Consider the following 57,671-nt stretch of genomic DNA (forward strand, 5'->3'; position numbering starts at 1 on the left):
CCGCACCGTGTCGCGTGCTCTGGCGGAGGCGGGGTACGTCGAGGTCCAGCCGTTCCCGTTCGTCGGCGAGCCGGTGTGGGACGCGTTCGGCCTGCCCGCCGACGACGTGCGCCGCAAGACGGTGCGGGTGCAGAACCCGCTGGAGGCGGACAAGGACCGGCTGGCGACGACCCTGCTGCCCGGTCTGCTGGACACGTTGCAGCGCAACGCTTCCCGTGGTTTCAAGGACCTCGCGTTGTTCCACATCGGACAGGTCGTCCTGCCCGGCGCGAGCCCCGTCCCGATGCCGGAACTGGGTGTCGCGGGACGCCCGTCGGACGAGGACCTGGCGCAGCTGGAGGCCGCGGTGCCGGCCCAGCCGCAGCACGTCGCGGTGGTGCTCGCCGGTCAGCGCGAGCAGGCCGGCTGGTGGGGCAAGGGCGAGCAGGCCGGCTGGGCGGACGCCGTCCAGGCCGCGCGCCTGGTCGGTCAGGCCGCCGGTGTCGAACTGCGGGTGCGCAACGCCGAGCTGGCGCCGTGGCACCCCGGCCGGTGCGCCGAGCTGCTCGTCGGCGACTGGCCGGTGGGGCACGCCGGTGAGCTGCATCCCAAGGTGATCGAGGCGCTCGGCCTGCCCAAGCGGACCGTCGCGATGGAACTCGACCTGGACGCGATCCCGCTGAGGGAGCGCAGGCCGGCCCCGGTGATCTCGCCGTACCCGCCGGTGCTGCTCGACGTCGCGCTGGTCGTCGACGCGAAGGTGCCCGCCAGCGACCTGGCCGAGGCCCTGGTGGCCGGGGGCGGCGACCTGCTCGAGGACACGTCGCTGTTCGACGTCTACACCGGCGACCAGGTCGGTGACGGGAAGCGGTCGCTGGCCTACAAGCTGCGCTTCCGCGCTCCGGACCGCACGCTCACCGTGGACGAGGCGACGCAGGCGCGCGACGCCGCCGTCGCCGAAGCCGGCTCGCGCTACGGCGCGGAGCTCCGCGCCTAGCGAGTTCCACCGCCGAGGTGTTTGAGCGCTTCCCGCACTGACAACGGCGACAGTGCGGGATGCGCCTCGACGAAGGCACGCACCCAGTCCGGCTCCGTGCGCGCGTAGTCGCGCAACGCCCAGCCGATCCCCTTGCGCAGGAAGAAGTCCCGGTCGTCCTGGTTGGCCTCGATCGCCGCGGTCAGCAGGTCGCGGTCGGTGTCCGCCTTGGCGGTCACCTGGCAGATCACCGCGGCCCGGCGCCGCCACCTGTCCGCGTCGCGCGCCCACTGCCGCAGCACCGGCGTCACCCGGTCTCGGTCGGCCCGCAGGATCGGCCCGATGCGGCGGATGGCGATCTCGTCCACGTAGTCCCACCAGGCTCCGGTGACGATCATCTCTTCGTAGAGCGGCACCAGTTCGTGGTCCTGCCACCGCGCGTACGCCCGGTGCCCGGTCAGGTCGATCGCCAGATAGCGCTCCTCCCGGAAGGCGGCCTCCCGCCACAGGGTCCGGACCGCCGCGACGAACGCCTCCCGGTCCGGCAGGGGATGCTCGCCGAAGACGCGCCGCGCCAGTTTGGCCCGCTCCGGTTTCGGCACACCCCGGAAGTCCATCTCGGACTTCATGTACCGGCGCATCTCCGGTGCCTTCACGGGATCGGCCAGCTCCGCCAGTCCCGACCGCGCCGCCTGGACCAGTTCGTCCGCTTCGTCCATCCGAGCTCCTTTCCCCGTCGGGTGGCATCCCGGGTTCCGCCGCGCGTCGGCTGGCGGGAAGCGCCGTGATCCACGATCTTGTGGTGAGGTTCTGACCGCACAGTCGACGAGAAGGAGCACTGTGAGCAAGCTCGTGCCCGCGATCCTCGCGGCCGGTGCGCTGGCGAGTTGCCTGGTGGCCGTGCCCGCGGCCGCCGCGGCCCCGCCGCGGTTCACCCCGGCCCCGATCAGCTGGGGACCGTGTGGTTCGGCCGGCCTGGCGCGCGCCGGCGCCGAATGCGGTTTCCTCGAGGTGCCGCTGGACTACCAGGATCCCGGCGGCGCGAGGATCTCGCTCGCCGTCTCGCGGGTGCGCCACACGAGCACCGACTACCAGGGCGTGATGCTCGTCAACCCCGGTGGCCCCGGCGGCTCCGGTCTCGGGTTGTCCGCGCTCGGCCGGGCCGTGCCGAAGGACGCCGGCGACTCCTACGACTGGATCGGCTTCGACCCGCGGGGCGTGGGGGCGAGCCGTCCGGCGTTGTCGTGCGACCCCGGTCACTTCCGCTACAACCGGCCCGCCTACGTGCCGACCACGCCGGAGCTGGAACGGACGTGGCTGCAGACCTCCCGCGACTACGCGGCGGCCTGCGAGAAGAACGGCCCGCTGCTGCGGCACATGCGCACCACCGACGTCGCGCGGGACCTGGACAGCCTGCGCGAGGCGCTGGGCGCGGAGCAGATCAACTACTACGGCTTCTCCTACGGCACCTACCTCGGCCAGGTGTACGCGACGCTGTACCCGCAGCGGGTGCGGCGGATGGTGCTGGACAGCAACGTCGATCCGCGGAAGGTCTTCTACCAGGCCAACCTGGACCAGGACGTCGCCTTCGACCGCAACATCAAGATCTACTTCGACTGGATCGCCCGCCACGACGCCGTGTACCACCTGGGTGCGACGGGCAAGGCCGTCGAGGACCTGTGGTACGCCCGGCAACGCGAGCTGACCCGCGCGCCGGCGGGCGGCGTGATCGGGCCGGACGAGTGGACCGACATCTTCCTGCAGGCCGGGTACTACCAGTCGACGTGGGTGGACCTGGCCGAGGCCTTCGCCGGGTGGGTGCACCGCGGTGACTGGCAGACGCTCAAGACCCGCTACGACAGGACGAACTCGCCCGGCGACGACAACGGGTTCGCCGTCTACAACGCCGTGCAGTGCACCGACGCGCCGTGGCCGCGGAACTGGGCCACGTGGAAGGTGGACAACTGGATCACCTACGCGAAGGCGCCGTTCGAGACGTGGGGCAACGCCTGGTACAACGCGCCGTGCCGCACCTGGCCGGTGCCCGCGGGCAAGCCGGTCGACGTCGACGGTCGTGGTGTGGGCGCCTTGCTGATCGGGGAGGAGCTGGACGCGGCCACCCCGTTCGCCGGGAACCTGGAGGTGCGCCGGCGGTTTCCGCAGGCGAGCCTGATCGGCCAGCCGGGCGGCACCACCCACGCCGGCTCGCTGTCCGGCAACGCGTGTGTGGACGACCGGATCGCGGACTACCTCGCGACCGGCGCGCTGCCGCCGCGGCAGCGGGGCACCGGCCCGGACGCGGTGTGCGACCCACTGCCCGAACCGGTGCCGGACGGTGCGCCGGGCACGCGTGCGGACCGTGCGGGCACGGGGCAGCCGGAGGAGCTGACCGAGGCTTTGCGGGCCGCGGCGCGTTAGCCGTTCGCGGCTGCTCATCGGCGCCAGGCGGGCAGCGGCGCGAAGCGCGGAGGCGATGCGGCGCAGGACCAGGCGGCGGGTGGTGCGCCGGGTGGGGGTTTCCGCCCCGTCAGTGCCCGGTCGGTGGCTGCCTCGGCTGGCGGTCGGCGCGCTGCGGTGCGCCTGCGGTTCGTGGCTGTTCATTGGTGCCGGGCAGGCGATGCTACGGAGCGTAGAGGCGATTCGGCGGCGGGTGGCAGTCCCCGGCATGCGCGTGCCCGGTCGGCGGTAGCTGCGGCCGGCGGTTGGGGCGCCGCGGTTCGGCGGTTCGTCGCTGTTCGTCGGTGCCGGGCTGGCGCTGCGGTGCAGCGTGGTGGTGATTCGGCGTCCGAGCCGGAGGTGAGTGGCGGTGCGCGTCGTGTGGGTGCCCGGTCGGCGGTCGCCTCGGCTGGCGGTCGGGGCGCCGCGGTTCGGCGGTTCGTCGCTGTTCGTCGGTGCCGGGCTGGCGATGCTGCGGAGCGAGGTGGCGATTCGGCGTCCGAGCCGGAGGCAAGCGGCGGTCCCCGTCGGGTGGGTGCCCGGTCGGTAGCTCCGGCTGGTGCTCGTCGCGTCGCCGTGCGTCGGCGGCTGGTGGCTGTTCATCGGCTCGTCCTCACCGCGGTGAGGACGGTGATCGGCTCGGCGACGAGCCCGTACCGCGCCGTCAGCCGCGGGTAGCAGCGTGCCAGCGTGTCGGCGTCGAGCGAGGGACGCTCACCTGGCGGCAATCCGTGTGGACCGGCTTCGCCCAGGACGGCTGCGAGCGCCTCGCCGCACGCCGTGGCCACTTCGCCCCGACCGGGCGGCGTCAGCAACCGCAGTGCCAGGCCGGCAAGATCACCGGATCGAGTGATCTCCAGCGGGTCGATCCGGAATTCCGCGAGCACGTCCGGGTTCACCAGCGCCCGGTGGTAGGTGCGGCGGCCCCGCAGGATCAGCCAGCACACGCCGTCGCGCAGCTGACCGGCTCCGGCGCCCCCGAGGACCAGGCCGAACGCCGTCCACACGTCCCACCGGCAGGCGCGCAGGTGGAGGCGCCTGAAGTGGTGGTGGAACCGGATGATGTCCAGCGCCGATCGTCCTCGCAGAAGCTCGCCGATCTCCGCGACCGGCCGTCCGGTGACGAGCCGCCAGAACTGGTGTTCCCTCATGTCTCCCCCAGTGGTGCGTGATGAGGTGAACAACGTTAGGCGGGGGGTACGACAATTTCGGTCCGCGACCGCCGCGCGACGGACGGTGATCCGGAATTGTCGGTGGGGGTCGCTAGCGTGCCGGGCATGAACATCATCGAAGAGCACCGGAGCACCCTCCGGGCCGGCAACACCACGTTTTCCATCGAGGTCACCGTGCTGCCGGGCGGTGACCGTGACCTGCTCGCCGACCGCCTCGTGATCCGGGTCGGCGCCGCCGGAGCCGAGGGCGAGCCCGTCGCCGACGGGCAGATCGAAGTCGCCGCCGGTGCGGCGGAGACACTCGGCTCGGTGCTGTCGGAGACACTGCGACATCACGCCGCCCTGGCCGATCCGGGCGGGCGAAGAGGGCGCGACCGGCCGGCCAGCCAGGGCCGACCGTGGACGCCGGAACTCGACGCCGAACTCGAGCGGCGGTGGATCGCGGGCGAGAGCGTGGCGGACATCGCCCGCGACCTCGGCCGCAGCCCTGGCGGCATCCGGGCACGGCTGCCGCGGGTGGGTTGCGATCCCGAGCGCCGCGGGGAGTACTTGCCCGACCCGCCGAGCATGCGAACCGCACCGGAGGGGAGTGGCGATGCCGCCTGACGCACACCTCGCGCCGCCGGGGCCGCTCGCGCAGTGCCGGTCAACGGCAGGCACGCGCTTCGGGCGGGCCGCTCGCGCAGTGCCGACCAGGGACAGGCACGCACGTCGGGCGGGGGCCGCTCGCGCAGTGCCGGTCAAGGACAGGCTCGCGTCTGAGCTGCTCGCGCAGTGCCGGTCAACGGCAGGCCCGCGCCTGAGGCCGGGGCCCCTCCCGGAATGTCGGCCAAGGACAGGCCCGCACTTCGGGCGGGGCTGCTCGCGCTATGCCGGCCAAGGACAGGCCCGTGGCTCAGGCCGGGCGGCTCGCGCAGCGTCGGCCAACGGCAGGCCCGCGCCTCGGGGCGGAACCGCTCGCGGAATGTCGGACCCACTCGACCGGCACCACCCCGCCCGCCGGAGGTGACTGTGGCAGCTGAGCGCTGACGCCCGCCCCAGCCCCGGCCGACTGTGACCCCGCCGGAACTCGTTTGATTGATCTTCCGTCGCAATGCATAATCATTCGTATGACGGTGAAGGTCGCGGTGGCCGGGGCGAGCGGGTACGCGGGCGGGGAAGCCCTCCGCCTGCTGCTGGCGCACCCCGAGGTCGAAATCGGTGCGGTGACGGCGGCGAGCAGTGCCGGCACCCCGCTGGGTCAGCATCACCCCCACCTGGTCCCGCTGGCCGGGCGCATCCTGCAGGAAACCACCGTGGACACGCTGGGCGGCCACGACGTGGTCTTCCTCGCGCTGCCGCATGGTCATTCAGCGGAGATCGCGGCCCAGCTCGGGCCGGACGTGCTGGTCGTCGACCTGGGCGCCGACCACCGGCTGACCAGCGCGGCCGACTGGCAGCGCTGGTACGGCGGTGACCACGCCGGGACCTGGCCCTACGGCCTGCCCGAGCTGCCGGGCGCCCGGGAGAAGCTCGCCGGCACCAAGCGCATCGCCGTGCCGGGCTGTTTCCCGACCGGCGGCACGCTCGCGCTGGCCCCGGCACTGGCGGCCGGCCTGGTGCGGCCGGAGGTGACCATCACGGCGGTCACGGGCACCTCCGGCGCGGGCAAGAGCCTCAAGCCGCACCTGCTGGGCTCGGAGGTGATGGGCTCGGCGAGCGCGTACGGGGTCGGTGGCGCGCACCGGCACACGCCGGAGTTCGCGCAGAACCTCAGCTCGGTCGCCGGGGTGCCGGTGACCGTGTCGTTCACGCCGGTCCTCGCGCCGATGCCGCGCGGCATCCTCACCACGGCGAGCGCGCCGCTGGCGGGCGAGACCGACACGGCGGCGGCGCGCGCGGTGTACGAGAAGGCCTACCAGGCCGAGCCGTTCGTGCAGGTCCTGCCCGAGGGCAGCTGGCCGGTCACGTCGGCGACGCTGGGCTCGAACAACGTGCAGCTGCAGGTCGCGGTGGACGCCGACGCGGGCAGGCTGGTCGTCGTGGCCGCGATCGACAACCTGACCAAGGGCACCGCGGGCGGCGCCATCCAGTCCATGAACATCGCACTCGGTCTCCCCGAGACCACCGGCCTTCCGACAGTAGGAGTCGCACCGTGACCGTGACCGGACCGAAGGGGTTCCGCGCCGCAGGCGTGGCCGCCGGGATCAAGGTATCCGGCGCCCTGGACCTCGCGCTCGTCGTCAACGACGGGCCCGAGCAGGCGGCGGCGGGCGTGTTCACCCGCAACGTCGTCAAGGCGGCGCCGGTGCTGTGGTCCCAGGAAGTGCTGCGGCACAAGCGGTTGCGTGCGGTCGTCCTCAACTCCGGCGGCGCGAACGCGGCCACCGGCCCCGGCGGGTTCCAGGACACGCACGCCACCGCCGAGAAGGTCGCCGAGCTGCTCGAGGTCGGCGCGATCGACGTGGCGGTGTGCTCGACCGGCCTGATCGGGGAGCGGCTGCCGATGCCGGCCGTGCTGTCCGGTGTGGACGCCGCGGTCAAGGCCCTGGACACCACCGCCGAGTCGGCCCTGGCCGCCGCGACCGCCGTGATGACCACCGACAGCAAGCCGAAGCAGACACTGCGCGGCCACGACGGCGGCTGGAGCGTCGGCGGTTTCGCCAAGGGCGCGGGCATGCTCGCGCCGAACCTGGCGACGATGCTGGCGGTCCTCACCACGGACGCGGTCGTCGACCCGGACGCGCTCGACGCCGCGCTCCGCGCTGCCACCCGCGTCACCTTCGACCGCCTCGACGTGGACGGCGGCACGTCCACCAACGACACCGTTCTCGTGCTCGCCTCGGGCGCCAGCGGCATCACCCCGGGCCTGGACGAGTTCACCGACGTCCTCACCGCCGCCTGCATGGACCTGGTCCAGCAGCTGCGCGCCGACTCCGAGGGCGTCACCAAGGAGGTCGACGTCGTCGTACGCGGTGCCGCCAGCGAGCAGGACGCGATCAACGTCGGCCGCACCGTCGCCGAGGACAACCTGGTCAAGACCGCGCTGTTCGGCTCGGACCCGAACTGGGGCCGCGTCGCGATGGCGGTCGGCCGCGCCCAGGCCGAGATCGACCCGGGCACGCTGTCGATCAGCATCAACGGCGTCACCCTGTTCGCCAACGGCACCACGGCGGCCGACCGGTCCGCGGCCGACCTGTCCGGCCGCGCCATCGAGATCGTGATCGACCTGGGCATCGGCGCCAGCGAGGCCACGATCTTCACCACCGACCTGTCGCACGCCTACGTCGAAGAGAACAGCGCCTACTCCTCATGACTCCTCCCGAACTGGTCGCGGCCGACGACCGGACGGCCACCGCGGCCGAGAAGGCCGGCGTGCTGATCGAAGCCCTGCCGTGGCTGCAGCGGTTCCACGGCGCCACCGTCGTCGTCAAGTACGGCGGCAACGCGATGATCGACGACGAGCTCAAACGCGCCTTCGCCCAGGACATGGTGTTCCTGCGGCTGGCCGGCCTGCGCCCGGTCGTCGTGCACGGCGGCGGCCCGCAGATCACCGCGATGCTGGCGAGGCTCGGCATCGAAGGCGAGTTCCGCGGCGGCTTGCGCGTCACCACCCCGGAGACCATGGACATCGTCCGCATGGTCCTGGTCGGCCAGGTCAGCCGCGAGCTGGTCGGGCTCATCAACGCCCACGGCCCGTACGCGGTCGGCATCTCCGGCGAGGACGCCCAGCTGTTCACCGCCGAACGCAAGCAGGCGACCGTGAACGGCGAGCCCGTCGACGTCGGCCTGGTCGGCGAGGTCGCCTCGGTCAACCCGGACGCGGTGCTGGACATCGTCAACGCCGGCCGCATCCCCGTGGTGTCCACGGTGGCCCCGGACGCCGACGGCGTGGTGCACAACGTCAACGCCGACACCGCGGCCGGCGCGCTCGCCGCCGCGCTGGACGCCGAGAAGCTGGTCGTGCTCACCGACGTCGAGGGCCTCTACGCGAACTGGCCGGACCGCTCGTCGCTCATCGACCGGATCCGCGTGGACCGGCTCGAGGAACTGCTGCCGACCCTGGCCAGCGGCATGATCCCGAAGATGGAGGCCTGCGTGCGCGCGGTGCGCGGCGGCACCCGCCGCGCCCACGTCATCGACGGCCGCATCGCCCACTCGGTCCTGCTGGAGGTCTTCACCTCCCGCGGGATCGGCACCATGGTCCTCCCCGAACAGGAGTCCTGATGGACGCGCTCTCCTCCAACGCCGACGGACGGCAGCACTGGCAGTCCGCCCTCATGGACAACTACGGCACCCCCGGCCTGACGCTGGTGCGCGGCGAGGGCGCCCGCGTCTGGGACGCCGACGGCGCCGAGTACGTCGACCTGGTCGGCGGTATCGCGGTCAACGCACTGGGGCACGCCCACCCGGACATCGTGGCCGCCGTGACCGAGCAGATCACCAAGCTCGGCCACACCTCCAACCTCTACGTCAACCCGGTCACCGTCGAGCTGGCCGAGGCGCTGCTCGACGTCGCCGGCCTGGCCGCGCAGGGCAAGGTCCTGTTCGTCAACTCGGGCGCGGAGGCCAACGAGGCGGCGCTGAAGATCAGCAGGCTCACCGGCCGCACCAAGGTGGTCGCCTGCGAGGGCGCCTTCCACGGCCGCACCATGGGCTCGCTGTCGCTGACCGGTCAGCCCGGCAAGAAGCAGCCGTTCGAGCCGCTGGTCCCCGGCGTCGTGCACGTCCCGTTCGGCGACGCCGACGCCCTGCGCGCGGCGGTCGACACCGACACGGCCGCGGTGTTCCTCGAGCCGATCCTCGGCGAGGGCGGCGTCATCCCCGCGCCCGACGGCTACCTGCAGGCCGCCCGCGAGATCACCAAGGCGACCGGCACCCTGCTGGTGCTCGACGAGGTGCAGACCGGCATCGGCCGCACCGGCGACTGGTTCGCCTTCCAGCGGGCCGGCATCGTCCCGGACCTCATCACCCTCGCCAAGGGGCTGGGTGGCGGGCTGCCGCTGGGCGCGGTGATCGGCGTCGGCGAGGCGGGCGAGTTGCTCAAGCCCGGCCAGCACGGCACCACCTTCGGCGGCAACCCGGTGTGCTGCGCGGCCGGGCTCGCGGTGCTGCGCGCCATCTCCCGCGACGGCCTGATCGACCACGTGTCCCGGGTCGGCAAGGACATCGCCGCCGGCGTCGAGGACATGGCCCACCCGCTGGTCAAGGGCGTGCGCGGCGCCGGGCTGCTGATCGGCATCATGCTCAACGAGCCCGTCTCGCCCGCCGTCGCGCAGGCCGCCCAGGCCGCGGGTTATCTGGTGAACCCGGTCGCTCCGGACACGATCCGGCTGGCCCCGCCCCTGATCCTGAGCCAGGAGCAGGCCGAGGGCTTCCTCGCCGCGCTGCCCGGCGCGCTCGACACCACCACCACGAAGGACTGACTGCCCGATGCTCCGCCACTTCCTGCGCGACGACGACCTGACCCCGGACGAACAGCTGGCCGTCCTCGACCTGGCCGCCGAGCTGAAGCAGGACCCGCTGTCCAACCGGGCCCTGGCCGGCCCCAAGTCGGTCGCCGTGCTGTTCGAGAAGAACTCGACCCGCACGCGGCTGTCGTTCGAGGTCGGCATCGCCCAGCTGGGTGGCCACCCGATCATCGTGGACGGCCGCTCGATGCAGCTCGGCCGCGAGGAGACGATCGAGGACACCGCGCGCGTGCTCTCGCGCTACGTCGACGCCGTCGTCTGGCGCACCTTCGCCCAGCAGCGCATCGTCGCGATGGCCTCGGCCGCCACGGTCCCGGTGGTCAACGCGCTGACCGACGAGTTCCACCCGTGCCAGGTGCTGGCGGACCTGCAGACCATCCGCGAGCGCAAGGGCAAGCTGGCCGGGCTGACGCTGACCTACCTCGGCGACGGCGCCAACAACATGGCCCACTCGCTGCTGCTGGGCGGGGTGACCGCGGGCCTGCACGTCCGGGTCGTCGCGCCGGAGGGCTTCCAGCCGGACGCGGACGTGGTGACCGACGCGAAGAAGCGCGCGGCGGAGACCGGCGGCAGCGTCGGCGTGTTCACCGAGCCGCACGCCGCGGTCGAGGGCGCCGACGTCCTGGTCACCGACACCTGGACCTCGATGGGCCAGGAGAACGACGGCATGGACCGCGTCACGCCCTTCAAGAAGCTGCAGGTCAACGCCGAGCTGCTGGCCGAGGCCGGGGACGACGCGATCGTGCTGCACTGCCTGCCCGCCCACCGCGGCTGGGAGATCACCGACGAGGTGATCGACGGCCCGGCCAGCGCGGTGTGGGACGAGGCCGAAAACCGTCTGCACGCGCAGAAGGCGCTGTTGGTATGGCTCATGAACGAACGACGATGAACCGCGCCGCCCGGCAGGCCCGCATCGTCGAGCTGGTCTCGTCGATGGCCATCCGCAGCCAGACGGAGCTGGCGAAGCTGCTGGCCGCCGAGGGCGTCGACGTCACGCAGGCTACGTTGTCCAGGGACCTCGACGAGCTGGGCGCGGTCAAGCTGCGGGGCGCGGACTCCGGTGCGCCGGTGTACGTGATCCCGGAGGACGGCAGCCCGGTGCGGGGGGTCCAGGGCGGCACGTCGCGGTTGTCCCGGCTGCTGGCCGAGCTGATGGTGTCGGTGGATTCCTCGGGCAACCTGACGGTGCTGCGCACGCCCCCGGGCGCGGCGCAGTTCCTGGCCAGCGCGATCGACCGGGCCGCGCTGGAGGAGGTGGTCGGGTCGATCGCCGGGGACGACACGGTGGCGGTGATCGCGCGCGAGCCGCTCACCGGCCGGGACCTGGCCGACCGGTTCTCGGCGCTGGCGCGGCGTTCCTCTACTTTGGACTTGGACGACCACGAATGAGCGAAGGCTGAGACGAACACATGGCAGACAACGGCCAACCGGGGATCGCGCTCTGGGGCGGGCGCTTCAGCAGCGGCCCGGCCGAGGCGATGGCGGCGCTGAGCGCGTCGACGCACTTCGACTGGCGGCTGGCGCCCTACGACATCGCCGGCTCCCGCGCCCACGCCCGGGTGCTGCACCAGGCCGGTCTCCTGACCTCGGACGAGCTGACCCGCATGCTCGCGGCCCTGGACACGCTCGCCGCGGACGTCTCCTCCGGCGCGTTCACGCCGACGGTCGCCGACGAGGACGTGCACACCGCGCTGGAGCGGGGCCTCATCGAGCGCGCGGGCGCCGAGCTGGGCGGCAAGCTGCGCGCCGGACGCTCCCGCAACGACCAGGTCGCCACGCTGTTCCGGATGTGGCTGCGCGACGCGGGCAAGCGGGTCGCCGCGGGCACGCTGGACGTCGTCGACGCCCTGGTCGCGCAGGCGCGGCGGCACCCGGACGCGATCCTGCCGGGCCGCACCCACCTCCAGCACGCGCAGCCGGTCCTGCTGGCGCACCACCTGCTGGCGCACGCGCAGTCGCTGCTGCGGGACGTGAGCCGGCTGCGGGACTGGGACGCCCGCACCGCGGAATCGCCCTACGGCTCGGGCGCGCTGGCCGGGTCGTCCCTCGGACTCGACCCGGAGGCCGTGGCCGCCGAGCTGGGGTTCGCCACCAGCGTGGAGAACTCCATCGACGGCACTGCCTCCCGCGACTTCGCCGCCGAGTTCGCGTTCGTGCTGGCCATGCTCGGCGTGAACCTCTCCCGCATCGCCGAAGAGGTCATCATCTGGAACACGGCCGAGTTCGGCTACGTCACGCTCGACGACGCGTGGGCCACCGGCAGCTCGATCATGCCGCAGAAGAAGAACCCGGACGTCGCCGAGCTGACCCGCGGCAAGTCCGGACGGCTGATCGGCAACCTGACCGGGCTCCTCGCCACGCTCAAGGGCATGCCGCTGGCCTACAACCGGGACCTGCAGGAGGACAAGGAACCGGTCTTCGACTCGGTCGAGCAGCTGGAGCTGCTGTTCCCGGCCATCGCCGGGATGGTCGGCACCCTGACCTTCCACACCGAGCGGCTCGCCGAACTCGCCCCGGCCGGCTTCACCCTGGCCACCGACATCGCCGAATGGCTGGTGCGGCAGGGCGTGCCGTTCCGCGTCGCGCACGAGGCCGCGGGGGAGTGCGTGCGGGTCGCGGAGGCGCGCGGGGCCGGCCTCGACGAGCTCACCGACGAGGAACTGGAGAAGATCAGCCCGGCGCTCACGCCACGGGTGCGGGAGGTGCTGACCGTCGAGGGCTCGGTGGCCTCCCGGGACGCCCGCGGCGGCACCGCCCCGGCTCGCGTGGCCGAGCAGCTCGACCGGCTCGTCGCGCGGGCCGCCGACCACCGGCAGTGGATCGGGTGAACCTCGACCACCTCGTCTACGCGACACCGGACCTCGCCGGGACGGTGGCGGAGCTGCGCGGGCGCGGGATCGGCCTCGTGCCCGGCGGCGCGCACCCCGGTCGCGGCACCCGCAACCACCTGGCCGGCCTCGGCGACGGGGCGTACCTGGAGGTCATCGGCCCGGACCCGGAGCAGGACGCGCCGGACGGGCCGCGCTGGTTCGGCATCGACGACCTGACCGCCCCGCGGCTGGTCACCTGGGCGATCCGGGTGCCGGACCTGGGCGCGGCACGGGAGCGGTCGGGCGCGGCCGGCTACCCGTTCGGCGACGAGCTGCCGATGTCGCGCCGGCGACCCGACGGGGCGCTGCTGAGCTGGTCGCTGGCCTTCCCGCGCCAGGACGGGGGAGTGGTGCCGTTCCTCATCGACTGGCAGGAGTCGCCGCACCCGGCCGAGAGCCTGCCCGGCGGCGTCACGCTCGTGTCGCTGACCGGCGTTCACCCGGATCCGGGCCTGGTCGCCGGCCCGCTCGCCGCGCTCGGGGCCGCGCTGACGGTCGTCACCGGTCCCGGCCCGCGGCTGGAGGCGGTGCTCGCCACCCCCGGTGGCGAGGTGGTGCTGCGATGACCGGGCGTCTGTTCAAGCGCGAGGAGCTGGCGATCGACCCGGTCGACCTGGCGTACGTGCTGCTCGGCTCGGTGCTGGAGGCGACGGGCCCCGAGGGCACCGTGCGCGCCCGGCTGGTCGAGGTGGAGGCCTACCGCGGGGAGGACGACCCGGCGTCGCACTGCTACCGCGGACGCACCCCGCGCAACACCGTCATGTGGGGCCCGGCGGGTCACCTGTACGTGTACTTCGTCTACGGCATGCACTTCTGCGCCAACGTGGTCGGCCGGGAGGACGGCGAGGCGGGAGCGGTGCTGTTGCGCGCCGCGGAGATCACCGAGGGTGCCGACCTGGCGCGGTCCCGCCGCAAGGCCGCGCGCAAGGACGTCGAACTGGCCCGCGGGCCGGCCCGGCTGACCTCCGCGCTCGGCATCGGCCCCCAGCACAACGGCGCCGACCTGGTCGACCCGGAGTCGCCGGTGCGCCTGCTGACGGGTGAGGAGATCCCCGCCGAGCGCGTCCGGTCGGGCCCACGGGTCGGGGTGGCGGCGGCGATGGACACGCCGTGGCGGTTCTGGATCGACGACTCCCCGGCCGTGTCGCTCTACCGGCGCGGCGGGCGGGTGCGCCCCGCGAAATAGTCGGTTGACCTCGTAGGAGAGTATCGAGCCGTGAGCGAACACATCCTCGACGAACTGTCCTGGCGCGGGCTGATCGCGCAGTCCACCGACCTCGATGCGCTGCGGAAGGATCTGGACGCCGGTCCGCTCACCCTCTATGGCGGCTTCGACCCGACCGCGGACAGCCTGCACGCCGGCCACCTCGTCCAGTTGCTGACGCTCGCGCGGTTCCAGCAGGCCGGGCACCGGCCGATCGTGCTCGGCGGGGGAGCCACCGGCCAGATCGGCGACCCGCGCGACGTCGGTGAGCGTTCGCTGGTCACGCCCGAGGTGACCGCCGCCCGGCTGGAGAAGATCCGGGTGCAGCTGGAGAAGTTCGTGACCTTCGACGACTCGCCGACCGGGGCGATCGTGGAGAACAACCTGAACTGGTTCAAGGACGTCTCGGCGCTGGACTTCCTGCGCGACGTGGGCAAGCACTTCTCGGTGAACGTGATGCTGGCGCGGGAGACGGTGAAGCGGCGCCTGGCCTCCGACGGCATCTCCTACACCGAGTTCAGCTACCTGCTCCTGCAGTCCTACGACTACCTGACGCTGTTCCGGAAGTACGGGACGAAGCTGCAGATCGGCGGCTCGGACCAGTGGGGCAACATCGTCGGCGGGGTGGACTACATCCGCAAGGTGGACGGCGCGAGCGTGCACGCGCTGACGACACCGCTGGTGACCGACTCGGAGGGACGCAAGTTCGGCAAGTCCACCGGGGGCGGCAACCTCTGGCTCGACCCGGAGATGACCTCGCCGTACGCGTGGTTCCAGTACTTCGTCAACGTCACGGACTCCGACGTCCTGCCCTACCTGCGCATGCTGACGTTCGTCCCGCGCGAGGAGATCGACGAGATCGCCCGCCTGACCGAGGAGAAGCCGCATCTGCGGGCCGGGCAGCGCCGGCTCGCCGAAGAGCTGACCACGCTGGTGCACGGCGAAGAGCAGACGCGTCAGGTGATTGCCGCGAGCCAGGCCCTGTTCGGCCGTGGTGAGCTGGCGGAGCTGGACACGCGCACGCTCGAGGCGGTCATGGCCGAGGTGCCGGTCGGCGAGGTGCGGCTCGCGGACGAGCCGACGATCGTCGACCTCCTCGTGGCCACCGGTCTCGTCGACAGCAAGGGCGCGGCGCGGCGCACCGTGAAGGAGGGCGGCGCGTATGTGAACAACGCGAAGATCGCCGACGAGGAGTGGCGGCCGGAGCGCACGGACGCCCTGCACGGCACGTGGCTCGTGGTGCGCCGCGGCAAGCGGAACACCGCCGGGGTCAAATTGCTGGCCTGACCAGGGGAAACGCGGTTAAGGGACCCCCCTGTGCAAGGGGGGTTTCCGACCATGTAATCTTCTCTTCGTCGCCAGGGAGACCGGGCCGGAGCCGAGAGGCCCAGGAGCACGGGGTACCGGGCGGGGGGTCACGAACCAAGCTCCCACCGATGGTGGTAGAGTGGGTGACCGCCGCCGGACGAAACCACAGTGTAATCGGAGTTGTGAGACTTCGTGTCGCTGGTTGGTCGTCGGGTGACACAACAAAACGTGTTGTTTGAGAACTCAACAGTGTATTGATGAGCTAAAGCCAGTTGATTAGCTAGAACCCTTTGTGGGTTCCTTTGAGGCTATGAATATAGCCGGATCGATTTTCTAGCATTGTTGGAGAGTTTGATCCTGGCTCAGGACGAACGCTGGCGGCGTGCTTAACACATGCAAGTCGAACGCTGAAGCATCTTCGGGTGTGGATGAGTGGCGAACGGGTGAGTAACACGTGGGTAACCTGCCCTGTACTTTGGGATAAGCCCTGGAAACGGGGTCTAATACCGAATATGACTCCACACCGCATGGTGTGGGGTGGAAAGTTTCGGCGGTACGGGATGGGCCCGCGGCCTATCAGCTTGTTGGTGGGGTGATGGCCTACCAAGGCGACGACGGGTAGCCGGCCTGAGAGGGTGACCGGCCACACTGGGACTGAGACACGGCCCAGACTCCTACGGGAGGCAGCAGTGGGGAATATTGCACAATGGGCGGAAGCCTGATGCAGCGACGCCGCGTGAGGGATGACGGCCTTCGGGTTGTAAACCTCTTTCGCCAGGGACGAAGCGTAAGTGACGGTACCTGGAGAAGAAGCACCGGCTAACTACGTGCCAGCAGCCGCGGTAATACGTAGGGTGCAAGCGTTGTCCGGAATTATTGGGCGTAAAGAGCTCGTAGGCGGCTTGTCGCGTCTGCTGTGAAAATCCGGGGCTTAACTCCGGACCTGCAGTGGATACGGGCAGGCTTGAGTTCGGTAGGGGAGACTGGAATTCCTGGTGTAGCGGTGAAATGCGCAGATATCAGGAGGAACACCGGTGGCGAAGGCGGGTCTCTGGGCCGATACTGACGCTGAGGAGCGAAAGCGTGGGGAGCGAACAGGATTAGATACCCTGGTAGTCCACGCTGTAAACGTTGGGCGCTAGGTGTGGGTGACTTCCACGTTGTCCGTGCCGTAGCTAACGCATTAAGCGCCCCGCCTGGGGAGTACGGCCGCAAGGCTAAAACTCAAAGGAATTGACGGGGGCCCGCACAAGCGGCGGAGCATGTGGATTAATTCGATGCAACGCGAAGAACCTTACCTGGGCTTGACATGCACTGGAAACCGGCAGAGATGTCGGCCCCCTTGTGGCCGGTGTGCAGGTGGTGCATGGCTGTCGTCAGCTCGTGTCGTGAGATGTTGGGTTAAGTCCCGCAACGAGCGCAACCCTTGTCCTGTGTTGCCAGCGCGTAATGGCGGGGACTCGCGGGAGACTGCCGGGGTCAACTCGGAGGAAGGTGGGGATGACGTCAAGTCATCATGCCCCTTATGTCCAGGGCTTCACACATGCTACAATGGCTGGTACAGAGGGCTGCGATACCGTGAGGTGGAGCGAATCCCTTAAAGCCGGTCTCAGTTCGGATCGCAGTCTGCAACTCGACTGCGTGAAGTCGGAGTCGCTAGTAATCGCAGATCAGCAACGCTGCGGTGAATACGTTCCCGGGCCTTGTACACACCGCCCGTCACGTCATGAAAGTCGGTAACACCCGAAGCCCATGGCCCAACCCGTAAGGGAGGGAGTGGTCGAAGGTGGGACTGGCGATTGGGACGAAGTCGTAACAAGGTAGCCGTACCGGAAGGTGCGGCTGGATCACCTCCTTTCTAAGGAGCACAACACATCCACTTGCCGATGGTGAGTGGAGTGGCCAGGCTCAGTGTCCGACTGTGGCACTGTCTGGTTGCTCAAGGAATTGTGGACGACTGGCTGATGCTCATCGGGGGATGGAGTTCCTGGTTCAGTACTGCCGGCAACGGTGTGGAACGACAGTGACAAAGTCCGCTGGTGGGTGTTCATCTTTACGCTGTTGGGTCCTGAGGCAACACGGTGTGTTGTTTCTGGGTGTGGTGTTTGAGAATTGCAGAGTGGATGCGAGCATCTTTGTGGTCAAGTTGTTAAGGGCACATGGTGGATGTCTTGGCATCAGGAGCCGATGAAGGACGTGGGAGGCTGCGATAAGCCTCGGGGAGCTGTCAACCGAGCTGTGATCCGAGGGTGTCCGAATGGGGAAACCCAGCACCTGTTATGAGGTGTTACCCGTACCTGAATATATAGGGTGCGTGGAGGGAACGCGGGGAAGTGAAACATCTCAGTACCCGTAGGAAGAGAAAACACTAGTGATTCCGTGAGTAGTGGCGAGCGAAAGCGGAGGAGGCTAAACCGTGCGCATGTGATACCTGTCAGGGGTTGTGTGTGCGGGGTTGTGGGATCCATCTTCCAGAATCTGACAGTTCTGGCATCGTGCTGCATGGCTAGTGGAACCGCCTGGGATGGTGGACCGGAGTGGGTGAGAGTCCCGTACGCGAAAGCTGTGTTGGTGTGGTGTGGTGGTGTTCCCGAGTAGCAGCGAGCTCGTGGAATTTGCTGTGAATCTGCCGGGACCACTCGGTAAGCCTAAATACTTCCTGGTGACCGATAGCGGACGAGTACCGTGAGGGAAAGATGAAAAGTACCCCGGGAGGGGAGTGAAAGAGTACCTGAAACCGTGTGCCTACAAGCCGTCAGAGCGATCGTTTGATTGTGATGGCGTGCCTTTTGAAGAATGAGCCTGCGAGTTAGTGCTGCGTGGCGAGGTTAACCCGTGTGGGGTAGCCGTAGCGAAAGCGAGTCTGAAGAGGGCGTGTGAGTCGCGTGGTCTAGACCCGAAGCGGAGTGATCTACCCATGGCCAGGCTGAAGCGAGGGTAAGACCTCGTGGAGGGCCGAACCCACCAGGGTTGAAAACCTGGGGGATGAGTTGTGGGTAGGGGTGAAAGGCCAATCAAACTCCGTGATAGCTGGTTCTCCCCGAAATGCATTTAGGTGCAGCGTCGCATGTTTCGTGGTGGGGGTAGAGCTACTGGATGGCCTAGGGGCCTTACCGGGTTACCGAAGTCAACCAAACTCCGAATACCATCACGTGAGAGTGCGGCAGTGAGACGGCGGGGGATAAGCTTCGTCGTCGAGAGGGAAACAGCCCAGAACACCGGCTAAGGCCCCTAAGTGTGTGCTTAGTGGGAAAGGATGTGGGGTCGCCGAGACAACCAGGAGGTTGGCTTAGAAGCAGCCATCCTTGAAAGAGTGCGTAATAGCTCACTGGTCAAGTGGTCCTGCGCCGATAATGTAGCGGGGCTGAAGTACACCGCCGAAGCCGTGTCAATGACACATATACATCCGCAATGCTCTTTGGGAGTGTTGTGCAGTGGTGTTGTTGGGTAGGGGAGCGTCCTGCATCCAGGGAAGCGGCGAGGGAACTCAGTCGTGGAGGGTGTGGGAGTGAGAATGCAGGCATGAGTAGCGAATGCAGAGTGAGAAACTCTGCCGCCGGATGACCAAGGGTTCCTGGGTCAAGTTAATCTGCCCAGGGTAAGTCGGGACCTAAGGCGAGGCCGACAGGCGTAGTCGATGGACAACGGGTTGATATTCCCGTACCCGCGTATGTTCGCCCATGATGAGGCGCATGATACTAACCACCCGAGCCGGTGGAGACCTTCGGGTTGAGATCGGTGAGCGTGGGGCCTGAGTGTGTAGTAGTCAAGCGATGGGGTGACGCAGGAAGGTAGCTCCGCCAGTGAGTGGTTGTACTGGTGTAAGCGTGTAGCCTGGGACATAGGTAAATCCGTGTCCCGTTGAGGGTGAGACGTGATGCGTAGCCGTTGAGGCGAAGTAGGGTGATCCTCTGCTGCCGAGAAAAGCCTCTAGCGAGAACATGTGCGGCCCGTACCCCAAACCGACACAGGTGGTCAGGTAGAGAATACTAAGGCGGTCGGGTGAACTGTGGTTAAGGAACTCGGCAAAATGCCCCCGTAACTTCGGGAGAAGGGGGGCCAAAGCACTTGAAGCCCCGTGCGGGCTAGGGTGAGTTGGCCGCAGAGACCAGCGGAAAGCGACTGTTTACTAAAAACACAGGTCCATGCGAAGTCGTAAGACGAGGTATATGGACTGACGCCTGCCCGGTGCTGGAACGTTAAGAGGACCGGTTAGCTCTCTTCGGGGGCGAAGCTGAGAATTTAAGCGCCAGTAAACGGCGGTGGTAACTATAACCATCCTAAGGTAGCGAAATTCCTTGTCGGGTAAGTTCCGACCTGCACGAATGGCGTAACGACTTTCCGGCTGTCTCAACCACAGGCCCGGTGAAATTGCACTACGAGTAAAGATGCTCGTTACGCGCGGCAGGACGGAAAGACCCCGGGACCTTTACTATAGCTTGGTATTGGTTTTCGGTTCGGCTTGTGTAGGATAGGTGGGAGACTGTGAAGCTGTCACGCTAGTGGTGGTGGAGTCGTTGTTGAAATACCACTCTGGTCGGATTGGGAATCTAACCTAGGGCCCTGATCGGGTTCAGGGACAGTGCCTGGTGGGTAGTTTAACTGGGGCGGTTGCCTCCTAAAAGGTAACGGAGGCGCCCAAAGGTTCCCTCAGCCTGGTTGGCAATCAGGTGTTGAGTGTAAGTGCACAAGGGAGCTTGACTGTGAGACTGACGGGTCGAGCAGGTGCGAAAGCAGGGACTAGTGATCCGGCATCTCCTGGTGGAAGGGATGTCGCTCAACGGATAAAAGGTACCCCGGGGATAACAGGCTGATCTTGCCCAAGAGTCCATATCGACGGCATGGTTTGGCACCTCGATGTCGGCTCGTCGCATCCTGGGGCCGGAGTAGGTCCCAAGGGTTGGGCTGTTCGCCCATTAAAGCGGCACGCGAGCTGGGTTTAGAACGTCGTGAGACAGTTCGGTCCCTATCCGCCGCGCGCGTAGGAGACTTGAGGAAGGCTGTCCCTAGTACGAGAGGACCGGGACGGACGAACCTCTGGTATGCCAGTTGTCACGCCAGTGGCATGGCTGGTTAGCTACGTTCGGAAGGGATAACCGCTGAAGGCATCTAAGCGGGAAGCCTGTTCCTAGATGAGGTCTCCCACCCCTTTGTGGGTTAAGGCCCCCAAGAGACGATTGGGTTGATAGGCCAGACATGGACGCACAGTAATGTGTTTTTGAGTGGACTGGTACTAATAGGCCGAGGACTTGCCCACGAAGCTGCTACGCATCCGCTCTGCAACTCTGAGACACCACACCACACCTGTGGTTGTTTCACAGAGTTTCGGTGGTCATGGCGGCAGGGAAACGCCCGGTCCCATTCCGAACCCGGAAGCTAAGCCTGCCAGCGCCGATGGTACTGCACCCCCGCGGGTGTGGGAGAGTAGGACACCGCCGAACACCCTTTCCCAAGGGCCCGTTAGGATAGCCGATTGGCTCGCCTGACGGGCCCTTGGCGCGTTTACTGATCTTCACAACCTAGAAAGAGGAGGCCCAGGTGGCGGACTTCGGACGGCGCGACTTCGACGGCGCCGCGTCCGATCGCCCCCGGCGCCGCGATACGGCTCCCGGCGCAGGACGATCGGGAGCACAGCGAGGCACCCCGCACGGCAAGGCGGGACAGGGTGGCCGGTCGGGCGGATATGGCCGGCAGGACGACAAACGATCCGGCGGACGCGACTTCGGCGACCGCCGAGGCGGCACGGGCAACCGCTCGAGCTGGAACCGCGACGACGAGCGCCGTGGAAGCAACCGCGGCTCCGACGACCGACGCGGCGAGCGGTCCGGCTGGACCCGGGACGACAACCGCCGCGGCAACGACCGCGGCGGCTGGAACCGAGACGACAAGCGCGGCGACCGCTCGTACGACAACCGCCGCGGCGACCGCCCCTCCGAGGGCCGCGGCGGCGACCGCTCTTACGACAATCGCCGTGGTGACCGCCCCTCCGAGGGGCGCGGTGGCGATCGCCAGGGCTGGACCCGCGACGATCGCGGCGGCCGATCGTTCGACAACCGCGGCAGCCGCTCCGCGGAGGGGCGCGGCGGCGACAACCGTGGCAGCCGCTCCTTCGAGGGGCGCCGTGATGAGAACCGCGGTGGGCGCTCGTTCGAAGGGCGGGGTGGCGACCGCCGGGACTGGAACCGCGACGACAAGCGCGGTGGCCGCTCGTTCGAGGGGCGCCGCGATGACAGCCGTGGAGGCCGCTCCTTCGAAGGACGTGGCAGCGATCGTCGCGAGGACCGTGGTGGGCGCTCCTTCGAGGGGCGTGGCGGTGACCGTCGCGAGGAAAGCCGTGGCGGGCGCTCGTTCGAGAGCCGCGGCGGCTGGAACCGTGGCGACCGTTCCTCCGACAACCGTGGTGAGCGGGGCGGCCGGTCCTTCGAGGCGCGCGGTGGCGACCGTCGCGACGAGAACCGCGGGGGTCGTTCGTTCGACAACCGCGGCGGCGAGCGCCGGTCCTTCGACGACCGGCGTGGTGACCGCCCGGGCTGGAACCGCGACGACAACCGCGGGAGTGACAACCGGCGTGGCGGCGGCTACGGGAAGCGGGACGACAACCGCTCCGGTGGTCCCCGTCGTGACGACACCCGGTCGGGCGGGCGCGGCTACGGCCGGGACGACCGCCCGGGCGGAAAGTTCGACCGCGGCGGCGACCGGCCGGCCCGCAAGTTCGACGACAACCGCTCCGGAGGCCGCTTCAACCGCGACGACCGCCCCGGCAGCCGTGACGATCGCTCCGGCGGCCGTTTCCAACGGGACGATCGCTCCGGGGGGCGCTTCGAGCGGGACAACCGCTCGGGGGGCCGTTTCGAGCGTGGTGACCGCTCTGGCTGGAAGCGGGACGAGCGCTCCGATCGTGGCGCCCGGCCAAGCCCGAAGCGCGATGACGACCGCTCGGGCCGCGGGTTCGATCGCGGCGAGCGGCCCCAGCCGGTCGGCGACGAGCGCTCCGTGCCCGCCGAGGAGCGGCTGGACCAGCCGCAGGCTGGGCAGCCTTCGATCGAGCTGACCGACGAAGAGGCGCGCCCGGCCGACGAGGTGGCCGCGCCGGTGACGAATGAGGAGCACGGGGAGACCGCCGGCGAGGTGGCTGCCGAGGGCAGCCTCGCCGGAGGCGAGGTCGTTGGGCGTGAGAGCGCCCAGGAGGCCGGCATCGCCGATGATGACGACATCGCCGGGGCGGCTCCCGTGGTCCGTGCGGAGCATGAAGCCGACACCCCTGACGAAGACGACATCGCCGGATCGGCTCCTGTGGTCCGTGCGGAACGCGGCGAGGCCGACGCCCTCGATGATGACGACATCGCCGGGGCGGCTCCTGTGGTCCGCGCGGAGCACGAGGCCGGCGCCCTCGACGAAGACGACGTCGCTGGGCCGGCTGCCGCTCCGGTGGCCCGTGAGGAGCACGTCGAGATCGCGGACGCGGAGTTCCGCTCCGCCGCTGCGCGTGAGGAGCGCCGCCGGAGTGATGACCGGCGCGGTAGGCGCGGCGGTGATCTGGACGACGCGGCCCTCGCGCGGGAGCTGCTCGAAGCGCCCGAGCTGCCGGAGGACATCGAGTACAGCGACCTCGACCCGGACGTCCGGCGGGAGCTGCGCTCGCTGCCCAAGTCGCTCGCCGAGACCGTCGGCAAGCACCTCGTCGCGGCGGGGAACCTGATCGACACCGACCCGGAGGCCGCCCTGGCGCACGCCAAGTACGCCAAGACCCGCGCCTCCCGGATCCCGATCGTCCGCGAGGCGCTCGGCCTGGTGTCCTACCACGCCGGCCGCTGGCAGGAAGCCCTCGCCGAGCTGCGGGCCGTCCGCCGGATGACCCACACCGACCAGCACGTGGCCGTCATCGCCGACGCCGAGCGCGCCCTGGGCCGCCCCGAGCGAGCCCTGGACCTCGCCAAGGAGATGCAGGGCCACAAGCTGCCGCGGGACGTCGAGATCGAGCTGAAGATCGTCGCCGCCGGGGCGCGGCGCGACCTCGGCCAGGTGGACGCCGCCGTCGTCTCCCTGCAGGGCGACGACCTCGACCCGCGCAAGCGCGACCCGTGGAGCGCCCGGCTGTTCTACGCCTACGCCGACAACCTCGTCGCGGCCGGCCGCGGCGAAGAAGCGCTCCGCTGGTTTCTGCACGCCGCCGAAGCGGATGCGGAGGACGAGACCGACGCCGCCGAGCGCGCCGCGGAGCTCGCGAATGGCTGACGCCCTCCAGGCCGCCTACGACGCGTTCCTGTTCGACCTCGACGGAACCGTCTACCGCGGCCCCCGGCCCATCCCGGGGGCCGCGGCGGCCATCCGCCAGCTGCGCGACCAGGGCGCGCCCGTGCGCTTCGTGACCAACAACGCGTCCAAGGCGCCCGGCGACGTCGCGGCCCACCTCCGCGGCCTCGACGTCGACGCCACCCCGGACGAGGTCAGCACGAGCGCCCAGGCCGCCGCCCGGCTCCTCGGCGACCGGCTGCCCGCCGGGGCGGTCGTCCTCGTCGTCGGCACCGCCGCGCTCGCGAACGAGATCACCGCCGTGGGCCTGGAGCCCGTGCGCGAGGCCGGGGACGACGTCGCCGCCGTCGTGCAGGGCCACAACCCCGCCACCGGCTGGGCCGACCTGGCCGAGGCGTGCCTCGCCATCCGCGCCGGTGCGCTGTGGGTGGCCTGCAACGTCGACACCACCCTGCCCACCGAACGCGGCCTGCTGCCCGGCAACGGCTCGATGGTCGCCGCCCTGCGCGCCGCCACCGGCGCCACCCCGGAGGTCGCCGGCAAGCCCGAGGCCCCGCTGTTCCACACCGCCGCGAAGTCGGCCGGCGCGAACCGCCCGCTGGCGATCGGGGACCGGCTGGACACCGACATCGCGGGCGCCGTCACCGCCGGCATGGACTCGCTGTGCGTGCTCACCGGCGTCGCCACCCCCGCCACCCTGGTCACCGCGGTGCCCGCCGAGCGCCCGACCTACCTCGGCGCCGACCTCGGCGCCCTGGCCGAGCCCGCGGACGAACTCCGCGTCGCCCCGCAGCCCGGCTGGCAGGTCCGCCGCGACGGCGACACCCTCCTGGTGACCGGCGAGGGCGACCCGCTGGCCCTGCTGCGCACCCTCTGCGCCACGGCCTGGGACACCGGCGTCACCGCCGTCCGCGCCGGAGACGACTCCGCCGGAAAAGCCCTCACCGAGCTGGGGCTGCCCTCCGGCGGCGAGCCGATCCGTTAGCGTGGTGACCGTGCAGCACCAACCGACTCCGCAGCCGCCGCGCCCGGTGCCCGGGCCGCCGCCGAGCGCCGCGCCGCAGGCCGACCCGCGCGCGGGCATCGAGGAGGCCATGGCCGCGCTCGACGACCTGGACCAGATCCCGCTCGCCGAGCACGTCGAGCGCTTCGACGCCGTGCACTCCGAGCTGACCTTCGCCCTGTCCAGCATCGACAAGGTGTGAGCCGATGCCCCGCAGGGCCCGCCTGGACGCCGAACTGGTGCGCCGCGGCCTCGCCCGCTCCCGCGAGCACGCCAGCACGCTGATCAGCGAGGGCAAGGTGACCGTCAACGGCATGGTCGCCGGCAAACCCGCCACCGGCGTCGACACCGGCGCGCCGATCGTGGTCAAATCCGCCGACGACCCCGGCTGGGCCTCCCGCGGCGCCCACAAGCTGCTCGGCGCGCTCGAGGCCTTCGAACCGGCCGGGCTGTCCGTCGCCGGCAAACGCTGCCTCGACGCGGGCGCCTCGACCGGCGGCTTCACCGACGTCCTGCTGCGCCGCGGCGCCAGCCAGGTCGTGGCCGCCGACGTCGGCCGCGGCCTGCTCGACTGGCGGCTGCAGACCGACGAACGCGTCGTCGTGCTGGACAAGACCAACGTCCGCAACCTCACCCCCGAGCAGTGCGGCGGGCCGGTCGACCTGGTCGTCGGCGACCTGTCGTTCATCTCGCTGCGCCTGGTCCTGCCCGCGCTCGCCGCGTGCGCGACCGCCGGCGCCGACCTGCTGCCGATGGTCAAGCCGCAGTTCGAGGTCGGCAAGGAACGCCTCGGCAGCGGCGGGGTGGTGCGGGACCCGGACCTGCGCGCCCGCGCCGTCCTGGACGTGCTGGACTCCGCCGCCGCGCTGGGCCTGCACCCGCACGGGGTGGTCGCCAGCCCGCTGCCGGGACCGTCCGGCAACGTCGAATACTTCGCCTGGCTGCGCCGCGATCCGGCGCCGGACCAGGACGTCGAGCAACTGGTCCGCGACGCGGTCGGGAAGGGTCCCCAGTGAGCGAGAGCCGCGAGGTGCTGCTGGTCATGCACCCCGACCGGGAGACGACCAAGGACGCCGCGCGGGAGGTCGCGACCCGGTTCAGCGAGGCCGGCATCGGGCTGCGCGTCATCGACGACGAGGTCAAGGAGCTGATCGAGCACGACTCCCTGGACGAGCTGTGCACCCTCGTCGCGCCGCACGACGACCCGGCCCGCGGCGCCGAGCTGGTGCTCGTGCTCGGCGGCGACGGCACCCTGCTGCGGGCCGCCGAGCTGGCCCGCCCGGCCGGGGTGCCGGTGCTGGGCGTCAACCTGGGCCGGGTCGGGTTCCTCACCGAGGCCGACTCGGACGCGCTCACCGAGACCGTGCAGCGGGTGGTGTCCCGCGAGTACACCGTCGAGGAGCGCATGACGATCGACGTGACGGTGTCGGTCGAGGGCCGGATCGTGGCGCGCACCTGGGCGCTCAACGAGGCCAGCGTGGAGAAGAGCACCCGCGAGCGGATCCTGGACGCGCTCATCGAGGTCGACGGCAGGCCGGTGTCCGCCTTCGGCTGCGACGGTGTGCTGTGCGCCACTCCGACCGGTTCGACCGCCTACGCGTTCTCCGCGGGCGGCCCGATCATCTGGCCCGACGTCGAGGCGCTGCTCGTCGTGCCCAGCAACGCGCACGCGATGTTCTCCCGCCCGCTGGTCGTCTCGCGGGACTCGGTGATCACCGTCGGCATCGACCCGTTCGGCTCGCCCGCGGTCCTGACCTGCGACGGGCTGCGCCACATCGCCCTGCCGCGCGGCGCGCGGGTCGAGGTCGTGGCGGGGGAGGTGCCGGTCCGGCTGGCCCGCCTGCACCCGGGCCCGTTCACCGACCGGCTGGTCCACAAGTTCTCGCTGCCCGTCAAGAGCTGGCGGGAACGGCACGCGCGCTGAGGCGAGGCGGGCGCGGATTGTCGGGGCGGACCGCTACGGTGGTCTGCGTGCTGGCCGAGATGCGCATCCAGGGCCTCGGAGTGATCGAGGACGCCCTGCTCGAACTGCACCCGGGATTCACCGTGGTCACCGGCGAGACCGGCGCCGGCAAGACCATGGTCGTCACCGGGCTGCACCTGCTGTCCGGGGGACGCGCCGAGGCGTCGAAGGTCCGCAACGGCTCGGGCCGGGCGAGCGTCGAGGGACGCTTCGAAGGCGTGTTCGCCGAGCACGTCGCCCGGATCGTCGCCGACGCCGGCGGCGAGACCGACGAGGACGGCAGCCTCATCGCGCTGCGCTCGGTGGGCGCCGACGGGCGCTCCCGCGCCCACCTGGGCGGCCGCTCGGTGCCGGTCAGCGTGCTGTCCGACCTGGCCGACCGGCTGCTGGCCGTGCACGGGCAGAACGACCAGCTGCGGCTGCTGCGCCCGGCCGAGCAGCGCGACGTGCTCGACCGGTTCGCCGGGGACGACGTCGCCGAGCCGCTGCGCGAGTACCGGGCGGTCCGCGACGAGTGGCTCGCCGTGGTCGCCGAGCTGGCCGAACGCACCAGCCGCTCGCGCGAGATGGCGCAGCAGGCCGACCTGCTCAAGCACGGGCTGGACGAGATCGCCGCCGTCGACCCGAAGCCGGGGGAGGACGCGGAGCTGGCCGAGCGGGTCAAGCGGCTCACCGCGACCGAGGAGCTGCGGGCCGCGGCCAGCGCCGCGCAGGCGGCGGTGTCCGGGGCCGCGGACGGCGACCCGGACCAGCCCGGCGCGCTCGGCCTGATCGGCGAGGCGCGCCGCCGGCTGTCCGGCGCGGACGACTCGGCGCTGCGGGACCTGGAGCCCCGGCTGGCCGAGGCCGAGATGCTGCTCAACGACGTGGGCGCCGAGCTGGGCGGCTACCTCGACGGGCTGGACGCCGATCCGGGCCTGCTGGAGCAGATCCTCGCCCGGCAGGCCGAGCTGAAGACCCTGACCCGCAAGTACGCCGCCGACGTCGACGGCGTCCTGGCCTGGGCCGAGGACGCGAACTCGCGCCTGGCGTCGATGGACACCTCCGAGGAAGCGCTGGCGGCGCTGGCCGCGCGGCGGGACGAGCTGGCGGAGCAGCTGGCCGGGCACGCCGCCGCGGTGTCGAAGGCCCGCTCGGCCGCGGCCGCGGAGCTGGCCGGTGCGGTCACCGAGGAGCTGTCCGGCCTGGCGATGGGCCAGGCCCAGATCGAGGTGACCGTGAAGCGGCGCGCCACCGACGCGTCCGATCCGCAGGCGCTGCGCGTGGACGGCGAGCTGGTGCACGCGGGCGGCTCCGGCGTCGACGACGTCGAGCTGATGCTCAAGGCGCACCCGGCCGCGCCGGCGATGCCGGTGCACAAGGCCGCCTCCGGCGGTGAGCTGTCCCGCGTGATGCTCGCGATCGAGGTCGTGCTGGCCGACGCGGACACCGTGCAGACGCTGGTGTTCGACGAGGTCGACGCCGGGGTCGGCGGCCGTGCGGCGATCGAGATCGGGCGGCGGCTGGCCCGGCTGGCCCGCACCCACCAGGTGCTCGTGGTGACCCACCTGCCGCAGGTGGCCGCGTTCGCCGACCGGCACCTGGTGGTCGACAAGGGCACCGCGGAGGGCGTCACGCGCAGCGACGTGAAGACCCTGCAGAAGTCCGAGCGGGTGGTCGAGCTGGCGCGGATGCTCGCCGGGATGGAGAGCACCGAGACCGGGCGCGCGCACGCGGAGGAACTGCTCGCGGTGGCCGACGCGGACAAGCAGGCGGCCGCCAAACCCCGCCGCAAGCCGGGGAAGCGTCCCAAGCGCTGACCGTCCACACGCACCGGTGCCGCCGGGCATCACCGCGAGAAACCGGATTGTGCACGGCGTGTTGCGAGCGGACATCCGGTGTTCGTTTGTCACCATCGGACACATGAAGCTTCCCGGTCTGCTCAACCGCAACACCGAGGCCCTCCCCGGCATCGTCGGCGTCGCCCGGGTGGACCGGCGCACGCGCGACCTGCTCCGGCGCGTCGGCCCCGGCGACATCGTGGTGCTGGACCAGATCGACCTGGACCGCGCCACCGCCGACGCGCTCGTCGAAGCCGAGGTCGCCGCCGTGGTGAACGCCTCGCCGTCGATCTCCGGGCGGTTTCCCAACCTGGGCCCGGAGATCCTGGTCAACGCCGGCATCCCGCTGGTCGACAACGTCGGCGGCGAGGTGCTGCGCCGGATCAAGGACGGCAGCCGCGTCCGCCTGCACGAGGGCGTCGTGTACGTCGGCGACCGGCAGATCGCCGGCGGCAGCGAGCAGACGCCGGACAGCGTGGCCGACCAGATGATCGAGGCCAAGGCCGGGATGTCCACCCAGCTGGAGGCCTTCTCCGCGAACACGATCGAGTTCCTGCGCCGGGAGCGCACGCTGATCCTCGACGGCGTCGGCGTGCCCGAGGTGCGGGTGCCGCTGCGCGACCGGCACGTGCTGGTCGTCGCGCCCGGCAAGGGGCACGCCGAAGACCTCAGGGCGCTCAAGAAGTACATCGCCGAGCACCGGCCGGTGCTGATCGGCGTGGACGGCGGCGCGGACACGCTGCGCGCGCAGAAGTACCAGCCGGACATCATCGTCGGCGACCCGTTCGGCATCGACGCCGAGACGCTCAAGTGCGGCGCCGAGGTCGTCGTCCCGGCCCAGCCGGACGGGCACGCGCCGGGTGTGGCGCGCATCCAGGACCTGGGCATCGGCGCGGTCACCTTCCCCGCGTCGGGCAACCCGGAGGACCTGGCGCTGCTGCTCGCCGACGCCCACGAGGCCGGGCTCGTGGTCACCGTCGGGTTCCAGGCGACGCTGCGGGAGTTCCTCGACCACGGCCGGTCCGGGTCGAACCCGTCGACGTTCCTGACCCGGCTCAAGCTCGGCACGCGCCTGGTCGACGGCAAGGCGGTCGCCGCGCTGCACCGCAGCCGCGTGTCGCTGGGCGCGGTGGTGCTGCTCGTGGTCGCCGCGCTCGTCGCGGTCGCGGTCGCGCTGCTCATGTCCGACGTCGGCGGGGCGTACCTGGACTGGGCGCGCTCCACCTGGGATTCGTTCACAAGCTGGGTCAAGGGGCTCTTCACGTGATTTCTCTGCGGTACCACATCGTCTCGATCGCGGCGGTGTTCCTGGCGCTGGCCGTGGGCGTCGTGCTCGGGTCGACGGCGCTGAACGGGTCGCTGCTGTCCGGGCTGTCCGACGAGAAGGGCAAGCTCGCCACGCAGGTGTCCGATCTCCAGGCCCAGCGCAACGAGCTGAACGCGCGGCTGTCCGATGCGGACGCCTTCGCCGGGTCGGTCGGCCCGAAGGTGGTCGCGGGCGCCCTGGACCGGCGCTCGGTCGTGCTGATCACGACGCAGGAGGCGAACCCGGCCGACCGCGACGCGCTGCGGCAGCTGATCGAGCAGTCCGGCGCGCGGGTGTCGGGGGAGCTGCAGCTGACCGATTCGTTCACCGATCCGGTGAAGGCCGACCAGCTGCGTCAGGTGGTGACGAGGCTGCAGCCGGCCGGCTCGACGTTCCCGACCGCGGGTGATCCGGGCACGCTGGCCGGGGCGCTGGTCGGTTCGGTGCTGCTGCTCAACAAGGACACCGCGCAGCCGCAGTCCACAACGGACGAACTGGCGGCGGCGATCGCGGGGCTGCAGGACGGCGGGTTCGCCAACGCCAGCCCGGGCATCGCGCCGGGCCAGCTGGCGCTGGTGCTGACCGGCGGCCAGGCGACGGGTGACGGGGCGGGCGACAAGGCCGCGACGCTGGCCCGGTTCGCGGCGCAGCTGGACCGCTCGGGCGCCGGGACGGTGCTCGCGGGCGACCCGGCGTCGGCCGAGGGCACCGGCGCGATCGGCTTCGTGCGGGCCGACACCTCGGCGACGTCTATCCTGTCCACTGTGGACAACGCGAACACGGCCGCCGGGCGGGTCAGCACCGTGCTGGCGCTGAAGGAACAGCTCGACGGCGGGACCGGGCGGTACGGCATCGCGGGCAACGCGCAGTCGCCGGCGCCCGGGGTGGCACAGCCCGGGAGCTGACGGGCGCGGGCCGCGGTGGTGGCCCCGGCTGGCAGTGCGAGCCGCGAGCTGTGGCCGGCGGTTCTCCCGGGCGTGCGCCTGGAGGGCGCGGGGTCCGGCAGCCGGCCTCCGGATCTGCTCGCCGGGGACGGTCACGGCGCGGCTGTGTATAACGACCTATACCTCGGGGCCTTGAGCGCTCACGTTCCGGCGGCTGCGCCGCGTGTCCATCACCTGGCCCTCGGCTAGATCACCGGATCGTCTCCGCCGAGTTGACGAAGCGCCATGGCCCACCAGTTCTCCGGCAGCTCGAAGGAGAACGGGTCGATGCCCGTCAGCGCGCGCTGAAGATCGTCGAATCGTGCTTCCTTGACGGCAGGGTCGGCGGCGACACCCTGAGTGAACATCTCGATGCGGTAGAGGAACTCCACGAATTCGACGAGGTTGTTGTTCACCACCTCGCCACGAGGCTTCGTCCCGCCCAAGTCCATCAACGTCACGAATCTCTCGTATGCGGAGAGTGAGAACCGCATCCCCGAATCCCCAGGGGGACCACCGACGATCACCTCGCGATGCTTCGTTGCGTCGCGCGTGGTCACGTCGATGACTCGGAGGAACTCGGGTCCTCCGTGGATCCGGGTCGTGAAGAACGGCGCACTGATGCAGGGAAGTCCGACATTCGCCAGAACCTCTGCGTCCTGGGGTGCGACCCCAAGCCGGTCCACCTCCTGGTGGGCCAAAGTGACGACGTTGTCGGGACCGTAGAGATCGACCATGTCCTGGTGCGTGATCATCCGGAACCGAGGTCCTCGACGCGGCGGGCCGGCCCGAACCGGACACGGCGATCGGCCATGGAAAATCCGTCCTTCCCCCAGGTGATCTTCGGCTAAGATCGAATGTACTCGACGGGGCCACGCCTGCCGCAGCAGTCCTGCCGCCGAGGCAGCGTCACGACCGGCCCGGAGCGGGCGGCACGTCCATCCGTCACACCCTCCGGAGGTAACTCATGCACTACGGTCTCGGTCTGCCCGTCGGCCGCCCCGAGCAGCTCATCGGCTGGGCTCGCCGCGCCGACGACGGCCCGTTCCGCACCCTCGGCCTGCTCGACCGGATCGTCTACGACAACCCCGAGCCGCTGGTCACCCTCGCCGCGCTCGCCGGCGCCACCACGCGCGTCCGCCTGCAGACCGAGGTCCTGCTGGCCCCGCTGCGCGAACCCGCCCTGCTCGCCAAGCAGGCCGCGACCCTGGACCGCCTCTCCGGCGGCCGCTTCACCCTCGGTCTCGGCGTCGGCGGCCGGGAAGACGACCACCGGGCCACCGGCACCGACCCGCGCCACCGCGGCCGGATCCTCGACGAGCAGATGGCCCGCATGCGCCGGATCTGGTCCGGCGCCGAAGGAATCGGCCCCGCCCCGGCCACGCCCGGCGGCCCCGAGGTCCTGTTCGGCGCCTTCGCCGACCCCGCCCTGCGCCGGGTCGCGCGGCACGGGGACGGGTTCCTGTGCGCCGCGCCGCCGCAGTGGGCCGGCGACCTGTTCGCCAAGGTCGAGCGGTTCTGGGCCGACGAAGGCCGCGACGGCAGCCCGCGCATGGTCGCCCAGGTCAACGTCGCGCTCGGGTCCGATGTGGACGACGCACGCGCGGCGATTCTCGGCTACTACGGATTCGCCGGTGATTGGGCGAACCAGACCGCCGAGCGCATGCTCACCACACCGGAACAGATCCGCGAAACGGCGAAGCACTTCGCGGACCTCGGCGCCGACGAGCTGATCCTCTACTGCTGGGGCACCGACCCGGGCCAGGTGGACCGGCTGGCCGACGTGGTCAGCTGAGCATCGCCGCCCACGCACCGGTGAAGCCGGGGAAGGTCTTGCCGACCGTCGCCGGGTCCTCGACCGCCACCCCGGGCACCCGCAGGCCCAGCACCGCGCCGGCCATCACCAGCCGGTGGTCCTCGTAGGTGTGGAAGACGCCGCCGTGCATCGGGGCCGGGGTGATCGCCAGGCCGTCCGCGGTCTCGGTCACCCCGGCGCCCAGCGCGGACAGCTCGGCCGCCAGCGCGGCCAGCCGGTCGGTCTCGTGCCCGCGCAGGTGCGCGACACCGGAGATGACCGAGGGCCCGTCGGCGAAGCACAGCAGCGCGGCGATCACCGGGGTCAGCTCGCCCACCTCGTGCAGGTCGAGCCGGGCGCCCGGGATTTCGCCCGTTCCGGTGACGGTCAGGCCATCCGGGGTCAGCTCGACGCGCTGGCCCAGCTCGGCCATCAGGCTGCGCAGCCAGTCACCCGGCTGGGTGGAGTACTCCGGCCAGCCGGGGATGCGCACCGTGCCGCCCGCGGCTGCCGCGGCCACCACGAACGGCGCCGCGGTGGACAGGTCCGGCTCGACCGTGAAGTCCGGGCAGGACAACCGCGCCGGGCCGACGTGGAACTCCTGCCCGTCCCGCTCCGGCGCCGCGCCGAACCGCTTCAGCATGTCCAGGGTCATCGCGATGTGCGGCTCGCTCGGCGGGGTCCCGCCGGTCAGCCGCACCGTCACCCCGGCCTCGAACGCGGGGCCGGCCAGCAGCAGCGCCGACAGGAACTGGCTGGACGCGCTCGAGTCCAGATCGACCTTCCCGCCGGGCAGGCCACCGTGCCCGATCACGGTGAACGGGGGAGCGCCGCGGCCCGCGTCGTCGATGTCCGCGCCCGCCTCGCGCAGCGCGGCCAGCAGCGGCGCGATCGGGCGGCGGCGGATCGCCTCGTCCCCGTCGAACGTCACCGGCGCCGACCCCAGCCCGGCCAGCGCGGGGGTGAACCGCGCGACCGTGCCGGCGTTGCCCAGCACCACCGACGCCGGTTCGGTGGAGCCGTGCACCAGCGGGCGCACCAGCACGTCGTCGCCGCGCCGCTCGGAGCCGCCGCCGAGCGCCTCCAGCGCGCCGAGCATCAGCCGGGCGTCGCGGGAGTCCAGCGGGGCGCGGACCAGCGTCGGCTCGTCCGCCAGCGCGGCCAGCACGAACGCCCGGTTGGTGATCGACTTGGAGCCGGGGACGCGCACCGTCGCGTCGAGCGGGCCGGACGCGACCGGAGCGGTCCAGGTGGGCTGGGAAGCGGTGGGCTGGGACACGGTGCCTCTTTCACGCGCGAACGTCTGACGTGACCTATCGAACTACGTGGGCGCGGCGGGCGAGCGTCCGGGGGCCGGTGCGATAAGGTGGAAGCCCGTGGGACTTCAGCCGCGGACAGCCAAGTACGTTTTCGTCACGGGGGGCGTCGCCTCCTCCCTGGGCAAGGGCCTGACGGCCTCCAGCCTGGGCCAGCTCCTCACCTCTCGCGGCCTGCGGGTCACGATGCAGAAGCTGGATCCCTACCTCAACGTGGATCCGGGCACGATGAACCCGTTCCAGCACGGGGAGGTGTTCGTCACCGAGGACGGCGCCGAGACCGACCTGGACATCGGCCACTACGAGCGCTTCCTGGACCGGGACCTCTCCGGCTCGGCGAACGTCACGACCGGCCAGGTCTACTCCGAGGTGATCGCCAAGGAGCGCCGCGGTGAGTACCTCGGCGACACCGTGCAGGTCATCCCGCACATCACCGACGAGATCAAGCGCCGCATCATGGCGGTCGCGGAATCCGACGGCACCGGGCAGCGGCCCGACGTGGTCATCACCGAGGTCGGCGGCACGGTCGGCGACATCGAGTCGCTGCCGTTCCTGGAGGCCTGCCGCCAGGTGCGGCACGAGATCGGCCGCGACAACTGCTTCTTCCTGCACGTGTCGCTGGTGCCCTACCTGGCGCCCTCGGGCGAGCTGAAGACCAAGCCGACCCAGCACTCGGTCGCCGCGCTGCGCAACATCGGCATCCAGCCCGACGCGCTGGTGTGCCGGGCCGACCGCGACCTGCCCGAGGACCTCAAGCGCAAGATCGGGCTGATGTGCGACGTGGACAACGAGGCCGTCATCGCCTGCCCGGACGCCCGGTCCATCTACGACATCCCCAAGGTGCTGCACCGCGAGGCGCTGGACGCCTACGTCGTGCGCCGCCTCGGCCTGCCCTTCCGCGACGTCGACTGGACGGTGTGGGGCGACCTGCTCGACCGCGTGCACAACCCGTCCGAGACGGTCCGGGTCGCGCTGGTCGGCAAGTACATCGACCTGCCCGACGCCTACCTGTCGGTCACCGAGGCCCTGCGCGCCGGCGGGTTCGCCCACCGGGCCAAGGTCGAGATCGTGTGGGTCGCCTCCGACCGCGCCACCACCCCCGCCGGCGCGGCCGCCGCGCTGGGCGACGTCGACGGCGTCCTGGTGCCGGGCGGGTTCGGCGTGCGCGGCATCGAGGGCAAGATCGGCGCGATCCACTACGCCCGCACCCGCGGCATCCCGGTGCTCGGGCTGTGCCTGGGCCTGCAGTGCATGGTCATCGAGGCGGCGCGCAACCTGGCCGGCATCGAAGGCGCGAACTCGGCCGAGTTCGACGAGGCCACCGAGCACCCGGTGATCTCCACGATGGCCGACCAGAAGGACGTCGTCGCCGGTGAGCGCGACATGGGCGGCACCATGCGGCTGGGCGCCTACCCGGCCAAGCTCAAGCCGGGTTCGCAGGTCGCGAAGGCCTACGGCAGCACCGACGTGTCCGAGCGGCACCGGCACCGCTACGAGGTCAACAACGCCTACCGCAAGCGGCTGTCCGACGCCGGCCTGGTCTTCTCCGGCACCTCGCCGGACGACCGGCTGGTGGAGTTCGTCGAGCTGCCCGCCGAGGTGCACCCGTTCTTCGTGGGCACCCAGGCGCACCCGGAGCTCAAGAGCCGCCCGACCCGGCCGCACCCGCTGTTCGACGCGTTCATCGACGCCGTCGTCCGGTACCGCACGGCCGACCGGCTGCCGGTCGAGCTGCCCGAGCCCACCGTGAGCGCGCATTGACCGCGCCCGGCGAGCACGACTTCCGGGTGGTGTCCACCAAGGACGTCCACATCGGACGCGTGGTGGGCCTGCGGATCGACGAGGTCGCGATGCCCGGCGGCGGCACCGCCAGGCGCGAAGTGGTCGAGCACCTCGGCGCGGTCGCCGTCGCCGCCGTGGACACCGACGGCACGGTCACCCTGGTCCACCAGTACCGGCACCCGCTGGGGCGGCGGATCTGGGAGCTGCCCGCCGGGCTGCTCGACCACGCCGGGGAGGACCCGGTCGAGGCCGCGCGGCGCGAGCTGGCCGAGGAGGCCGGGCTCGCCGCCGGGCGGTGGGAGACGCTGGTCGACGTGGCCGCCTCGCCCGGGTTCACCGACGAGGTGGTGCGCGTGTTCCTGGCGCGCGACCTGACCCCGGTGGACCGGGAGGTCCTCGGCGACGAGGAGGCCGACCTGGTGGTGCACCGGGTGCCGCTGGCCGAGGCGGTGCGGATGGCGCTGTCCGGGGAGATCGTCAACGGCGCCACCGTGGGCGGGCTGCTGGCCGCGCACGCGGTCGTGCACGACGGCGCCCCCTCGCGGCCGGCGGACGCGCCGTGGCGGGACCGGCCGACGAGGTTCGCCGATCGCATTTCCTGACGTCACGCTCTAGGGTGTCGGCGTGCACGTTCTGCCGGCTGCCGAGGTGGTCACGGCCTATCTCGATCATCTCGCCGTGGAGCGCGGGACGGCACGCAACACCCTGGACAGCTACGCCCGCGACCTGCGCCGGTACCTGCGGTACCTGGAGCAGGCCGGGATCCGGGACTTCCGGCGGATCACCGAGGCCCACGTGACCGGGTTCGGCGCCGCGCTGCGCGAGGGCGACGAGGTGCACCCGCCGCTGGCGGCGTCCTCGGCGGCGCGGGCGCTGGTGGCCGTGCGCGGGCTGCACCGCTTCGCGCACCTCGACGGGCTGATCGAGGACGACCCGGCCCGCGAGGTGCGGCCCCCGGCGGCGGCCAAGCGGCTGCCCAAGGCGCTGCCGGTGGACGACGTGCTGCGGCTGCTGGCCGTGCCGCCCGCCGAGGGGGAGCGGCCGCTGCGCGACCGGGCCCTGCTGGAGCTGCTGTACTCCACCGGGGCCCGGATCTCCGAGGCGGTCGGGCTCGACCTCGACGACGTCGACCGCGAGGAGCGCACCGTGCTGCTCGACGGCAAGGGCGGCAAGCAGCGGCTGGTGCCGATCGGCCGCCCCGCGGTCGAGGCGCTGGAGGCCTACCTGGTGCGGGCCCGCCCGGTGCTGGCGCGGCGCGGCCGGGGCACCGCGGCGCTGTTCCTCAACGCGCGCGGCACGCGGCTGTCCCGGCAGAGCGCGTGGCAGGTGCTCAAGACCACCGCCGAGCGCGCCGGGATCTCCACCGCCGTGTCCCCGCACACGCTGCGTCACAGTTTCGCCACCCACCTGCTGGAGGGCGGGGCGGACGTCCGGGTGGTCCAAGAGCTGCTCGGCCACGCTTCGGTGACGACGACGCAGGTGTACACCCTGGTCACGATGAACACTCTGCGTGAGGTATATGCTACGGCGCATCCTCGGGCGCTGGGTTGACCTGATCGCCTCCGGCGAGTTGCTTTGGCGACAAACGGCTCGCCGAATAGGCTGCGGCCAACCCGTCGAACGAGGAGTTTCGCGCCATGTCGACACCGCAGCCCTCGACCAGATCGGTCACAGCCGCATCGGCTGCCGCGAACCTCGACCAGTTGACCATCGCGACCGAGGGGGAGCCCGACACCGTGGACTCTGTCGTGGCCGTGGGCGCCGAAGCGAACGGCAAGCCCAGGCTCGGCCCGACCGGCAGACCGTTGCGTGAGATTCCCGAACCGCCCCTGCTGGACAAGCACGGCCCGGCCACGGTGCTGGCGATGTGCAACCAGAAGGGCGGCGTCGGCAAGACCACGTCGACGATCAACCTGGGCGCCGCGCTCGCCGAGTACGGCCGACGGGTGCTGCTGGTGGACTTCGACCCGCAGGGCGCGCTGTCGGTGGGGCTCGGCGTGCAGCCGCACGAGCTGGACCAGACGGTCTACAACGCGATCATGGAGCGCTCCGTGACCGCCCAGGACATCCTGCGGCACACCAGTGTCGAGGGCATGGACCTGCTGCCGAGCAACATCGACCTGTCGGCCGCCGAGGTGCAGCTGGTCGCCGAGGTGGGCCGCGAGCACACGTTGCTCCGGGTCGTGCAACCCCTCATCTCGGAGTACGACTATGTTCTGGTCGACTGCCAGCCATCGCTCGGGTTGCTCACGGTGAACGCGCTCACGGCCGCCGACGGCGTGATCATCCCGCTGGAGTGCGAGTTCTTCAGCTTGCGTGGCGTGGCTTTGTTGATCGACACGATCGAGAAGGTACGCGAACGCTTGAACCCCAAACTGGATATCACCGGCATCCTGGCCACCATGTTCGACCCGCGGACCCTCCACTCACGGGAGGTCATGGCACGGGTCGTGGAGGCCTTCGGCGACACCGTGTTCGACACGGTGATCAACCGCACCGTGCGGTTCCCGGAGACCACCGTGGCCGGTGAGCCCATCACCCGCTGGGCCCCCAAATCCGCCGGCGCGCAGGCCTATCGCGCGCTGGCCCGCGAGGTGATCGCTCGGTGAGCAGGCGAGCCTCCCTCCCCGGGGCTTCGGAACTCTTCCGCCTGACCAGCAGCCCGGCCCTCGACGTGCCCGCGCCGCCCACGCCCGCCCCGCAGCGCCCGGAGGCGCAGCGGCCGGGCCACGGGCAGAACCCCGGGCACCGCGAGCAGCTGGAGCGCAGCGCCGCCGGGCGCCGCGGCAGCGGACGGCAGAAGCACGACTCGAAGATCACCGTCTACGTCTCCGGTGACGAGCTGGTCGCGATGGAGCAGGCCCGGCTGAGCCTGCGGGCCGAGCACGGCCTGGCCATCGACCGCGGCCGTCTCGTGCGCGAGGCGGTGGCGGTGCTGCTGGCGGACTTCGACGAGCACGGCGCGGACTCGGTGCTGGTGCGCCGGCTGCGCGAGGGCGGCCTCGACTCCGAGGAAGCCGCCGGGCCGTGAGCGAGAACGGGGCTCCGGTCGACGGGGCCCAGCCCGTCGAGGAATCGGCGGCGCCGAAGTTCAAGGTCCGGCTGGACAACTTCGAGGGGCCGTTCGACCTGTTGCTGCAGCTGATCTCGCAGCACCAGCTCGACGTCACCGAGGTCGCGTTGCACCAGGTCACCGACGACTTCATCGCCTACACGCGGGCGCTGGGGCCGGAGTGGGACCTGGACGAGGTGACCGAGTTCCTCGTCATCGCGGCGACGCTGCTCGACCTGAAGGCGGCGCGGCTGCTGCCCGCCGCCGAGGTCGAGGACGAGGACGACCTGGCGTTGCTCGAGGCACGGGACCTGCTGTTCGCCCGGGTGTTGCAGTACCGGGCGTACAAGCAGGTCGCGGCGCTGTTCGCGGAGCTGGAGGCCGGGGCGCTGCGGCGCTACCCGCGGTCGGTGTCGCTGGAGGAGCGGTTCGTCGGGCTGCTGCCCGAGGTGATGCTCGGCGTGGACGCGGCGAAGTTCGCGGAGATCGCGCTGGCGGTGTTCCGGCCCAAGCCGCCGCCGACGGTGTCGCTGGACCACATCCACGCGCACCGGGTGTCGGTGCGGGAACACGCGGCGCTGCTGCGGCTGAAGCTGGCCGAGCGGGGCGACGCGACGTTCACCGAGCTGGTCGAGGACTGCGAGCACACGGTCGAGGTGGTGGCCCGGTTCCTGGCGCTGCTGGAGCTCTACCGGGAGTCCAGCGTGCAGTTCGAGCAGGACGAGCCGCTGACCATGTTGCGGGTGCGGTGGATCGGCGGGTCGGTCTCGGAGGCCGAGGCCGCCGCGGAGATGGAGCGGGCCCGCGTCGAGGAAGAGGAGTACGGGTGAGTCCCGAACAGGAGCCGGTCGAGACCGAGGCCGCCGAGGTGCCCGGGACCCGGGAGGTGCCCGCGGTGGAGGCGCCTGCCGCGGCGGAGGTGCCGGTCCCGGACGAACTGGACGAGCCCGAAGACCTCGTCGCCGTGGGCGATGGGCTGCCGGATCTCTCCGAGCACTCCGCGCTGGCCGCGGCGCTGGAAGCCCTCCTCCTGGTCGTCGACTCGCCCGTCAGCGAAGAAGCGCTCGCCGGCGCGCTCGGCCAGCCCGAGGCCCGCGTCACGCAGACGCTGCAGGTCATGGCCACCGAGCTCACCGAGCGCGGCAGCGGCATCGACCTGCGGCGGGTCGGCGAGGGGTGGCGCCTGTTCACCCGCGACACCTACGCGCCGTTCGTCGAAAAGCTCCTGCTCGACGGGCAGCGCGCCAAGCTGACCAGGGCCGCCCTGGAAACCCTCGCCGTGATCGCCTACCGCCAACCCGTCACGCGTTCCCGCGTCGCGGCCGTGCGCGGGGTCAACGTCGACGGTGTGATCCGCACCCTGCTCGCCCGCGGACTCATCGAGGAGAGCGGCGCCGACCCGGAGACGGGTGGCACCCTGTACGTGACGACCGAACTGTTCCTCGAGCGGCTGGGCCTGTCCTCGCTGACCGACCTGCCGCCGATCGCCCCCCTGTTGCCGGAAGTGGACTCCATCGATGACATCTGAGCCCGAAGCCGAGGGCGTGCGCCTGCAGAAGGTGCTCGCCAAGGCGGGCGTGGCCTCGCGCCGCGCCGCCGAAGAGCTGATCGTGCAGGGCCGGGTGAGCGTCGACGGCAAGGTCGTCCGCGAGCTCGGCCGGCGCGTCGACCCGGACAGCGCCGTGATCCACGTCGACGGCACGCGGGTCATCCTCCGCGAGGACCTGATCCACCTGGCGCTCAACAAGCCCCGCGGCGTGCACACCACGATGTACGACGACCAGGGCCGCCCGTGCGTCGGCGACTACGTGCGCGACCGCAGCGAGCGCCTGTTCCACGTCGGCCGCCTGGACGCCGACACCGAGGGCCTGCTGCTGCTCACCAACGACGGTGACCTCGCCCACCGGCTGATGCACCCCTCCTACCACGTGCCCAAGACCTACCTGGCCGAGGTCGACGGCAAGGTGCCGCGCGGCCTGGGCAAGGAGCTGAAGGACGGCATCGTACTGGAGGACGGCGCGGTGCGCGTGGACGCGTTCCGGGTCAAGGACAGCATGGGCGGGCGCACCCTGCTGGAGATCGTGCTGCACGAGGGCCGCAAGCACATCGTGCGGCGCCTGCTGGCCGAGGTCGGGTTCCCGGTGCGCAAGCTGGTGCGCACCGCGATCGGCGACGTCCAGCTGGGCAACGGCAAGCCGGGCACGATCCGCAAGCTCAACCGCGACGAGGTCGGCAGCCTGTACCGGCGCGTCGGCCTGTAGCGACCGGGCAACGCGACTCCCCACCCGATGAGGGCGTACCAGCCGCCGATCCAAATGAGATCCGGGATGCGGGTGGAATCGGCAAGGGTCCCCGGCGTCGTCGCGGTCGGTATGGTGAGCAGTAGCCGGGTCTCGTGTAAGCGACCAGGTTCGGCAACCAACCGGTGCCCCACCGCAGGGCGAGGGTGACCACCGTAGCGCGCTGGACACCGTGATCGACCCGGAGCTGGACGAGCCCATCACCGGCGATGTCCGAGAACCGTGAGCCGTACCAGGTGTGCACCAGCCCTGAGCCGGGCCCGAGGATGGTGAATCGGTAAACTCCGCCCCCGGTCAGGCAGCTGACGAGCGCATGCCCAGCCTCGTGGATGCTCGTACCGAGCACGTTGACGTCGAGCAGGATCTGGCGTTGCCCGGTGGTGATCGACAGGAATGTCGACGCGGTGACGGCCACTGCGAACAGCCCGGTCAGCACCACCAGCCACTCCTGTGGGGCAGGTGTAGTGGCCGTGATGATCCGGCTCAGGGCTGCCGAGCCCAGCCTCCACCTGGGGGAAAGACATGACGTGATCTCCACTCGATGGGCTGGGCCGTGCAGTTTCTCGGGTAGTGCGCGCCAGCCCGGTGAGAATGAACGCTCCGGGCCGCGTGACCGGGCATCTCGTGTGGCGGCGCCCGGCGGTCGCGGCGAGCCCCTAGGATCGCGGCGTGGCATCCGCTGAAACCATCCCCGTGAGCGACGCGCTGCAGGCGCTGCGGCGCGTCTTCGGCTACGACTCCTTCCGCGGTGACCAGGAAGCGATCGTCGAGCACGTGATCGGCGGTGGTGACGCGGTCGTGCTGATGCCCACCGGCGGCGGGAAGTCCCTGTGCTACCAGATCCCGTCCCTGGTGCGCCCGGGCACCGGCGTGGTCGTCTCGCCGCTGATCGCGCTCATGCAGGACCAGGTCGACGCGCTGCTGGCGGTCGGCGTGCGCGCCGGGTTCCTCAACTCGTCGCAGGACTTCGAGCAGCGCCGCGAGGTCGAGGCCGCGTTCGTCGCGGGCGAGCTGGACCTGCTGTACCTGGCGCCGGAACGGCTGTCCATGGAGTCCACCCGGAACCTGCTGGACCGGGGCAAGGTCGCGTTGTTCGCGATCGACGAGGCGCACTGCGTGTCCCAGTGGGGCCACGACTTCCGGCCCGACTACCTGGGCCTGTCCGAGCTGCACGAGCGCTGGCCGGACGTGCCGCGCATCGCGCTGACCGCGACCGCCACGAAGGCCACGCACGCCGAGATCGTGTCCCGGCTCAACCTCGGCGAGGCCCGCCAGTTCGTGGCGAGCTTCGACCGGCCCAACATCCAGTACCGCATCGCGCCGAAGGCCGAGCCGAAGAAGCAGCTGCTCGACCTGATCCGCACCGAGCACCCCGGCGACGCGGGCATCGTGTACTGCCTGTCGCGCAACTCGGTGGAGAAGACCGCCGAGTTCCTGGTGGCCAACGGGATCAGCGCGGTGCCCTACCACGCGGGCCTGGATTCCCGCACCCGCGCGCGCAACCAGGCGCGGTTCCTGCGCGAGGACGGGCTGGTCGTGGTCGCCACCATCGCGTTCGGCATGGGCATCGACAAGCCGGACGTGCGGTTCGTGGCGCACCTGGACCTGCCGAAGTCCGTCGAGGGCTACTACCAGGAGACCGGCCGCGCCGGCCGCGATGGGCTGCCGTCCACCGCGTGGCTGGCCTACGGGCTGCAGGACGTCGTGCAGCAGCGGCGGATGATCCAGACCTCCGAGGGCGACGACGCGCACCGCCGCCGGCTGTCGCAGCACCTGGACGCGATGCTGGCGCTGTGCGAGACCGTCGAGTGCCGCCGCGTGCAGCTGCTGAACTACTTCGGCCAGTCCGGGCAGCCGTGCGGGAACTGCGACACCTGCCTGACGCCGCCCGAGTCGTGGGACGGCACGATCGCCGCGCAGAAGCTGCTGTCGGCGGTGTACCGGCTGCAGCACGAGCGCGGCCAGAAGTTCGGCGCCGGGCAGGTCATCGACATCCTGCTGGGCAAGCAGACCCCGAAGGTGACGCAGCACCGGCACGACCAGCTGACCGTGTTCGGCGTGGGGCAGGAGCTGTCGGAGAGCGAGTGGCGCGGCGTGGTGCGGCAGCTGCTGGCGCAGGGGCTGCTGGCCGTCGAGGGCGACTACGGGACGCTGCTGCTGACCGAGGCCAGCGCCGAGGTGCTGGGCCGCAAGCGCGAGGTGCGGATGCGCCGCGAGCCCAAGCGCGCCGCCCGTGCCGCCGCGGCGGCCAAGCGCAAGCCGGCGGCGGAGATGCCGGAGGAGGCGCGCCCGGTGTTCGAGCGGTTGCGCGCCTGGCGGTTCGAGGAGGCGAAGAACCAGGGCGTGCCGGCCTACATCGTCTTCAGCGACGCCACCCTGCGGCAGATCGCCACCGAACAGCCGTCCACCTTGGACGAACTGGCCGGCGTGAGCGGGGTCGGGGAGAACAAGCTCGCCAAGTACGGCGAGCAGGTGCTGGCGACACTGGCGGGAGGCGAGTAGTGGAGATCTGGGTCAACCCGCGGTGCTCGAAGTGCCGTTCGGCGCTGTCGATCCTGGACGAGGCCGGCGTGTCCTACGAGGTGCGCCGGTACCTGGAGGAGCCGCCGACGGTCGCCGAGCTGGACGCGGTGCTGAAGCGCCTGGGCCTGGACCCGTGGGACATCGCGCGCCTGCAGGAGCCCGAGGCGGCCGAACTGGGCATCAAGAGCTGGCCGCGCGACGAGGCGACCCGCGGCCGCTGGCTGGAGGCGCTGGCAGAGCACCCGAAGCTGATCCAGCGCCCGATCATCACCGCCGACGACGGAACGACGGTGGTGGGACGGACGGCAGAGGCGGTGCGCTCGGTTCTGCCCTGACGGCGCACCGCGCCACGCTTCTTTGAACCCAAGGTAGCCGGGTGGTCATCCCGTCGCCTGACACCGGAACGATCACCTTGAGCCAGGGCCGCAACCCAGGCCGCCAACCGCCGGCCGGAGATGTCAACCTTGCGGCCCTGGCTCAAGGTGATAGGCACAAACCGGAAGGCGACGGGATGACCACCCAGCGACCACCCACCCGAGGTGAGCCGAGGCACCCCTAGGTCATCCCGGAGCCTGCCCGTCCGGCGAGGACAATCCCTTGATCTTTGAAGCCGCGCAGCCACGAAAAGCCCGGCGACCACACTGTCGCCGGAGCGCTCAGCTCGCGGTGGTGGCTGGCTCGTGGCCGTGCCCGCGCCGCCGCTGCATGCCCTTCGCCAGCGGCTCCACCACCCGGGCCGCGATGGGGCCGAGGATCGCCATCAGCAGCACGTACGCGGTGGCCAGCGCGGCCAGCTCGTCGACCACGGCGCCGGCCGACACGGCCAGCCCGGCGATGACGATCGAGAACTCACCACGCGCCACCAGCGCCGCACCGGCGCGGGCGCGGCCCAGCTTGCCGACGCCCTGCCGCCGCGCCGCCCACCAGCCGGTCGCCACCTTCGTCAGGGTGGTCAGCACGGCCAGCAGCACCGCCCAGCCGAGCACCGGCGGGATGGACGCCGGGTTGGTGTTGAGCCCGAACACCACGAAGAACACCGCGGCGAACAGGTCCCGCAGCGGCTCCAGCAGGCGGGTCGCGTTGTGGGCGGTCGACCCGGAGATCGCGATGCCGAGCAGGAACGCGCCGACCGCGGCGGACACCTGCATCGCCGAGGCGAGCCCGGCCACCAGCAGCGCCGCGCCCAGCACCTTGAGCAGGAAGACCTCGCGGTCGTCGGAGTCCACGATCGCCGACACGTACCGGCCGTACTTCAGCGCGATCACCAGCACCACGGTGATCACCAGCAGCGAGATGCCGACGGCCTCCAGGCCGCCGAGGAAGCTCACGCCGCCCAGCAGCGCGGTCAGGATCGGCAGGTACAGCGCCATCGCCAGGTCCTCGAACACCAGGATCGACAGCACGACCGGGGTTTCCCGGTTACCGAGCCGGCCCAGGTCGCCGAGCACCTTCGCGATGATCCCGGACGAGGAGATGTAGGTGACCCCGGCCATCACGATGGCGCCGATCGGGCCCCACCCGAGCAGCAGCGCGACGGCCGCGCCGGGTGCGGCGTTGAGCACGATGTCCAGCAGCCCGGCCATCCACGAGCGTTTCAGCCCGGTGAACAGCTCGGCCGCCGAGTACTCCAGGCCCAGCAGCAACAGCAGCAGCACGACGCCGATCTCGCTGGCCAGGTGCGTGAAGTCGCCGATGTCGCCGAGCGGGATGAGGCCGCCCTGCCCGAAGGCCAGGCCGCCGAGGAGGTAGAGCGGGATGGGGGAGAGGCCGATCTTCCCGGCGAGGCGCCCCAGGACGCCGAGCACGAAGAAGACGGCCCCGAGTTCGATCAGGGCCAGTGCGGTGTGCTCCAAGGGCTCAGCCGTTCTTCAGGATCTTGAGGGCGCCCTCCAGGCCTTCCGACGTGCCGACCGCGACCAGCACGTCACCGGCGGTGAACGTGAAGTCCGGGGTGGGGGAGGGGTGCACCTGGCCGGCGCGCATGACGGCGACCACGGACACGCCGGTCCGGGTCCGCATCGCCGTGTCGCCGAGGGTGCGGCCGTCGAACGGTGAGTTCGCCTTGATGGGCAGCTGCTTGGTGTTGATGCCGGGGACCTCGCGGTGCTCCTCGGTGAGCTGCGCGACCAGTTGCGGGGCGCCGAGCAGGTTCGCCAGCGCGCCGGCCTCGTCGGCGGTCAGGGGCAGGGACGCCAGGCACGCGTCGGGGTCGTCGGACTTGGACACGATCAGCTCGATCTGCCCGTCCCGGTGCGTGACGACGCCGATGCGGCGGCCGTTCCGGGTCGCGAAGTCCTTCCGCACGCCGATGCCCGGCAGGGGTGTCACTTCCACGTTCACGACCGCCACGGTACCGGTGCGGCCGCCACCTGGCGGGCCAGGCACAATGGAGAACCGCAGGTACGGACCGATCGAGACGGCGAGGAGAGCATCGGTGGCGGGAGCCCTACGCGGCGTGGTCGCTCTGGACGGACCCTCGGGAACCGGGAAGACCACGGTGGCGCGCAAGCTCGCCGGCCGGCTGTCGGCCGGGTACCTCGACACCGGTGCGATGTACCGGGTGGTGACGCTGGCCGTGCTGCGCGCGGGCGTCGACCCGGCCGACGGCCCGGCGGTCGCCGAGCTGGCCCGCACCACCGACTTCACCCTGGGCACCGATCCGTCGGCGCCGAGCGTGCACCTGGCCGGTGAGGACGTGGCGGCCGAGATCCGCGGCGCCGAGGTCAACCACGCGGTGTCGCCGGTCTCGGCGGTGCCGGAGGTGCGCGAGCTGCTGGTGGCCCGTCAGCGGCGGATCATCGGCGAGGTGCTCGGCGAGGTCGGCGGCATCGTCGTCGAGGGCCGGGACATCGGCACGGTCGTCGCGCCGGACGCCCCGCTCAAGGTCTACCTGACCGCGGACCCGGCGGTGCGGGCCGCGCGCCGCAGCGCCCAGGACACCGCGGCCGGGCGGCAGAGCAGCCAGGCCGAGGCGCTGGCGTCGGTCGACCGGCGGGACCGGCTCGACTCGACCCGCGCGGTCGCGCCGCTGAAGGCCGCCGACGACGCCGTGCACCTGGACACCACCGAACTGTCCATCGACCAGGTGCTGGTCGCCCTGTCCGAGCTGGCCGGGCGCCGCGGGCTGCTGGGCGAGTGCGCGCAGGTCACGCGGTGAGCCCTGCCGGTCTGCCTGCGGGTGCGTCGGCGTGGCTGCACGACGCCGCGCGGTTCGTCGGGACGCACCTGTTCAAGCCGGCCTACCGGCTGCGGATCCGCGGGCTGGAGCGCGTGCCGCGGACCGGGCCGGTGCTGGTGGTGGCCAACCACAGCTCGATGGTCGAACCGCAGATCATCTTCGGAATGTTGCCGCGGCGTTCGGTGTTCCTCGTCAAGGAGGAGATGTTCACCGGGGCCGTCGGGTGGTTCCTCCGGCGGATCGGCCAGGTGCCGGTGCGCCGGGGCGAACCCGGCCGGGCGCCCCTGCTGACCACGGCGAACGTGCTCTCCGACGGCGGAGTGGTCGCGGTGTTCCCGGAGGGGACCCGCGGCGACGGTGACGTGGCCAGCGCCGAACGCGGCGCGGCCTGGCTGGTCCGGGCCTCGGGCGCGGTGGTCCTGCCGATCGCGGTGCGCGGGACGCGGCGTCCCGCCGGCAGCGGGCGGCGGTTCCGGCCCCGGGTGGACATCCTGGTGGGTGAACCGTTCACGCTCGAGGTCGGCCGCGGCCGGGCCGGGCTGGACGAGGCGACCGGGCGGCTGCGGGACGAGCTCGCGGGCCTGGTCCGCACCCTCGACGAATGGCGTGCAGCGCAGGGCGAGTCCGTGCGCGGGAAGAAAGCGGAATTATGACGGAGCTTGACGGGACCTGGTCGGACGAGGCGGAGTTCACCGCGCTCGACAACCAGGCCGACGACGCGGCGTCCGAGGAGGAAGCCGAGCTGAGCCAGCCCGTGCTGGCCGTCGTCGGGCGCCCGAACGTGGGCAAGTCCACCCTGGTCAACCGGATCCTGGGCCGTCGCGAGGCGGTCGTGCAGGACACCCCCGGTGTGACCCGGGACCGGGTGGCCTACGACGCGCAGTGGGCCGGGCGCCGGTTCACCGTGGTCGACACGGGTGGCTGGGAGCCGAGCGCGACCGGCCTGCAGGCCGCGGTCGCGGCGCAGGCCGAGCTCGCGATGAACACCGCGGACGCGGTGCTGGTCGTGGTGGACGCCTCGGTCGGCGCGACCGCGACCGACGAGGCGGTGGCCAAGGTGCTGCGCCGGTCGAAGCGGCCGGTGCTGCTGGCCGCCAACAAGGTCGACGACGAGCGGCTGCTGTCCGACGTGGCCTCGCTGTGGTCGCTCGGCCTGGGCGAGCCGTACCCGGTGAGCGCGCTGCACGGCCGCAGCTCGGGCGACCTGCTCGACGCGATCATCAAGGCGCTGCCGGAGGCGCCGCGGGAGCGCGAGGCCGTGGCCGGGCCGCGCCGCGTCGCGCTGGTCGGCAAGCCGAACGTGGGCAAGTCCAGCCTGCTCAACAAGCTCACCGGCGAGCAGCGGTCCGTCGTGGACTCGGTCGCCGGCACCACGGTCGACCCGGTCGACTCGCTGGTCGAGCTGGACGGCCAGGTGTGGCGGTTCGTCGACACCGCCGGTCTGCGCAAGCGGGTGCACACCGCGAGCGGCACCGAGTACTACGCGTCGCTGCGCACCAAGGCGGCCATCGACTCCTCCGAGGTCGTCATCGTCCTGCTGGACGCCAGCGAGCCGCTGTCCGAACAGGACCTGCGGGTGCTGACGTCGGTCGTGGAGTCCGGCCGGGCCTGTGTGCTCGCGCTGAACAAGTGGGACCTCGTCGACGAGGACCGCCGCCACCAGCTGGAGAAGGAACTCGACCGCGGCCTGGTGCGCGTCACGTGGGCCGAGCGGGTCAACATCTCCGCGCTCACCGGTCGTTCGGTGCGCAAGCTCGCGCCGGCGCTGCGGACCGCGCTCGCGTCGTGGGACCAGCGGGTGCCGACCGGGCAGCTGAACTCGTGGCTGTCCGAGCTGATCGCGGCCACCCCGCCGCCGGTGCGTGGCGGCAAGCAGCCGAAGGTGCTGTTCGCCACCCAGGCCGGCATCCGCCCGCCGACGCTGGTGCTGTTCACCACCGGCTTCCTGGAGGCCGGGTACCGCCGGTTCATCGAGCGGAAGTTCCGCGAGCGCTTCGGTTTCGAGGGCAGCCCGGTGCGGATCAACGTGCGGGTGCGGGAAAAGAAGCCCCGGCCCGGCAAGAAGGGCAAGTGACGCAACGAGGTGTGACGGCGGCGACACCCCGGTGAGACCGCCCGGTCACCCGGTGTTCACCTCGGGTAGAGTGATCGTCCCGCGCGGGCGCCTCACTCTTTTCGCGAGTTCCGGCCCGGCCGCTGGCGGAAGGTGAACTCCATGGGCGCGCCCGTTCTCGATCCGATGCTGCCCGGGGTGCTGGCCCCGGAGCGGGCCCTGTTCCCGGGTGGACCCGCCGCGGCCCGGCGCACGCTGCTGGACGTGCTGGCCGCCACCGCCGCGCGGCACCCGAACGCGGCGGCGCTCGACGACGGTGCGCGGGTCCTGAGCTACCGCAGGCTGTCCGAGGAGGCGCAGGCGCTGGGCCGGCGGCTGGCCGCCGAGGGCGTAGGCCGCGGTGACCGCGTCGGCGTGCGGATCTCCTCCGGCACCGCCGACCTCTACGTCGCGATCCTGGGCGTGCTCGCCGCGGGCGCGGCGTACGTGCCGGTCGACGCCGACGACCCGGACGAGCGGGCCGAGCTGGTGTTCGGCGAGGCCGGGGTGTGCGCGGTGCTGATGGACGACGGGCTGACGATGCTCGCCGAGCCCGGCCGCCGCACCGGGCCGCCCGCGCCGGAGGACGACGCGTGGATCATCTTCACCTCCGGCTCGACCGGCAAACCCAAGGGGGTGGCGGTCAGCCACGGCTCGGCGGCCGCCTTCGTCGACGCCGAGGCCCGGCTGTTCCTCACCGAGGAACCGATCGGGCCCGGTGACCGGGTGCTGGCCGGGCTGTCGGTCGCCTTCGACGCCTCGTGCGAGGAGATGTGGCTGGCCTGGCGGCACGGCGCGTGCCTGGTGCCGGCACCGCGCGCGCTCGTGCGCACCGGGGTGGACCTGGGGCCGTGGCTGGTCGCGCAGCGCATCACGATCGTGTCCACCGTGCCGACGCTGGCCGCGCTGTGGCCGGCCGAGGCGCTGGAGGACGTGCGGCTGCTGATCTTCGGCGGCGAGGCGTGCCCGCCGGAGCTGGCCGGGCGGGTCGCCGTCGAGGGCCGCGAGGTGTGGAACACCTACGGCCCCACCGAGGCCACGGTGGTCGCCTGCGCCGCGCCGCTGACCGGTGAGGGCCCGGTGCGGATCGGGCTGCCGCTGGCCGGCTGGGACCTCGTGGTCGTCGATGCGGCCGGGGAGCCGGTGGCGATGGGGGAGTCCGGTGAGCTGGTGATCGGCGGCGCCGGCCTGGCCCGTTACCTGGATCCGGTGAAGGACGCCGAGAAGTTCGCGCCGCTGCCCGCGCTGGGCTGGGAGCGCGCCTATCGCAGCGGCGACCTGGTGCGCGCCGAGCCCGCGGGGCTGGTCTTCCTGGGCCGAGCCGACGAGCAGGTCAAGCTCGGCGGCCGCCGCATCGAGCTGGGCGAGGTGGACGCCGCGCTGCAGGCGCTGCCCGGCGTCGCCGGAGCCGCCGCCGCGATCCGCACCACCAAGGCGGGCAACCAGGTCCTCGTCGGTTACGTCGTGCCGCAGGGCGAGTTCGGCACCGCCGAGGCGTCGGCTCTGCTCCGGGACCGGCTGCCCGCCGCGCTGGTGCCGCTGCTCGCGGTCGTGGACGATCTGCCCACCCGGACCTCCGGCAAGGTCGACCGCGCCGCGCTGCCCTGGCCGCTGGCCACAGTGGACAGTGTGGCGGCGTTGACGCCCACCGAGTCGTGGCTCGCCGAGGGCTGGGCCGAGATCCTCGGCGTGCCGGTCACCGATCCGGGCGCGGACTTCTTCACCAATGGTGGTGGCAGCCTCACCGCGGCGCAGCTGGTCGCGCGCATCCGCACCCGGCACCCGCAGGTCTCGGTCGCCGACCTCTACCGGCACCCGAAGCTCGGGCAGCTCGCCGCGCTGCTGGACGGCCTGGAGGGGGAAACCGCCCGGCGGCGCGATGTCCGTCCGGTGCCGCGCCGGGCGGGAGCCGTCCAGGCCGTGCTGGCCGTGCCGGTGCTCGCCCTGACCGGCCTGCGCTGGCTGACCGCGCTGGCCGCACTGTCCACTGTGCTCTCGATGACCGGTGTCGCGTGGGCGCCCGCGGTGCCGTGGTGGTCGCTCGCCCTGGCGTGGCTGGTGCTGTTCAGCCCGCCGGGCCGCATCGGCATCGCGGCGGGCGGCGCCCGGCTGTTGCTGCGCGGGGTCCGCCCGGGCACCCACCCGCGTGGTGGCCGGGTCCACTTGCGACTGTGGGCGGCCGAACGGCTCGCCGAGGCCGCCGGTGCGGCCGGGATTTCGGGCGCGAGCTGGATGACGCTCTACGCCCGCGCGCTGGGCGCGAAGGTGGGCAAGGACGTCGATCTGCACACCCCGCCGCCGGTCACCGGGCTGCTCAAGCTGGGCCGCGGGGCGGCCGTGGAGCCCGAGGTGGACCTGTCCGGGCACTGGGTGGACGGCGACGTCGTGCACCTCGGCAAGATCCGCATCGGCGCCGGTGCCCGCGTCGGCGCGCGCAGCGTGCTGCTGCCCGGGGCGCGGATCGGCAAGGGCGCGGAGATCGCGGCCGGGTCGACCGTGCTGGGCGCGGTGCCGGCCGGTCAGCGCTGGGCCGGTTCGCCCGCCCGCCGCGACGGCAAGGGCGCGCTGCGCTGGCCGTCCAGCCGGCCGCCGCGGTCGCGGTTCTGGGCCTTCGCCTACGGCGCCGCGTCGTTCGTGCTGGGCCTGTTCCCGGTGCTCGCCGCCGTGCCCGGCCTGCTGGTGCTGGGCGCCGCGGTCGCGGATTCGACGACCATCGGCGCCGCGCTGGGTGCCGCGTTGCTGGCGGTGCCGGTGGCGACGCTCGCCGCGTTCGGCACGTACGCGCTGCTGGTGCTGGTGTCCGTGCGGCTGCTCGGGCTGGGCCTGCACCAGGGCTACCACCCGGTGCACGGCCGGATCGCGTGGCAGGTGTGGGCCACCGAGCGGCTGATGGACCTGGCCCGCCAGGTGCTGTTCCCGCTGTACGCGAGCCTGTTCACGCCGGTGTGGCTGCGGCTGCTGGGCGCGAAGGTCGGCCGCGGCGCGGAGGTTTCGACGGTGCTCGCGGTGCCGCGGATGACGCAGGTCGACGACGGCGCGTTCCTCGCCGACGACACCATGGTCGCCACCTACGAGCTGGGCCACGGCTGGCTGCACGTCGCCCCGACGCGCATCGGCAAGCAGGCGTTCCTCGGCAACTCCGGCATGGCCGCGGCCGGGCGCGCGGTGCCCAAGCGCGGCCTGGTCGGGGTGCTGTCCTCCGCGCCGCGCAAGGCGAAGAAGGGCTCGTCCTACCTCGGCATGCCGCCGATGCCGCTGCGCCGTGCGGTCGAGACGGCGGATGCGAGCCGCACGTTCGCGCCCCCGTCGCGGCTGAAGGTCGCGCGGGCGGCGGTCGAGCTGTGCCGGATCGTGCCGGTGATGTGCGCGGTCGCGCTCGCGGTGCTGGTGCTCGCGGCGCTGGCGGCCGTGCGGTCGGCGGCGGGGCTGGTCGTGGCCGCGCTCGCCGCGCCGGTCGTGCTGGTCGTCGCCGGGCTGGTGGCGGGTGCGGTGACCACGGCGGTGAAGTGGGCGCTGACCGGCCGGTTCCGCGCGGTGGACCACCCGCTGTGGAGTTCGTTCGTGTGGCGCACCGAGCTGGCCGACACGTTCGTCGAGACGCTCGCCGTGCCGTGGCTGGTGGGCTGGAGCGCGGGCACGCCGCTGCTGCCGTGCTGGCTGCGCACGATGGGCGCGAAGATCGGCCGCGGGGTGTGGCTGGAGACCTACTGGCTGCCGGAGACGGACCTGGTGCGGCTGGGCGACGGCGCGACCGTGAACCGCGGCTGTGTCGTGCAGACCCACCTGTTCCATGATCGGATCATGCGCATGAGCGAGGTGACCGTGGCCGGGGGCGCGACCGTCGGCCCGCACGGGATCGTGCTGCCCGGCGCCAGCATCGGCGCGCGCACCACCGTGGGCCCGGGTTCGCTGGTGACCCGCGGCGACGCCGTCCCGGCCGACAGCCGCTGGCTGGGCAACCCGATCGCGGCGTGGCGGGCGTGAGCCGCGCGGACTACACGCTCGGCCACGGCAGCACCGGCTACCGGGTCACGCACTACGACCTGGAGCTGGACTACAAGATCGGGCCGAACCGGTTGAGCGCGCGGGCGGTCCTGTCCGCCGTCGCGGTGGACGAGCTGAACCGGATCCCGCTCGACCTGGCCGGGTTCAGCGTCAAGGGCGTGCGCGTCGACGGGCGGACCGCGCGGTTCACCCACCGCGGCGGCAAGCTCGTGGTCGCACCGGCCCGCCCGGTGCGCGGCGAGTTCACCGTCGAGGTGCGCTACGCCGGCAACCCGCGTCCGGTCGCGAGCCGGTGGGGCGAGATCGGGTGGGACGAGCTGACCGACGGCGCGCTCGTGGCGAGCCAGCCGACCGGGGCGCCGTCCTGGTTCCCGTGCAACGACCGGCCCGGCGACAAGGCGGCCTACCGGGTGTCGCTGACCACCGCGTCGGCCTACACCGTGCTGGTGACCGGGGACCTGGTCGCCCGGCGGGCCGGGGGCAGCGCGACGACGTGGGTGTTCGAGCGGCGCGAGCCGACCGCGCCGTACCTGATGAGTGTCCAGATCGGACGGTACGACGAGCTGGAACTCGGCGCGGGGCAACGGCTCGCGGTGCCGCGGCGGCTGCGTGCGGCGGCCGCGCACGACTTCGGCCGCCAGCCGGAGATGATGGCGCGGCTGACCGAGTGGTTCGGGCCGTACCCGTTCGGCGAGTACGTCGTGGTGGTCACCGACGACGACCTGGACGACCCGATCGAGGCGCAGGGGATGGCGATCTTCGGCGCCAACCACGTCGACGGCCGTCGCACGTTCGAGCGGCTGGTGGTGCACGAGCTGGCGCACCAGTGGTTCGGCAACAGCCTCACGGTCGCCGGCTGGCGGCACATCTGGCTCAACGAGGGCTTCGCCACCTACGCGGAGTGGCTGTGGTCGGAGGCCTCCGGCGGCGCGTCCGCAGCGGCGCTGGCGCGTGACTGGCGGGCGCGGGTGGGCACCGACGTCGCGATCGGCGACCCCGGGGTGGCGCGCCTGTTCGACGAGCAGGTGTACAAGCGCGGGGCCCTGGTGCTGCACGGGCTGCGCGCCCGCGTGGGCGACGAGGTGTTCTTCGGCCTGCTGCGGTCGTGGGTGGCCGGGCACGCGCACGGCACGGTCACGACCGAGGAGTTCGTCGCGCACGCGGAGCGCGTGGCGGGTGTCTCGCTGCGCGACGACTTCGCCGCCTGGCTGGGCTAGCGCCGCTTGGCGTAGCCGGCGTAGCCGCGGGTCGCGCGACGTTCCACCCGGGCTGGCGGTGGTCCCAGCACATCAACCGATCGCGGGTACGGAGAGCTGTCAGGCGAACCACACCGGCTACGTCCTGTCCGGACGGATGACGATCCGCATGGACGACGGCGACCAGGCCGGCTTCGGGCCCGGGGACGTCATGATCTGCCCGCCCGGCCACGACGCTTGGGTGGTCGGCGACGTGCCGTGCGCGGTGATCGACTGGGGCGGCTACGCCGGTGCCCACCCCGTTTTGCCCGGTAGGGCCGGAAGGCCTGCCCGTCCGTCCGGGACTTGAGGATCGCGGCCCTTTTGTTACCGGAACGTGTCGGAGCGGGCTTCCCTCACACGCGGTTACGACGTATGTTGTCGGCCACAACATTCAAATGTTGTGAGCCACAACATTCCTGCCAAGGGGACGCAATGAAGCGGAGAAAGACCCTCGCGCTGGCCGCCGCGGGCACCGGGCTCGTCCTGGCGCTGACCGCGTGCGGTGCGAACAGCGCCAACAACGAAAGCGGTGGGAGCGGCGGGTCCGACAACGGCGGCCCGAAGGTCGGCGTGATCCTGCCCGAAACCGCGACCTCGGCCCGGTGGGCCGGCTTCGACCAGCCGATGCTCCAGTCGGCGCTGACGAAGGCCGGGCTCAGCCCGATCATCGAGAACGCCCAGGGCGACAACCAGCGGTTCGCGCAGCAGGCCGACAGCATGCTCAGCCAGGGCGTCAAGGTCCTGATCATCGCCGCGCCCAGCGGGGACGTCGGCGCCACCGTCGAGCAGAAGGCCAAGCAGCAGGGCGTTCCGGTCATCAACTACGACCGCCTCAACCTCGGTGGCAGCGCCGACTACTACGTCAGCTTCGACAACGTCCAGGTCGGCCGCCTGCAGGGCCAGGCGCTCGCGGACGCGCTGAAGAACAAGCCCGGCGCCCAGGTCATCGAGATCGAGGGCTCGCCGACGGACAACAACGCGACCCTGTTCTACAACGGGCAGCAGGAGGTCCTCGGCCCGCTCTACAGCTCGGGCGCGCTGAAGAAGGTCGCCAGCCAGCGCATCGACAAGTGGGACAACGCGGTCGGTGGCGCGACGTTCGAGCAGTTCCTGTCCGCCAACGGCGGCAAGGTCGACGGTGTGCTGGCCGCCAACGACGGCATGGCCGGTGCCGTGATCACGGTGCTGCAGAAGAACGGCCTCGCCGGTTCGGTCCCGGTCACCGGCCAGGACGCCAGCGCCGCCGGCCTGAAGTCCATCCTGCAGGGCCAGCAGTACTCGACGGTGTTCAAGCCGATCCAGCAGGAGGCCGACGCCACCGCGCAGCTGGCCGCCGCGCTGGTCAAGGGCGACACCGCCGGCGCCGACGCGATCGCCAAGCAGACTTCGACCGACCCGACCGGCAACCGCACGGTCAAGTCGGTGCTGCTGCAGCCGTTCTCGATCACCAAGGAGAACGTGAAGATGGTGGTCGACCAGGGTTACGTCAAGGCGAGCGAGATCTGCGGCGGCGACACCGCCGCGGTCTGCCAGCAGCTGGGTATCTCCTGACGGCGCGCATCGAGCTGGGGACGCGCGGACCGGTGACCCCGGCCGCGCGTCCCCCGCACGCGCGTCACGCCACTGATAGCGGAGGTTCTGCCATGAACGAGCCCGTCCTCGCGCTGCGAGGCGTCAACAAGAGCTTCGGGCCGGTGCACGTCCTGCACGACGTGGACTTCCAGGTGCGCGCGGGGGAGGTCACCGCGCTGGTCGGCGACAACGGCGCCGGGAAGTCCACGCTCGTCAAGTGCATCGCCGGCATCCACCCGATCGACAGCGGCGAGATCGTCTTCGAAGGCGAGCCGGTCCACATCCACAACCCGCGCGACGCCGCCGCGCTGGGCATCGAGGTCGTCTACCAGGACCTCGCGCTGTGCGACAACCTCGACATCGTCCAGAACATGTTCCTCGGCCGCGAGCGCAACCAGCGCGGCCTGCTCGACGAGGCGGCGATGGAGCTGGCCGCGCGCAAGACCCTGGCGTCGCTGTCGGTGCGCACGGTCAAGTCGGTGCGCACCCCGGTGTCGTCGTTGTCCGGCGGGCAGCGGCAGACGGTCGCGATCGCCAAGGCCGTGCTGTGGAACAGCAAGGTCGTGCTGCTCGACGAGCCGACCGCCGCGCTCGGCGTGGCGCAGACCCGGCAGGTGCTCGACCTGGTCCGGCGCCTGGCCGAGCAGGGCCTGGGTGTGGTGCTGATCAGCCACAACATGAACGACGTGTTCGAGGTGGCCGACCGCATCGCGACCCTCTACCTCGGCCGGCTGGCCGCCGACGTCGCCACCAAGGACGTCACGAACAGCCAGGTCGTCGAACTGATCACCGCGGGCCGGTCCGGCGACCTCGGCCTGGCCCGCCCCGAGACCGCGGCCGTGTGAGGAAAGAAGTGGCCATGACTGAAACCCCCACCAAGCCCGGCTCGGGCCGGCCCCCGGCGGCGATCTCGGACTTCGGCATCGACACCACCTCGCGGTCCACCCGCGAGGCGATCGGTGACTACTTCGGGCGCCTGCGCGGCGGCGAGCTGGGCGCCCTGCCCGCGCTGCTCGGCCTGCTCGTGCTGGTGCTGGTGTTCACCGGGCTGTCCGACACCTTCCTGTCGCTGAACAACATCGCGAACCTGTTCGCACAGGGCGCCGGGCAGACCATCATCGCGATGGGCATCGTGCCGGTGCTGCTGCTCGGCGAGATCGACCTGTCCGCCGGCACCGCCTCCGGGCTCGCGGCGTCGGTGATGGCGCTGCACTTCACGCAGAACGGCAACCTGCTGGGCAACTTCGGCAGCACGGTGTTCTACGGGTTCATCGCCGGGTCGATCGTGGCGGCCGCGCTGTGCGTGTGGATGCGCGTCTGGATCGGCGCGGTGCTCTCGCTCGTCGTACCGGTCGTGATGCTCGCCGGGTTCGCGGCCAACCCGTGGATCGAGATCGTGCTGGCGATCTGCGTCGGCGTCGTCATCGGCGCGCTGACCGGAACCATCGTCGCCAAGATCGGCATCCCGTCGTTCGTGGTGACCCTGGCGCTGTTCATCGGCTGGTACGGCCTGCTGCTGCAGCTGGTCGGCGAGGGCGGCACGATCTCCATCCGGCAGAGCGACGTGCTCTACCAGGTGGCCAACGGCAACCTGTCCATCCTGGGCGGCTGGATCATGTTCGCCGTCGCCGCGGGCGGGTACGCCGCGGTCGTCCTGACCCGCCACTTCGGACGGTTGCGCCGCGGGCTGGTGGCGCAGCCCACGACGATCGTGCTCGTCAAGGCCGCTGCGGTGCTGGTGATCGGCGCGGTCGCGACCTACCTGCTCAACACCAACCGCTCGCCCAACCCGGACCTGACCACGATCGCCGGCGTGCCCTACGTCGTGCCGATCGTGCTGGTGCTGCTGGTCGCCGGCACGTTCGTGCTGGACCGCACCCGCTACGGGCGGCACATCTACGCGGTCGGCGGCAACAAGGAGGCCGCGCGGCGCGCCGGCATCAAGGTCGACAAGATCCGGATGAGCGTGTTCCTGATCTGCTCGGCGGTGGCCGCGATCGGCGGGATCGTCTACAGCTCCAAGGTGGGCGCGGTGGACGGCAACTCCGGTGGCGGCAACACGCTGCTGTTCGCCGTCGGCGCGGCGGTGATCGGTGGCACGTCGCTGTTCGGCGGCCGCGGCCGGCTGCGGGACGCGGTGATCGGTGGTCTGGTG

General features: G+C 71.4%; 48 protein-coding genes and 3 rRNA genes (2 of these 51 only partly in view). 44 read left to right on the top strand and 7 right to left on the bottom strand.

Annotation, left to right across the window (positions count from 1 at the left end):
• Positions 1-976, top strand: partial view of a phenylalanine--tRNA ligase subunit beta gene (gene pheT / locus L1857_RS16140; protein WP_249465477.1) — the 3' end only. It extends 1,544 nt beyond the left edge of the window; 976 of the gene's 2,520 nt are visible here — the last part of the coding sequence; the start codon falls outside the window, past its left edge; the stop codon is at positions 974-976.
• On the opposite strand, the gene L1857_RS16145 is transcribed toward pheT, so the two are convergent.
• Positions 973-1,674 (bottom strand): DNA alkylation repair protein, encoded by a 702-nt coding sequence (locus tag L1857_RS16145; protein ID WP_116112619.1) that lies wholly within the window; start codon positions 1,672-1,674, stop codon positions 973-975. The genes pheT and L1857_RS16145 overlap by 4 nt on opposite strands.
• A gap of 121 nt (positions 1,675-1,795) precedes the next feature.
• On the opposite strand from L1857_RS16145, the gene L1857_RS16150 reads away from it, so the two are divergent.
• Positions 1,796-3,373 carry an alpha/beta hydrolase gene (locus tag L1857_RS16150; protein WP_249465480.1) on the top strand — a complete coding sequence of 526 codons (1,578 nt, stop codon included), beginning with the start codon at positions 1,796-1,798 and terminating at the stop codon, positions 3,371-3,373.
• A gap of 617 nt (positions 3,374-3,990) precedes the next feature.
• Here L1857_RS16150 and L1857_RS16155 read toward each other — a convergent pair.
• Positions 3,991-4,542, bottom strand: coding sequence for a DUF4240 domain-containing protein (locus L1857_RS16155; RefSeq protein ID WP_116112613.1), 552 nt, complete (start codon positions 4,540-4,542; stop codon positions 3,991-3,993).
• Between the two features lie 126 nt (positions 4,543-4,668).
• Here L1857_RS16155 and L1857_RS16160 point away from each other — a divergent pair, with 126 nt between their 5' ends.
• From L1857_RS16160 to L1857_RS16265, 22 genes are all read left to right on the top strand, one after another.
• Positions 4,669-5,169 carry a helix-turn-helix domain-containing protein gene (locus L1857_RS16160; RefSeq protein ID WP_116112610.1) on the top strand — a complete coding sequence of 167 codons (501 nt, stop codon included), beginning with the start codon at positions 4,669-4,671 and terminating at the stop codon, positions 5,167-5,169.
• 503 nt (positions 5,170-5,672) lie between these two features.
• On the top strand, positions 5,673-6,701 hold the full coding sequence (gene argC, locus L1857_RS16165; protein ID WP_116112608.1) for an N-acetyl-gamma-glutamyl-phosphate reductase: 1,029 nt from the start codon (positions 5,673-5,675) through the stop codon (positions 6,699-6,701).
• Positions 6,698-7,858, top strand: coding sequence for a bifunctional glutamate N-acetyltransferase/amino-acid acetyltransferase ArgJ (argJ, locus tag L1857_RS16170; protein ID WP_249465482.1), 1,161 nt, complete (start codon positions 6,698-6,700; stop codon positions 7,856-7,858). Before argC ends, argJ begins: the two co-directional genes overlap by 4 nt.
• Positions 7,855-8,769 (top strand): acetylglutamate kinase, encoded by a 915-nt coding sequence (gene argB / locus L1857_RS16175; RefSeq protein ID WP_094009105.1) that lies wholly within the window; start codon positions 7,855-7,857, stop codon positions 8,767-8,769. Before argJ ends, argB begins: the two co-directional genes overlap by 4 nt.
• Entirely contained in the window at positions 8,769-9,968 is a 1,200-nt protein-coding gene (locus tag L1857_RS16180) for an acetylornithine transaminase (protein WP_094009104.1), read from the top strand. The genes argB and L1857_RS16180 overlap by 1 nt, the downstream gene beginning before the upstream one ends.
• Before the next feature lie 7 nt (positions 9,969-9,975).
• Positions 9,976-10,902, top strand: coding sequence for an ornithine carbamoyltransferase (argF, locus tag L1857_RS16185; protein WP_116112600.1), 927 nt, complete (start codon positions 9,976-9,978; stop codon positions 10,900-10,902).
• Positions 10,899-11,402 (top strand): arginine repressor, encoded by a 504-nt coding sequence (locus L1857_RS16190; protein WP_233157550.1) that lies wholly within the window; start codon positions 10,899-10,901, stop codon positions 11,400-11,402. The genes argF and L1857_RS16190 overlap by 4 nt, the downstream gene beginning before the upstream one ends.
• A 20-nt stretch (positions 11,403-11,422) precedes the next feature.
• Positions 11,423-12,841: an argininosuccinate lyase gene (gene argH / locus L1857_RS16195; protein WP_094009101.1), complete on the top strand. Its 1,419-nt coding sequence runs from the start codon at positions 11,423-11,425 to the stop codon at positions 12,839-12,841.
• Positions 12,838-13,449 carry a VOC family protein gene (locus tag L1857_RS16200; RefSeq protein WP_094009100.1) on the top strand — a complete coding sequence of 204 codons (612 nt, stop codon included), beginning with the start codon at positions 12,838-12,840 and terminating at the stop codon, positions 13,447-13,449. Before argH ends, L1857_RS16200 begins: the two co-directional genes overlap by 4 nt.
• Entirely contained in the window at positions 13,446-14,069 is a 624-nt protein-coding gene (locus L1857_RS16205; RefSeq protein WP_116112594.1) for a DNA-3-methyladenine glycosylase, read from the top strand. The genes L1857_RS16200 and L1857_RS16205 overlap by 4 nt, the downstream gene beginning before the upstream one ends.
• Positions 14,070-14,099: 30 nt before the next feature.
• A complete protein-coding gene (gene tyrS / locus L1857_RS16210; RefSeq protein ID WP_094009098.1) occupies positions 14,100-15,374 on the top strand; it encodes a tyrosine--tRNA ligase in 1,275 nt (424 codons plus the stop codon).
• A 360-nt stretch (positions 15,375-15,734) separates the two neighbouring features.
• A 16S ribosomal RNA gene (locus L1857_RS16215) occupies positions 15,735-17,253 on the top strand.
• A 281-nt stretch (positions 17,254-17,534) separates the two neighbouring features.
• A 23S ribosomal RNA gene (locus L1857_RS16220) occupies positions 17,535-20,652 on the top strand.
• 67 nt (positions 20,653-20,719) lie between these two features.
• Positions 20,720-20,836 (top strand): 5S ribosomal RNA (gene rrf, locus L1857_RS16225).
• The 16S, 23S and 5S rRNA genes sit together here, the layout of an rRNA operon.
• A gap of 97 nt (positions 20,837-20,933) precedes the next feature.
• Complete coding sequence (locus L1857_RS16230) at positions 20,934-23,630, top strand: hypothetical protein (protein WP_233157518.1); 2,697 nt, start codon at positions 20,934-20,936, stop codon at positions 23,628-23,630.
• Entirely contained in the window at positions 23,623-24,633 is a 1,011-nt protein-coding gene (locus L1857_RS16235; protein ID WP_249465483.1) for an HAD-IIA family hydrolase, read from the top strand. The genes L1857_RS16230 and L1857_RS16235 overlap by 8 nt, the downstream gene beginning before the upstream one ends.
• A gap of 10 nt (positions 24,634-24,643) precedes the next feature.
• A complete protein-coding gene (locus tag L1857_RS16240; protein ID WP_191244011.1) occupies positions 24,644-24,853 on the top strand; it encodes a hypothetical protein in 210 nt (69 codons plus the stop codon).
• 4 nt (positions 24,854-24,857) lie between these two features.
• Positions 24,858-25,667 (top strand): TlyA family RNA methyltransferase, encoded by an 810-nt coding sequence (locus L1857_RS16245; protein WP_094008700.1) that lies wholly within the window; start codon positions 24,858-24,860, stop codon positions 25,665-25,667.
• A complete protein-coding gene (locus tag L1857_RS16250; protein WP_094008699.1) occupies positions 25,664-26,575 on the top strand; it encodes an NAD kinase in 912 nt (303 codons plus the stop codon). Before L1857_RS16245 ends, L1857_RS16250 begins: the two co-directional genes overlap by 4 nt.
• Positions 26,576-26,622: 47 nt before the next feature.
• Positions 26,623-28,413 (top strand): DNA repair protein RecN, encoded by a 1,791-nt coding sequence (gene recN, locus L1857_RS16255; protein ID WP_198958384.1) that lies wholly within the window; start codon positions 26,623-26,625, stop codon positions 28,411-28,413.
• 103 nt (positions 28,414-28,516) lie between these two features.
• Positions 28,517-29,701 carry a putative cytokinetic ring protein SteA gene (gene steA, locus L1857_RS16260; RefSeq protein ID WP_094008697.1) on the top strand — a complete coding sequence of 395 codons (1,185 nt, stop codon included), beginning with the start codon at positions 28,517-28,519 and terminating at the stop codon, positions 29,699-29,701.
• A complete protein-coding gene (locus L1857_RS16265; protein WP_116109954.1) occupies positions 29,698-30,645 on the top strand; it encodes a copper transporter in 948 nt (315 codons plus the stop codon). Before steA ends, L1857_RS16265 begins: the two co-directional genes overlap by 4 nt.
• Positions 30,646-30,869: 224 nt before the next feature.
• On the opposite strand, the gene L1857_RS16270 is transcribed toward L1857_RS16265, so the two are convergent.
• On the bottom strand, positions 30,870-31,418 hold the full coding sequence (locus L1857_RS16270; protein WP_116109955.1) for an SUKH-4 family immunity protein: 549 nt from the start codon (positions 31,416-31,418) through the stop codon (positions 30,870-30,872).
• 212 nt (positions 31,419-31,630) lie between these two features.
• Between L1857_RS16270 and L1857_RS16275 the strand changes: the two genes are divergently transcribed.
• The gene (locus L1857_RS16275) at positions 31,631-32,458 is read left to right on the top strand and encodes an LLM class flavin-dependent oxidoreductase (protein ID WP_094008694.1); all 828 of its coding nucleotides are present in this window, start codon (positions 31,631-31,633) and stop codon (positions 32,456-32,458) included.
• On the opposite strand, the gene aroA is transcribed toward L1857_RS16275, so the two are convergent.
• Complete coding sequence (gene aroA / locus L1857_RS16280) at positions 32,451-33,737, bottom strand: 3-phosphoshikimate 1-carboxyvinyltransferase (RefSeq protein WP_094008693.1); 1,287 nt, start codon at positions 33,735-33,737, stop codon at positions 32,451-32,453. The two genes, L1857_RS16275 and aroA, sit on opposite strands and share 8 nt — an antisense overlap.
• Positions 33,738-33,834: 97 nt before the next feature.
• Here aroA and pyrG point away from each other — a divergent pair, with 97 nt between their 5' ends.
• From pyrG to L1857_RS16320, 8 genes are all read left to right on the top strand, one after another.
• The gene (gene pyrG / locus L1857_RS16285; RefSeq protein ID WP_116109956.1) at positions 33,835-35,535 is read left to right on the top strand and encodes a CTP synthase; all 1,701 of its coding nucleotides are present in this window, start codon (positions 33,835-33,837) and stop codon (positions 35,533-35,535) included.
• Positions 35,532-36,158, top strand: a complete 627-nt coding sequence (locus tag L1857_RS16290; RefSeq protein ID WP_249465488.1) for an NUDIX domain-containing protein — start codon at positions 35,532-35,534, stop codon at positions 36,156-36,158. Before pyrG ends, L1857_RS16290 begins: the two co-directional genes overlap by 4 nt.
• A 46-nt stretch (positions 36,159-36,204) precedes the next feature.
• On the top strand, positions 36,205-37,107 hold the full coding sequence (xerD, locus tag L1857_RS16295; RefSeq protein WP_094008704.1) for a site-specific tyrosine recombinase XerD: 903 nt from the start codon (positions 36,205-36,207) through the stop codon (positions 37,105-37,107).
• Positions 37,108-37,193: 86 nt separating this feature from the next.
• Positions 37,194-38,165: a ParA family protein gene (locus tag L1857_RS16300; RefSeq protein ID WP_094008690.1), complete on the top strand. Its 972-nt coding sequence runs from the start codon at positions 37,194-37,196 to the stop codon at positions 38,163-38,165.
• On the top strand, positions 38,162-38,587 hold the full coding sequence (locus L1857_RS16305) for a cobyrinic acid ac-diamide synthase (RefSeq protein WP_205413189.1): 426 nt from the start codon (positions 38,162-38,164) through the stop codon (positions 38,585-38,587). Before L1857_RS16300 ends, L1857_RS16305 begins: the two co-directional genes overlap by 4 nt.
• Positions 38,584-39,438 (top strand): segregation and condensation protein A, encoded by an 855-nt coding sequence (locus L1857_RS16310; protein ID WP_094008689.1) that lies wholly within the window; start codon positions 38,584-38,586, stop codon positions 39,436-39,438. The genes L1857_RS16305 and L1857_RS16310 overlap by 4 nt, the downstream gene beginning before the upstream one ends.
• Positions 39,435-40,136, top strand: coding sequence for an SMC-Scp complex subunit ScpB (gene scpB / locus L1857_RS16315; protein WP_116109959.1), 702 nt, complete (start codon positions 39,435-39,437; stop codon positions 40,134-40,136). The genes L1857_RS16310 and scpB overlap by 4 nt, the downstream gene beginning before the upstream one ends.
• Positions 40,126-40,869, top strand: coding sequence for a pseudouridine synthase (locus tag L1857_RS16320; RefSeq protein WP_116109960.1), 744 nt, complete (start codon positions 40,126-40,128; stop codon positions 40,867-40,869). The genes scpB and L1857_RS16320 overlap by 11 nt, the downstream gene beginning before the upstream one ends.
• Here the strand turns inward: L1857_RS16320 and L1857_RS35700 are convergent.
• Complete coding sequence (locus L1857_RS35700; RefSeq protein ID WP_116110023.1) at positions 40,823-41,584, bottom strand: M50 family metallopeptidase; 762 nt, start codon at positions 41,582-41,584, stop codon at positions 40,823-40,825. The genes L1857_RS16320 and L1857_RS35700 overlap by 47 nt on opposite strands.
• Between L1857_RS35700 and recQ the strand changes: the two genes are divergently transcribed.
• Positions 41,578-43,410 carry a DNA helicase RecQ gene (gene recQ / locus L1857_RS16325; protein ID WP_094008686.1) on the top strand — a complete coding sequence of 611 codons (1,833 nt, stop codon included), beginning with the start codon at positions 41,578-41,580 and terminating at the stop codon, positions 43,408-43,410. The two genes, L1857_RS35700 and recQ, sit on opposite strands and share 7 nt — an antisense overlap.
• Complete coding sequence (locus tag L1857_RS16330) at positions 43,410-43,766, top strand: arsenate reductase family protein (protein WP_094008685.1); 357 nt, start codon at positions 43,410-43,412, stop codon at positions 43,764-43,766. Before recQ ends, L1857_RS16330 begins: the two co-directional genes overlap by 1 nt.
• A 321-nt stretch (positions 43,767-44,087) precedes the next feature.
• On the opposite strand, the gene L1857_RS16335 is transcribed toward L1857_RS16330, so the two are convergent.
• On the bottom strand, positions 44,088-45,284 hold the full coding sequence (locus tag L1857_RS16335; protein WP_094008684.1) for a cation:proton antiporter: 1,197 nt from the start codon (positions 45,282-45,284) through the stop codon (positions 44,088-44,090).
• A gap of 4 nt (positions 45,285-45,288) precedes the next feature.
• Entirely contained in the window at positions 45,289-45,771 is a 483-nt protein-coding gene (locus tag L1857_RS16340) for a cation:proton antiporter regulatory subunit (protein ID WP_026153076.1), read from the bottom strand.
• A gap of 115 nt (positions 45,772-45,886) precedes the next feature.
• Between L1857_RS16340 and cmk the strand changes: the two genes are divergently transcribed.
• The 9 genes from cmk to L1857_RS16385 form a co-directional block, all read left to right on the top strand.
• A complete protein-coding gene (gene cmk, locus L1857_RS16345; protein ID WP_094008683.1) occupies positions 45,887-46,588 on the top strand; it encodes a (d)CMP kinase in 702 nt (233 codons plus the stop codon).
• Entirely contained in the window at positions 46,585-47,262 is a 678-nt protein-coding gene (locus tag L1857_RS16350) for a lysophospholipid acyltransferase family protein (protein WP_094008682.1), read from the top strand. Before cmk ends, L1857_RS16350 begins: the two co-directional genes overlap by 4 nt.
• Positions 47,259-48,683 (top strand): ribosome biogenesis GTPase Der, encoded by a 1,425-nt coding sequence (gene der / locus L1857_RS16355; RefSeq protein WP_094008681.1) that lies wholly within the window; start codon positions 47,259-47,261, stop codon positions 48,681-48,683. The genes L1857_RS16350 and der overlap by 4 nt, the downstream gene beginning before the upstream one ends.
• A gap of 141 nt (positions 48,684-48,824) precedes the next feature.
• Positions 48,825-52,685 (top strand): Pls/PosA family non-ribosomal peptide synthetase, encoded by a 3,861-nt coding sequence (locus L1857_RS16360; RefSeq protein ID WP_094008680.1) that lies wholly within the window; start codon positions 48,825-48,827, stop codon positions 52,683-52,685.
• Positions 52,673-53,923: a M1 family metallopeptidase gene (locus L1857_RS16365; protein WP_094008679.1), complete on the top strand. Its 1,251-nt coding sequence runs from the start codon at positions 52,673-52,675 to the stop codon at positions 53,921-53,923. The genes L1857_RS16360 and L1857_RS16365 overlap by 13 nt, the downstream gene beginning before the upstream one ends.
• Before the next feature lie 148 nt (positions 53,924-54,071).
• The gene (locus L1857_RS16370; RefSeq protein WP_240323105.1) at positions 54,072-54,251 is read left to right on the top strand and encodes a cupin domain-containing protein; all 180 of its coding nucleotides are present in this window, start codon (positions 54,072-54,074) and stop codon (positions 54,249-54,251) included.
• Between the two features lie 125 nt (positions 54,252-54,376).
• Positions 54,377-55,495, top strand: coding sequence for a sugar ABC transporter substrate-binding protein (locus L1857_RS16375; RefSeq protein WP_094008678.1), 1,119 nt, complete (start codon positions 54,377-54,379; stop codon positions 55,493-55,495).
• A gap of 92 nt (positions 55,496-55,587) precedes the next feature.
• Positions 55,588-56,361, top strand: coding sequence for an ATP-binding cassette domain-containing protein (locus L1857_RS16380; protein WP_094008677.1), 774 nt, complete (start codon positions 55,588-55,590; stop codon positions 56,359-56,361).
• Between the two features lie 14 nt (positions 56,362-56,375).
• A protein-coding gene (locus L1857_RS16385) for a sugar ABC transporter permease (RefSeq protein ID WP_249465491.1) crosses the window boundary here: on the top strand, positions 56,376-57,671 show its 5' portion. Its footprint extends 135 nt past the window's final position; the window shows 1,296 of its 1,431 coding nt (coding positions 1-1,296); the start codon lies at positions 56,376-56,378; the stop codon falls past the right edge of the window.

This window comes from Amycolatopsis thermalba (genome assembly GCF_023376025.1).
Lineage (GTDB): Bacteria > Actinomycetota > Actinomycetes > Mycobacteriales > Pseudonocardiaceae > Amycolatopsis_E > Amycolatopsis_E thermalba.

What these genes read in the sequence shown, in the direction of transcription:
- L1857_RS16145 (WP_116112619.1), bottom strand. Translation starts at nt 1,674, where the DNA reads ATGGACGAAGCGGACGAACTGGTCCAGGCGGCGCGGTCGGGACTGGCG.
- L1857_RS16155 (WP_116112613.1), bottom strand. Translation starts at nt 4,542, where the DNA reads ATGAGGGAACACCAGTTCTGGCGGCTCGTCACCGGACGGCCGGTCGCG.
- L1857_RS16160 (WP_116112610.1), top strand. Translation starts at nt 4,669, where the DNA reads ATGAACATCATCGAAGAGCACCGGAGCACCCTCCGGGCCGGCAACACC.
- argC (WP_116112608.1), top strand. Translation starts at nt 5,673, where the DNA reads ATGACGGTGAAGGTCGCGGTGGCCGGGGCGAGCGGGTACGCGGGCGGG.
- argB (WP_094009105.1), top strand. Translation starts at nt 7,855, where the DNA reads ATGACTCCTCCCGAACTGGTCGCGGCCGACGACCGGACGGCCACCGCG.
- L1857_RS16180 (WP_094009104.1), top strand. Translation starts at nt 8,769, where the DNA reads ATGGACGCGCTCTCCTCCAACGCCGACGGACGGCAGCACTGGCAGTCC.
- argF (WP_116112600.1), top strand. Translation starts at nt 9,976, where the DNA reads ATGCTCCGCCACTTCCTGCGCGACGACGACCTGACCCCGGACGAACAG.
- L1857_RS16190 (WP_233157550.1), top strand. Translation starts at nt 10,899, where the DNA reads ATGAACCGCGCCGCCCGGCAGGCCCGCATCGTCGAGCTGGTCTCGTCG.
- argH (WP_094009101.1), top strand. Translation starts at nt 11,423, where the DNA reads ATGGCAGACAACGGCCAACCGGGGATCGCGCTCTGGGGCGGGCGCTTC.
- L1857_RS16205 (WP_116112594.1), top strand. Translation starts at nt 13,446, where the DNA reads ATGACCGGGCGTCTGTTCAAGCGCGAGGAGCTGGCGATCGACCCGGTC.
- L1857_RS16235 (WP_249465483.1), top strand. Translation starts at nt 23,623, where the DNA reads ATGGCTGACGCCCTCCAGGCCGCCTACGACGCGTTCCTGTTCGACCTC.
- L1857_RS16245 (WP_094008700.1), top strand. Translation starts at nt 24,858, where the DNA reads ATGCCCCGCAGGGCCCGCCTGGACGCCGAACTGGTGCGCCGCGGCCTC.
- steA (WP_094008697.1), top strand. Translation starts at nt 28,517, where the DNA reads ATGAAGCTTCCCGGTCTGCTCAACCGCAACACCGAGGCCCTCCCCGGC.
- L1857_RS16270 (WP_116109955.1), bottom strand. Translation starts at nt 31,418, where the DNA reads ATGATCACGCACCAGGACATGGTCGATCTCTACGGTCCCGACAACGTC.
- L1857_RS16275 (WP_094008694.1), top strand. Translation starts at nt 31,631, where the DNA reads ATGCACTACGGTCTCGGTCTGCCCGTCGGCCGCCCCGAGCAGCTCATC.
- L1857_RS16300 (WP_094008690.1), top strand. Translation starts at nt 37,194, where the DNA reads ATGTCGACACCGCAGCCCTCGACCAGATCGGTCACAGCCGCATCGGCT.
- L1857_RS16320 (WP_116109960.1), top strand. Translation starts at nt 40,126, where the DNA reads ATGACATCTGAGCCCGAAGCCGAGGGCGTGCGCCTGCAGAAGGTGCTC.
- L1857_RS35700 (WP_116110023.1), bottom strand. Translation starts at nt 41,584, where the DNA reads ATGCCACGCCGCGATCCTAGGGGCTCGCCGCGACCGCCGGGCGCCGCC.
- der (WP_094008681.1), top strand. Translation starts at nt 47,259, where the DNA reads ATGACGGAGCTTGACGGGACCTGGTCGGACGAGGCGGAGTTCACCGCG.
- L1857_RS16360 (WP_094008680.1), top strand. Translation starts at nt 48,825, where the DNA reads ATGGGCGCGCCCGTTCTCGATCCGATGCTGCCCGGGGTGCTGGCCCCG.
- L1857_RS16370 (WP_240323105.1), top strand. Translation starts at nt 54,072, where the DNA reads ATGGACGACGGCGACCAGGCCGGCTTCGGGCCCGGGGACGTCATGATC.
- L1857_RS16375 (WP_094008678.1), top strand. Translation starts at nt 54,377, where the DNA reads ATGAAGCGGAGAAAGACCCTCGCGCTGGCCGCCGCGGGCACCGGGCTC.
- L1857_RS16380 (WP_094008677.1), top strand. Translation starts at nt 55,588, where the DNA reads ATGAACGAGCCCGTCCTCGCGCTGCGAGGCGTCAACAAGAGCTTCGGG.